Annotated in this window: 47 protein-coding genes and 1 tRNA gene (2 of these 48 cut by a window edge); 23 read left to right on the forward strand and 25 right to left on the reverse strand. The window is 61.8% G+C overall.

The window, feature by feature from the left end:
* Positions 1-132, forward strand: the 3' portion of a protein-coding gene (locus tag BM269_RS24740) for an amidohydrolase family protein (protein ID WP_090443693.1). It extends 606 nt beyond the left edge of the window; 132 of the gene's 738 nt are visible here — the last part of the coding sequence; the start codon falls outside the window, past its left edge; the stop codon is at positions 130-132.
* Here the strand turns inward: BM269_RS24740 and BM269_RS24745 are convergent.
* The 4 genes from BM269_RS24745 to BM269_RS24760 form a co-directional block, all read right to left on the reverse strand.
* Positions 129-1466 (reverse strand): sigma-54-dependent transcriptional regulator, encoded by a 1338-nt coding sequence (locus BM269_RS24745; protein ID WP_090443697.1) that lies wholly within the window; start codon positions 1464-1466, stop codon positions 129-131. The two genes, BM269_RS24740 and BM269_RS24745, sit on opposite strands and share 4 nt — an antisense overlap.
* A 113-nt stretch (positions 1467-1579) precedes the next feature.
* A complete protein-coding gene (locus BM269_RS24750) occupies positions 1580-3835 on the reverse strand; it encodes an arginine/lysine/ornithine decarboxylase (RefSeq protein ID WP_090443700.1) in 2256 nt (751 codons plus the stop codon).
* 151 nt (positions 3836-3986) lie between these two features.
* Positions 3987-4550, reverse strand: a complete 564-nt coding sequence (locus tag BM269_RS24755) for a DUF4337 domain-containing protein (protein WP_090443703.1) — start codon at positions 4548-4550, stop codon at positions 3987-3989.
* A 3-nt stretch (positions 4551-4553) separates the two neighbouring features.
* A complete protein-coding gene (locus BM269_RS24760; protein WP_090443852.1) occupies positions 4554-5036 on the reverse strand; it encodes a dihydrofolate reductase in 483 nt (160 codons plus the stop codon).
* 214 nt (positions 5037-5250) lie between these two features.
* Between BM269_RS24760 and carA the strand changes: the two genes are divergently transcribed.
* Genes carA through BM269_RS24780 form a run of 4 tightly spaced genes read left to right on the forward strand, consistent with a single transcriptional unit; the run spans position 5251 to position 13496 of the window.
* On the forward strand, positions 5251-6408 hold the full coding sequence (gene carA / locus BM269_RS24765) for a glutamine-hydrolyzing carbamoyl-phosphate synthase small subunit (protein ID WP_090443706.1): 1158 nt from the start codon (positions 5251-5253) through the stop codon (positions 6406-6408).
* On the forward strand, positions 6401-10219 hold the full coding sequence (carB, locus tag BM269_RS24770; RefSeq protein ID WP_090443709.1) for a carbamoyl-phosphate synthase large subunit: 3819 nt from the start codon (positions 6401-6403) through the stop codon (positions 10217-10219). The genes carA and carB overlap by 8 nt, the downstream gene beginning before the upstream one ends.
* 3 nt (positions 10220-10222) lie before the next feature.
* Complete coding sequence (locus BM269_RS30075; protein ID WP_090443712.1) at positions 10223-11956, forward strand: methyl-accepting chemotaxis protein; 1734 nt, start codon at positions 10223-10225, stop codon at positions 11954-11956.
* Between the two features lie 13 nt (positions 11957-11969).
* Positions 11970-13496, forward strand: coding sequence for a M48 family metallopeptidase (locus tag BM269_RS24780; RefSeq protein WP_090443715.1), 1527 nt, complete (start codon positions 11970-11972; stop codon positions 13494-13496).
* Here the strand turns inward: BM269_RS24780 and BM269_RS24785 are convergent.
* Genes BM269_RS24785 through wrbA form a run of 10 tightly spaced genes read right to left on the reverse strand, consistent with a single transcriptional unit; the run spans position 13493 to position 25395 of the window.
* Positions 13493-14464: a thymidylate synthase gene (locus BM269_RS24785; RefSeq protein ID WP_090443718.1), complete on the reverse strand. Its 972-nt coding sequence runs from the start codon at positions 14462-14464 to the stop codon at positions 13493-13495. The two genes, BM269_RS24780 and BM269_RS24785, sit on opposite strands and share 4 nt — an antisense overlap.
* 12 nt (positions 14465-14476) lie before the next feature.
* Positions 14477-16012, reverse strand: a complete 1536-nt coding sequence (locus tag BM269_RS24790) for a DEAD/DEAH box helicase (protein WP_090443721.1) — start codon at positions 16010-16012, stop codon at positions 14477-14479.
* The gene (locus BM269_RS24795) at positions 16009-17088 is read right to left on the reverse strand and encodes a threonine aldolase family protein (protein WP_090443725.1); all 1080 of its coding nucleotides are present in this window, start codon (positions 17086-17088) and stop codon (positions 16009-16011) included. Before BM269_RS24795 ends, BM269_RS24790 begins: the two co-directional genes overlap by 4 nt.
* 8 nt (positions 17089-17096) lie before the next feature.
* Positions 17097-18914, reverse strand: a complete 1818-nt coding sequence (locus BM269_RS24800; protein ID WP_090443855.1) for an ABC transporter transmembrane domain-containing protein — start codon at positions 18912-18914, stop codon at positions 17097-17099.
* A 20-nt stretch (positions 18915-18934) separates the two neighbouring features.
* Positions 18935-20002, reverse strand: coding sequence for a lipocalin-like domain-containing protein (locus BM269_RS24805; protein ID WP_090443728.1), 1068 nt, complete (start codon positions 20000-20002; stop codon positions 18935-18937).
* Complete coding sequence (locus BM269_RS24810; protein WP_090443731.1) at positions 20002-22557, reverse strand: FtsX-like permease family protein; 2556 nt, start codon at positions 22555-22557, stop codon at positions 20002-20004. Before BM269_RS24810 ends, BM269_RS24805 begins: the two co-directional genes overlap by 1 nt.
* The gene (locus BM269_RS24815) at positions 22545-22970 is read right to left on the reverse strand and encodes a DUF4124 domain-containing protein (RefSeq protein WP_090443734.1); all 426 of its coding nucleotides are present in this window, start codon (positions 22968-22970) and stop codon (positions 22545-22547) included. The genes BM269_RS24810 and BM269_RS24815 overlap by 13 nt, the downstream gene beginning before the upstream one ends.
* Positions 22967-24379 (reverse strand): FAD-binding oxidoreductase, encoded by a 1413-nt coding sequence (locus tag BM269_RS24820; RefSeq protein ID WP_090443737.1) that lies wholly within the window; start codon positions 24377-24379, stop codon positions 22967-22969. Before BM269_RS24820 ends, BM269_RS24815 begins: the two co-directional genes overlap by 4 nt.
* 2 nt (positions 24380-24381) lie before the next feature.
* A complete protein-coding gene (locus BM269_RS24825) occupies positions 24382-24783 on the reverse strand; it encodes a DUF2069 domain-containing protein (protein ID WP_090443740.1) in 402 nt (133 codons plus the stop codon).
* A gap of 3 nt (positions 24784-24786) precedes the next feature.
* On the reverse strand, positions 24787-25395 hold the full coding sequence (gene wrbA, locus BM269_RS24830; protein ID WP_090443858.1) for an NAD(P)H:quinone oxidoreductase: 609 nt from the start codon (positions 25393-25395) through the stop codon (positions 24787-24789).
* A gap of 53 nt (positions 25396-25448) precedes the next feature.
* Between wrbA and BM269_RS24835 the strand changes: the two genes are divergently transcribed.
* Entirely contained in the window at positions 25449-26807 is a 1359-nt protein-coding gene (locus BM269_RS24835; RefSeq protein WP_090443743.1) for a YihY family inner membrane protein, read from the forward strand.
* A 12-nt stretch (positions 26808-26819) separates the two neighbouring features.
* Here the strand turns inward: BM269_RS24835 and BM269_RS24840 are convergent, their stop codons facing one another.
* Positions 26820-27608 carry an alpha/beta fold hydrolase gene (locus BM269_RS24840; RefSeq protein ID WP_090443745.1) on the reverse strand — a complete coding sequence of 263 codons (789 nt, stop codon included), beginning with the start codon at positions 27606-27608 and terminating at the stop codon, positions 26820-26822.
* Between the two features lie 2 nt (positions 27609-27610).
* Complete coding sequence (locus BM269_RS24845; protein WP_090443748.1) at positions 27611-28921, reverse strand: O-acetylhomoserine aminocarboxypropyltransferase; 1311 nt, start codon at positions 28919-28921, stop codon at positions 27611-27613.
* A gap of 145 nt (positions 28922-29066) precedes the next feature.
* On the opposite strand from BM269_RS24845, the gene BM269_RS24850 reads away from it, so the two are divergent.
* Entirely contained in the window at positions 29067-29525 is a 459-nt protein-coding gene (locus BM269_RS24850) for a CBS domain-containing protein (RefSeq protein ID WP_090443751.1), read from the forward strand.
* A 62-nt stretch (positions 29526-29587) separates the two neighbouring features.
* Here the strand turns inward: BM269_RS24850 and BM269_RS24855 are convergent, their stop codons facing one another.
* A complete protein-coding gene (locus tag BM269_RS24855) occupies positions 29588-31849 on the reverse strand; it encodes a GGDEF/EAL domain-containing response regulator (RefSeq protein WP_090443754.1) in 2262 nt (753 codons plus the stop codon).
* 216 nt (positions 31850-32065) lie between these two features.
* Between BM269_RS24855 and aroC the strand changes: the two genes are divergently transcribed.
* Complete coding sequence (gene aroC, locus BM269_RS24860) at positions 32066-33172, forward strand: chorismate synthase (RefSeq protein WP_090443756.1); 1107 nt, start codon at positions 32066-32068, stop codon at positions 33170-33172.
* A 2-nt stretch (positions 33173-33174) separates the two neighbouring features.
* Positions 33175-34317 (forward strand): MFS transporter, encoded by a 1143-nt coding sequence (locus BM269_RS24865; RefSeq protein WP_229204791.1) that lies wholly within the window; start codon positions 33175-33177, stop codon positions 34315-34317.
* A 3-nt stretch (positions 34318-34320) separates the two neighbouring features.
* On the opposite strand, the gene BM269_RS24870 is transcribed toward BM269_RS24865, so the two are convergent.
* Together BM269_RS24870 and BM269_RS24875 are read right to left on the reverse strand one after the other, a co-directional pair.
* The gene (locus BM269_RS24870; protein WP_229204792.1) at positions 34321-35799 is read right to left on the reverse strand and encodes an HDOD domain-containing protein; all 1479 of its coding nucleotides are present in this window, start codon (positions 35797-35799) and stop codon (positions 34321-34323) included.
* Positions 35796-37529 (reverse strand): putative bifunctional diguanylate cyclase/phosphodiesterase, encoded by a 1734-nt coding sequence (locus BM269_RS24875; RefSeq protein ID WP_090443759.1) that lies wholly within the window; start codon positions 37527-37529, stop codon positions 35796-35798. Before BM269_RS24875 ends, BM269_RS24870 begins: the two co-directional genes overlap by 4 nt.
* 247 nt (positions 37530-37776) lie before the next feature.
* Between BM269_RS24875 and BM269_RS24880 the strand changes: the two genes are divergently transcribed.
* From BM269_RS24880 to BM269_RS24895, 4 genes are all read left to right on the forward strand, one after another.
* Entirely contained in the window at positions 37777-39459 is a 1683-nt protein-coding gene (locus tag BM269_RS24880; protein ID WP_090443762.1) for an isovaleryl-CoA dehydrogenase, read from the forward strand.
* Positions 39460-39504: 45 nt separating this feature from the next.
* Positions 39505-40155, forward strand: coding sequence for a uracil phosphoribosyltransferase (upp, locus tag BM269_RS24885; RefSeq protein WP_090443764.1), 651 nt, complete (start codon positions 39505-39507; stop codon positions 40153-40155).
* Between the two features lie 3 nt (positions 40156-40158).
* A complete protein-coding gene (locus BM269_RS24890; protein WP_090443767.1) occupies positions 40159-40512 on the forward strand; it encodes an Hpt domain-containing protein in 354 nt (117 codons plus the stop codon).
* A 199-nt stretch (positions 40513-40711) separates the two neighbouring features.
* Positions 40712-40915 (forward strand): cold-shock protein, encoded by a 204-nt coding sequence (locus BM269_RS24895; protein ID WP_028102570.1) that lies wholly within the window; start codon positions 40712-40714, stop codon positions 40913-40915.
* A 110-nt stretch (positions 40916-41025) separates the two neighbouring features.
* Here BM269_RS24895 and BM269_RS24900 read toward each other — a convergent pair whose 3' ends face one another.
* Positions 41026-41931, reverse strand: a complete 906-nt coding sequence (locus BM269_RS24900) for a LysR family transcriptional regulator (protein WP_090443770.1) — start codon at positions 41929-41931, stop codon at positions 41026-41028.
* Between the two features lie 124 nt (positions 41932-42055).
* Between BM269_RS24900 and aceB the strand changes: the two genes are divergently transcribed.
* Positions 42056-43645: a malate synthase A gene (gene aceB, locus BM269_RS24905; protein WP_090443773.1), complete on the forward strand. Its 1590-nt coding sequence runs from the start codon at positions 42056-42058 to the stop codon at positions 43643-43645.
* Between the two features lie 50 nt (positions 43646-43695).
* Here the strand turns inward: aceB and BM269_RS24910 are convergent, their stop codons facing one another.
* Complete coding sequence (locus BM269_RS24910) at positions 43696-44346, reverse strand: 2-hydroxychromene-2-carboxylate isomerase (RefSeq protein WP_090443776.1); 651 nt, start codon at positions 44344-44346, stop codon at positions 43696-43698.
* 13 nt (positions 44347-44359) lie between these two features.
* On the reverse strand, positions 44360-45145 hold the full coding sequence (gene gloB, locus BM269_RS24915) for a hydroxyacylglutathione hydrolase (RefSeq protein WP_090443779.1): 786 nt from the start codon (positions 45143-45145) through the stop codon (positions 44360-44362).
* Between the two features lie 20 nt (positions 45146-45165).
* On the opposite strand from gloB, the gene BM269_RS24920 reads away from it, so the two are divergent.
* The 5 genes from BM269_RS24920 to BM269_RS24945 all read left to right on the forward strand — a co-directional run bounded on the left by BM269_RS24920 (position 45166) and on the right by BM269_RS24945 (position 48591).
* On the forward strand, positions 45166-45945 hold the full coding sequence (locus BM269_RS24920; protein WP_090443782.1) for a class I SAM-dependent methyltransferase: 780 nt from the start codon (positions 45166-45168) through the stop codon (positions 45943-45945).
* Entirely contained in the window at positions 45938-46378 is a 441-nt protein-coding gene (gene rnhA, locus BM269_RS24925; RefSeq protein WP_090443785.1) for a ribonuclease HI, read from the forward strand. Before BM269_RS24920 ends, rnhA begins: the two co-directional genes overlap by 8 nt.
* Positions 46379-46424: 46 nt before the next feature.
* On the forward strand, positions 46425-47126 hold the full coding sequence (dnaQ, locus tag BM269_RS24930; RefSeq protein WP_090443787.1) for a DNA polymerase III subunit epsilon: 702 nt from the start codon (positions 46425-46427) through the stop codon (positions 47124-47126).
* Between the two features lie 12 nt (positions 47127-47138).
* Positions 47139-47213 (forward strand) — tRNA-Val (locus BM269_RS24935).
* A gap of 673 nt (positions 47214-47886) precedes the next feature.
* On the forward strand, positions 47887-48591 hold the full coding sequence (locus BM269_RS24945; protein ID WP_211482747.1) for an N-acyl amino acid synthase FeeM domain-containing protein: 705 nt from the start codon (positions 47887-47889) through the stop codon (positions 48589-48591).
* Here BM269_RS24945 and BM269_RS24950 read toward each other — a convergent pair.
* Together BM269_RS24950 and BM269_RS29230 are read right to left on the reverse strand one after the other, a co-directional pair.
* Positions 48568-49473: a hypothetical protein gene (locus tag BM269_RS24950; protein WP_090443794.1), complete on the reverse strand. Its 906-nt coding sequence runs from the start codon at positions 49471-49473 to the stop codon at positions 48568-48570. The genes BM269_RS24945 and BM269_RS24950 overlap by 24 nt on opposite strands.
* Positions 49474-50406: 933 nt before the next feature.
* Positions 50407-51780: a hypothetical protein gene (locus BM269_RS29230; RefSeq protein WP_139232863.1), complete on the reverse strand. Its 1374-nt coding sequence runs from the start codon at positions 51778-51780 to the stop codon at positions 50407-50409.
* Positions 51781-52036: 256 nt separating this feature from the next.
* Between BM269_RS29230 and BM269_RS24960 the strand changes: the two genes are divergently transcribed.
* From BM269_RS24960 to BM269_RS24980, 4 genes are all read left to right on the forward strand, one after another.
* Positions 52037-52930 carry a c-type cytochrome gene (locus tag BM269_RS24960; protein ID WP_090443800.1) on the forward strand — a complete coding sequence of 298 codons (894 nt, stop codon included), beginning with the start codon at positions 52037-52039 and terminating at the stop codon, positions 52928-52930.
* A 34-nt stretch (positions 52931-52964) separates the two neighbouring features.
* Positions 52965-55100 (forward strand): DNRLRE domain-containing protein, encoded by a 2136-nt coding sequence (locus tag BM269_RS29235; RefSeq protein ID WP_139232864.1) that lies wholly within the window; start codon positions 52965-52967, stop codon positions 55098-55100.
* A gap of 67 nt (positions 55101-55167) precedes the next feature.
* Positions 55168-55989, forward strand: coding sequence for a tetratricopeptide repeat protein (locus BM269_RS24970; RefSeq protein ID WP_090443807.1), 822 nt, complete (start codon positions 55168-55170; stop codon positions 55987-55989).
* A 115-nt stretch (positions 55990-56104) separates the two neighbouring features.
* A complete protein-coding gene (locus BM269_RS24980) occupies positions 56105-57172 on the forward strand; it encodes a CAP domain-containing protein (RefSeq protein ID WP_170860478.1) in 1068 nt (355 codons plus the stop codon).
* Positions 57173-57518: 346 nt separating this feature from the next.
* Here BM269_RS24980 and BM269_RS24985 read toward each other — a convergent pair whose 3' ends face one another.
* Positions 57519-57671 carry the end of a family 1 glycosylhydrolase gene (locus BM269_RS24985; RefSeq protein ID WP_090443816.1) on the reverse strand. It continues 2079 nt past the right edge of the window, so 153 of the gene's 2232 nt are visible here — the last part of the coding sequence; its start codon lies beyond the right edge, outside the window; its stop codon occupies positions 57519-57521.

Consider the following 57671-nt stretch of genomic DNA (forward strand, 5'->3'; position numbering starts at 1 on the left):
AGCGACGGGCCGTGGTTGCATCCGGGCGTGGAACTGGAGAAGATTCGTTTGCTGCGCCTGGGGGCAGGCGACGAGGGGCTGGTCCTGGGCGGTAACCTGCTGCGGCTGATTGGTGGAGCTGGGTGGGGCTAGGCGGGCGCGGTGCGGGCCTTGCGGCGCAGTTGCAGCGTGCGGTCGGTCACCCCGAGGCGCAGGGCGGCGCGCTGGTTGTTGTCGCCCTCCTGTTGCAGCACAAGCTGGATGGCCGTGTCGGTGGCGGCCTGGCCGATGCGCGCCAGGTTGACGCCAAGGTCCACTGCGCGCCCGATGGCGTTGATAAAGGCCGCATCGGGCCAGCTGGCGCCGCCGCCAGCCGGCCGCTCTTCCGGCGGCACATCGCCGATGGTGAGCGGCCCCGGGCCGATATGCCGGTGCCAGATGCGGGCCACGGTCTGCCGCAGGTCGCGCACATTGCCGGGATAGCAGCGCGTCAGCAGGTATTGGCGAACGGCCGGATCGAGTTCGACCTCCTGTCCGGCCAGTTGGCGCAGGAAGTGCTGCACCAGCGGCAGGATATCGCCTTGCCGTTCCCGCAGCGGCGGCGTGCGGCAGCGCCAGGCCGCGATGCGGTAATACAGGTCGGCGCGGAAGGCACCGCGCTGCACTTCGGCCTCCAGATCGCGATTGGTAGCGCACACCAGGCGAAAGCGCGTCGGATGCCAGTCATTGCTGCCAACGCGGCGATATTGCTGCTCCTGGATCACGCGCAAGAGCTGCGCCTGCAGCGGCAGCGGCAGCTCGCCCACTTCGTCGAGAAACAGCACGCCGCCGTTGGCCGCGGCAAACGCGCCGTCGCGTGCGCTGTAAGCACCGGTGAAAGCGCCGCGTTCATGGCCGAACAATTCACTGCCCGCCAGCTCCGGCGACAGCGTGGTGCAATCGACGACAGTGAGCGGCCCGGACCCGCCATGCAGGCGATGGATGGCCTGCGCCAGCAAGTCCTTGCCGGTGCCGGTTTCGCCGGTGATCAGGACCGGGGAATCGGTGAAGGCCGCCACCTCGACCAGGCTTTGCAGCATGCAGCGCCACGCGGCACTTTGCCCGACCAGGCAAGCGCGTATGCGTTCGGAAGCCATGAGTTGCGCGACATCGTGCCAGCGCTCCAGGCGCGCCAGCACCTGCGGCAGGATTGCCTCGCCATTGCGCCACAAGAGCAGGTCGGATGCGCCGGCCGCAAGAACTTCCCACATGGCGTCGGCCGCCAGTTCCGCTGGTTCGCAACAGATGGCCAGCAATTGCCGGGCGCTTGCCGCTCGCAGGTTGGCGGCCAGTTCGCCGTCCCATTGATTGAATAGGAAGATGGAAGCATCGCTTTCCTGCGGTGCTTCGATGAGGGAGACGCCGGCCTCGGACAGCTCGGCCCGCAGTTTGCGGCTGGCATTGGCCGGAGGCTCCCCGGCCGCGAGAATGCAAGCTGAAAGCACCATGTAGTCGTCCCTCCGGAAGGACAGAAAGACAACTATAGTGCGAATTTGAGAGCGGCAGCTTTGAGCTTACGCAATCGCGCGCCGCGCTGCGGCGCGCGATCCACAGTGCGGATTTACTGCTTGACGCAGTCGACGAAGTAGTCTTTGCGACCGTTGACTTCACGCTTGACCAGGCCGTGCACGTCGGTCTCGAAGCCAGGGAAGCGTTCGTTGAAGTCACGTGCAAAGCGCAGGTAATCCACGATGGTCTTGTTGAAGCGTTCGCCCGGGATCAGCAGCGGAATACCCGGCGGGTAAGGCGTCAGCAGGATCGAGGTGATACGGCCTTCCAGGTCGTCCAGCGCCACGCGTTCGATTTCGCGGTGCGCCATCTTGGCGAAAGCGTCCGACGGCTTCATTGCCGGTACCATGTCCGACAGGTACATCTCGGTGGTCAGGCGCGCCACGTCGTAGGCTTTGTAGAAGTCGTGGATCTGCTGGCACAGGTCGCGCAGGCCCATTTGTTCGTAACGCGGATTGGCCGCCGAGAACTCCGGCAGGATGCGCCACATCGGGGCGTTCTTGTCGTAGTCGTCCTTGAACTGTTGCAGTGCGGTCAGCAGTGTGTTCCAGCGGCCTTTGGTAATGCCGATGGTGAACATGATGAAGAAGGAGTACAGGCCGCACTTCTCGACGATCACGCCGTGTTCCGCCAGGTATTTGGTCACGATCGAGGCCGGAATGCCGGTCTCGCCGAACTGGCCGTCCAGCGACAGGCCCGGGTTGACGATGGTGGCCTTGATCGGGTCGAGCATGTTGAAGCCCGGCTTCAGGTCGCCAAAGCCGTGCCACTTCTTGCTCTCTTCGGTGAAGATCCAGTCTTCCTGCGAGCCGATGCCTTCGTCGGCGAAGCTGTCCGGACCCCAGACCTTGAACCACCAGTCCTGGCCCCATTCCTCGTCGATCTTCTTCATCGCGCGGCGGAAGTCCAGCGCTTCCAGGATCGATTCTTCCACCAGGGCGGTGCCGCCCGGCGCTTCCATCATGGCTGCCGCCACGTCGCAGGAGGCGATGATCGAGTACTGCGGGGAAGTCGAGGTGTGCATCAGGTACGCCTCATTGAAGGCATCCTTGTCCAGCTTGACGGTCTCGGAGTCGCGCACCAGCACCTGCGATGCCTGCGACAGGCCCGCCAGCAGCTTGTGGGTCGACTGGGTCGAGAAGATCATCGACTCCTTGGCGCGCGGACGGTCCTTGCCGATCGCGTGCATGTTCTTGTAGAAGTCGTGGAAGGTGGCGTGCGGCAGCCAGGCCTCGTCGAAGTGCAGGGTATCGATCTTACCGTCCAACATTTCGCGCAGGGTTTCCACGTTGTAGACCACGCCGTCGTAGGTCGACTGGGTAATGGTCAGGATGCGCGGCTTCTTGTTGGCGGCAGCCTGGGCGAACGGGTTGTTGGCGATCTTGCGTTCGATGCTCTCCATGGAGAACTCTTCCAGCGGGATCGGGCCGATGATGCCCAGGTTGTTCCGGGTCGGCATCAGGAACACAGGGATCGCACCGCACATGATGATCGAATGCAGGATCGACTTGTGGCAGTTGCGGTCGACCACGACGATGTCGCCGGGAGCAACGGTCGAGTGCCACACCATCTTGTTGGAGGTGGAGGTGCCGTTGGTGACGAAGTAGGCGTGGTCGGCGTTGTAGATGCGCGCCGCGTTGCGCTCGGACGCGGCGACCGGGCCGGTGTGGTCCAGCAGCTGGCCCAGCTCTTCCACCGCGTTGCAGACGTCGGCGCGCAGCATGTTCTCACCGAAGAACTGGTGGAACATCTGGCCGATCGGCGATTTCAGGAACGCCACGCCGCCGGAGTGGCCAGGGCAGTGCCAGGAATAGGAGCCGTCGTTGGCGTAATGCACCAGGGCGCGGAAGAACGGCGGCGCCAGGCTGTCCAGGTAGGACTTGGCTTCGCGGATGATGTGGCGCGCCACGAACTCCGGGGTGTCCTCGAACATGTGGATGAAGCCGTGCAGCTCGCGCAGGATATCGTTGGGGATATGGCGCGAAGTGCGGGTCTCACCGTACAGGTAGATCGGGATGTCGGCGTTCTTGTGGCGGATCTCCGACACGAAGGCGCGCAGCGATGCCAGCGCCAAGTCGGTCTCTTCCAGCGAGCCGCCGCCGAATTCTTCGTCGTCGATCGACAGCACGAAGGCCGAGGCGCGCGACTGCTGCTGCGCAAACTGCGCCAGGTCGCCGTAACTGGTCACGCCCAGGACGTCCATGCCTTCATTTTCCATCGCCGCGGCGAGGGCGCGAATGCCCAGGCCCGACGTGTTCTCGGAACGGAAATCCTCGTCAATGATGACGATGGGGAAGCGGAATTTCATCGATGGTCTCCAGGCGCGACCAAGCGCCTCAAAAAAATAAGACCGGGAGTATCGCAGAAATCCGCCTCCCGGGGTATATAAATTTTGGGGTCAGGTCCTGACACCTGACACGGCGCAGCCGTGTTGGGTGTTTGGCCCTGACTCCGCATGCTTACAGCATCGCAATCACGCCCAGGCCGATGCCCACCGCGGCCACGCCGTAGGTGGCATACATCAGCCATTTACGGTTGGTCAGCAGGGTGATCGCGGCCAGTGCGATGGCGATTTGTTCAGCCGTGGTGGCCAGCGCCCATTGGTGGTGCTTGTGCAGGGCGTGGTCCGATTTATGGTCCCATTCGGCCGATTTGGCCTCCCATGCCTCGGCATCCTTCTTGATCGCGTCTTTCTCTTCCTTGTAGCGCACTACCTCGGCCTTGTATTTCTCTACTTCGGCGTTTGGCAGCAACATCGCCAGTTCGGCCAGGTTCTGCTTGGACGATTTGGCCTGGTAGTAGTTCCAGCGGTTGGACGCTTCGGTCTTGGCGATGGCCGCATTGTTCTTGAACAGGGCGGCGTCGTTCTGCGTGGCACCGCCCTGGTAGCCGAAGATGGCGCCCACGGTAGCCAGGATGGCCGTCGTCACGGCGATATTGCCGGAGAATTTGTCGTTGCTGTGCGCTGCGTGTTCCACGGCATGATCGTGCGGGCCGTGGACGTGGAAACCGTGTCCGGACATGTGTTAGTTCCTGGTAAAGCTAATAAATGAATAAGGCAGCCCGGCTGCCGAAACGTGTTCTTCACGCGCCACTTCCTGCCATTCGCCCGCGGCCAGCGCCGGGAAGAACGCATCGCACTCGTAGCTGCGGCCGATGCGGGTGATGACAAGCTTGTCGACCAGGGGCAAGGCTTGCTGGTACACCTGGGCACCGCCAATCACGAACGCCTCGCCGGTGCCGGCAACCAGCGCCTGTGCCTCTTGCAGCGAACCGACGCGCTCCACGCCCTCGTGCTGCCAATCGGCGTTGTGGCTGATGACGATATTGCGGCGATTGGGCAAAGGGCGGCCGATCGAGTCGAAGGTCTTGCGGCCCATGATAATCGGGTGGCCGGAAGTGAGGCGCTTGAAGTGCGCCAGGTCCTCAGGCAAGTGCCATGGAAGAGTGTTGTTGATGCCTATGCCATTGCTGGAATCAGTGGCAACGATAATGGTCAGATTCGTCATGGCCGACATTATATATCGGAGCACTTTGCTGTTCGGTCACGTTGCGGAATTGCGCCACCGCAAGTTATTTTGGCCCTTGAACGGCGCCTTGTGACCATTGGAGAGTTTTGACGGGGGGGGGGCGGCGTATCGTAGCTTCCAGCGCGCTAGGAATTACTGCTGAGTAATTCTGTTTGTTGGTTTTATAACGATACGGACTCCAGGAGAACCCCTGATGAAACACCCACTCAAGCATCCCCATGGGAATGCCGGGCGCGCTATTCTCGCATTGGCTGATGGCACCCTGTTTGAAGGCATCTCGATTGGTGCCAACGGCTCCACGGCTGGCGAAGTCGTATTCAATACCGCCATGAGCGGATACCAGGAAATCCTGAGTGATCCAAGCTACAGCCGCCAGATTGTCACGCTCACTTATCCGCACATCGGCAATACCGGCGTCAACCGGGAAGATGGCGAAGCGCCGTTGATCCACGCGGCAGGCCTGGTGGTGAAGGACGTGCCTTTCCTGGCTTCGAACTTCCGCAGCGAGCAAGATCTTCCGTCCTGGCTGGCGGAGCAGGGCGTGGTGGCGATCGCCGGCATCGATACCCGCAAGCTGACCCGCATCCTGCGCGAGAAGGGTGCGCAGTCCGGCGCCATCATCGCCGGCGGCGCCGTGCAAGAGGCATTGCGCCTGGCACGCGAGTTCCCCGGCCTGTCGGGCATGGACCTGGCGCAGACGGTCAGCACCGCGGCCCCGTATGAATGGACCGAGACCGAATGGATGCTGGGCCACGGCCATGGCCTCCAGATGCAGCCGCGCTGCCATGTCGTAGCTTACGACTTCGGTGTGAAAGCAAATATCCTGCGCATGCTGGCCCAGCGCGGTTGCCGCGTGACCGTGCTGCCCGCGAAAGCCGGTGCAGCCGCCGCACTGGCCCTGAAACCGGACGGGATCTTCCTGTCCAACGGGCCGGGCGACCCCCAGCCCTGCGACTACGCCATTGAAGCCGCGCGCGAACTGATTGAACGCGGCGTGCCGACCTTCGGCATCTGCCTTGGCCACCAGATCATGGCATTGGCTTCCGGCGCCCGCACCATGAAGATGAAATTCGGCCACCACGGCGCCAACCATCCTGTACAAGATATCGAGACTGGACGTGTAATGATCACCTCGCAGAACCACGGCTTTGCCGTCGATCCTGATTCGCTGCCGAATAACTGCGCAGTCACTCACATTTCGCTGTTCGACGGTTCGCTGCAAGGCTTCCGCCGCACCGACAAGCCGGCCTTCTGCTTCCAGGGGCACCCGGAGGCATCGCCCGGGCCGCACGACCTGGCGCCGCTGTTCGATCGTTTCGTCAGCATGATGGAGGGCGCGCGCCATGGCTAAGCGTACCGACATCAAGCGCATCCTGATCATTGGCGCCGGCCCGATCGTGATCGGCCAGGCCTGCGAATTCGATTACTCCGGCGCCCAGGCCTGCAAGGCCCTGCGCGAAGAGGGTTACGAAGTGGTGCTGGTGAACAGCAACCCGGCCACCATCATGACCGACCCGGGCATGGCCGATGTCACTTACATCGAGCCGATCACCTGGGAGACCGTGGCGCGCATCATTGAAAAGGAACGCCCACAGGCAGTGTTGCCGACCATGGGCGGGCAGACCGCGTTGAACTGCGCGCTGGACCTGCATCGGCACGGCGTGCTAGAGAGTTTCAACGTGGAGCTGATCGGCGCCACGCCGGAAGCCATCGACCGCGCCGAAGACCGTGCCAAGTTCAAGGCGGCCATGGAGCGCATCGGCCTGCAGTCGGCGCGTTCCGGCATTGCCCACACGATGGCCGAGGCCTGGCAGGCGCAGGAACGCCTGGGCTTCCCGGTGATCATCCGTCCGTCCTTCACCATGGGCGGCAGCGGCGGCGGCATCGCCCGCAATGCGGACGAGTTCACCGCCATCTGCCTGCGCGGCCTGGAGCTGTCGCCCACTTCCGAACTGCTGATCGAGGAATCGCTGATCGGCTGGAAGGAATTCGAGATGGAAGTGGTGCGCGACCGCAAGGACAACTGCATCATTGTCTGCTCGATCGAGAACCTGGACCCGATGGGCGTGCATACCGGCGATTCGATCACCGTTGCGCCGGCGCAGACCCTGACGGACAAGGAATACCAGATCATGCGCGACGCGTCGCTGGATGTGCTGCGCGAAATCGGCGTGGACACCGGCGGCTCGAACGTGCAGTTCGCTGTCAATCCACAGGACGGCCGCATGATCGTGATCGAGATGAACCCGCGTGTTTCGCGCTCCTCCGCGCTGGCCTCCAAGGCCACCGGATTCCCGATCGCCCGGGTTGCCGCCAAGCTGGCGGTGGGCTACACGCTCGACGAGCTGCAAAACGATATCACCGGCGGCGCCACCCCGGCTTCTTTCGAGCCTGCCATTGACTACGTAGTCACCAAGATCCCGCGCTTCGCTTTCGAGAAGTTTGCCGGCGCCAACGACCGCCTGACCACGCAAATGAAATCCGTGGGCGAGGTGATGGCGATGGGCCGCACCTTCCAGGAGTCGTTCCAGAAAGCCCTGCGCGGCCTGGATATCGGCGTCGACGGCCTGCAGCGCATTGCCACCGGCCGTGACGTGATCGAACAGGAACTGCGCCTGCCCGGCCCGCAACGCATCTGGTACGTCGGCGAGGCTTTCGCACAAGGCATGTCGCTGGCCGAAGTGAACCGCCTGTCCCACATCGACCCCTGGTTCCTGGCCCAGATCCAGGACCTGGTGGAAGTCGAGGAATGGGTAGCCACCCAGCAGTTGGGCGGCTTCGTCCGCGAGGTGCTGCGCCGCCTGAAGCAGCAAGGCTTCAGCGACCGTCGCCTGGCGGACCTGCTGGGCGTGCACGAAGACGCAGTGCGCAAGCAGCGCCATGCCCAGGGTATCCGTCCGGTGTACAAGCGCGTCGACACCTGCGCCGGCGAATTCGCGACCCGCACCGCCTATATGTACTCGACCTACGACGAGGAATGCGAAGCCCAGCCAAGCGGCGCGCGCAAGATCATGGTGCTGGGCGGCGGCCCGAACCGGATCGGCCAGGGCATCGAATTCGATTACTGCTGCGTGCACGCCGCGCTGGCGATGCGCGAGGACGGCTACGAGACCATCATGGTCAACTGCAATCCGGAGACCGTATCGACCGACTACGACACGTCCGACCGCCTGTACTTCGAATCGCTGACGCTGGAAGACGTGCTGGAAATCGTCGCCCTGGAAAAGCCGGAAGGCGTGATCGTGCAGTACGGCGGCCAGACCCCGCTCAAGCTGGCCCTGGCCCTGGAGGCGAACGGCGTGCCGATCATCGGCACCTCGCCCGACATGATCGATGCCGCCGAGGACCGCGAACGCTTCCAGAAGCTGCTGCACGAACTTGACCTGCGCCAGCCATCGAACCGCACGGCCCGCAACGAGCAGCAAGCCGTGGCCATGGCCGATGAAATCGGCTACCCGCTGGTGGTGCGTCCATCCTATGTGCTGGGCGGCCGCGCCATGGAGATCGTCCACGAACGCGCCGACCTGGAGCGCTACATGCGTGAAGCGGTCAAGGTTTCACATGATTCGCCGGTGCTGCTGGACCGCTTCCTGAACGATGCCATCGAGGTGGACGTGGACTGCGTCAGCGATGGCCGCCTGGTGGTGATCGGCGGCGTGATGGAGCACGTGGAACAAGCCGGCATCCATTCGGGCGACTCGGCCTGCAGCCTGCCGCCGTATTCGCTGTCCGAAGCCACCGTGGCGGAGATCAAGCGCCAGACCGTGCGCCTGGCGCAGGGACTGAATGTGGTGGGCCTGATGAACGTGCAATTTGCGGTACAGCGCCAGAAGGCCGATGGCCGCATGGTGGACCGGGTCTACGTGCTGGAAGTGAATCCGCGCGCCTCGCGCACCGTGCCCTTCGTTTCGAAGGCGACCGGCGTGCAGCTGGCCAAGGTCGCAGCGCGCTGCATGGCCGGCCGTTCGCTGGCGCAGCAGGGCGTCACCGCGGAAGTGATCCCGCCTTATTACAGCGTCAAGGAGTCCGTTTTGCCGTTTGCAAAATTCCCAGGCGTCGACACCATCCTCGGGCCGGAAATGAAATCCACCGGCGAAGTGATGGGTACCGGCAGCACCTTCGGCGAGGCTTTCATGAAGGCCGAACTGGGCGCCGGCGTGCGCATCCCGCAGGCAGGCTACGTGTATATGCGGGTTCGCAAGGCCGACCAGGCACGTGCCGTGGCACTGGCCCGCGAACTGGCCGATTCCGGCTACTCGCTGTGCGCCAGCGAAATCACGGCAGCCGTGCTGGAAGCGGGCGACGTGCCGGTGAATACGATTGAGGACGAAACCCTGCTTGGCTTGCTGGCCCTGCGCGAAATCGCCATGGCCGTGGTCACGGTGGACGAAAGGCGCGTGGCGATTGCCGCCACCCGCAGCCTGCGCACCGCGGCACTGGCTTCCGGCACCGTGATGTTTACCACCATCGCAGCGGCCGAGGCGGCGGCGGAAGCCCGCAAGCATGCCGATAACACCACCGTGCGCTCGTTGCAGGAGCTGCACGCCATGGTCGACGGCGAACAGCGCCGGACCCCGCCGCCTGCACCGCGTCCCGTGCCCGGTTCCATGGACCTGGCAGCGGCCGCCTGGCAGATGCCTGAGCGCCGTGCGCAGTCGCGCCAGCGCAGCGTCGGCAGGGAACCGCTCAAGGTCTTCATCCGCCAGCCGTTCACCGAATCGAATGAACACGAGCAGCGCATGATCAGCGAGATCATGCAGATGATCGACAGCGCCAACGGTTTGCCGCATGCCTTCGACTACCTGACCGGCTTGCAGGCCGAGAGCGCGGAAACCTTCCGTGCCTCGTTCGAGCGCAACCAGGGCTTGCCGTTCACGCCGCAGAATTTCCGCCGCCACCGGCTTGCTTTGCTGGACCAGGCGGACGTCATGGTCAACATCCGTGTTGGAATGAGTGAGAGCAGTGCATTCGAGTTGAGCTATCACATATTCAAGGGCCGCCGGACACCTATCCTGTTCCTGGTGTGGAAGGGCGCGCCGATTAAAACCACGCTGCTGCGCGAACTCGATGACATGGTGGATATCACCTATATCGAATTCGACGAAGTTTCGGAGCTGCGTGGCCAGTTGCATCAGTTTTTCAAATGTTTGGTAAAGGAGTGAGCAATGTTCAATAATTTCAAGATCAAGACCCTGCTGGTAGGCGTGCTGGGTTTGCTGATTGGCTTGCTGGCGATTATTGGCGGCCTCGGAATCCTGAGCGCGCAGCGCTCGGTCGGACTGGTGAAGGACGTAACGGTCGCTAACCAGAAGAACATCGCGGAGCGCAATGCCATCCGCCTGGACATGGAAACGGGGCGCAGCCAGATCCTGCAAGCCTTGCAGCACAATCCGGACTTCGCCTGGAGCAAGCTGCATGACCACCCGCTGACCAATCACTTCAATATCGTGGACGAGGTGACGGCGCGGGTGAACAAGCGCTGGGAAAGCTACCTGGCCAGCGTCAAGACTCCGGAAGAGCGCAAGCTGGCGGAAGACTGGTTCGCCAAGAGCGATGGCCTGGGTGTCGAGCATGTCCGGGCCGCCACGGCGGCAGTCAAGGAAAACCGCTGGGACGATGCGGAATCGGTCCTGATCAAGAAGATCAATCCGTCCTACCGTATCGGCGATGGCGCGCTGAAGACGCTGTCCGAGCATGCCGACAAGCGTATCGAGGCCGATGCCGCTGCGGTTGCCTCAGGCTTGAGCCGCAACAGCACCACCGTCACGGTGGTATTGCTGGGCGGCCTGGCATTGAGCGTATTCGCCGGCCTGGTCCTGATGAAGGCGATCTCGGAGCCGCTGGCGGAAGCCATGGACGTGGCCCACCGCGTTGCCGATGGCGACCTGAAAGGCCAGGCTACCGAGCATGCGGACAACGAATTCGGCGAACTGCTGCGCGCGCTGGACAAGATGCGCGACAACCTGGCCGCCATCGTGACCGAAGTGCGCGGCGGCAGCGACACGATTTCCAGCGCCTCCGCCCAGATCGCGGCCGGCAATATGGACTTGTCCGACCGCACCGGCGAGCAGGCCGCCTCGCTGGAGGAAACCGCCTCCTCGATGGAGGAACTGACCAGCACCGTGCGCCAGAATGCCGATAATGCACGCCAGGCCAACCAACTTGCCGTTTCGGCATCATCGATCGCCACCAAGGGCGGCGAAGTGGTGGAGCAGGTGGTGGCGACCATGGGATCGATCAACGAGTCGTCCACCAAGATCGTGGACATCATCGCGGTGATCGACGGCATCGCCTTCCAGACCAATATCCTGGCCTTGAATGCGGCCGTGGAAGCGGCACGTGCCGGCGAGCAGGGCCGCGGCTTCGCGGTGGTCGCCAGCGAAGTGCGCAACCTGGCGCAGCGCTCGGCCGCCGCAGCCAAGGAAATCAAGCAGTTGATCGACGATTCTGTTGGCAAAGTGGAAAGTGGCGCTAAACTGGTTAACCAGGCCGGCCACACGATGAAGGAAATCGTGACGAGCATTCAGCGTGTGACTGATATTATGGGAGAAATTACCAGTGCTACGCAGGAACAAACTGCTGGCCTGGAACAAATCCACCAGGCCATCAACGAGATGGATACAATCACGCAGCAGAACGTGGCGCTGGTGGAAGAGGCAGCTTCGGCGTCCACGGCATTGCAGGACCAGGCCACCGGCCTGTCGAAGATTGTCAGCGTGTTCCAGATCGACGGCCCGCGCCGCGAGCATCCTGCGGCGGTGCAGGCACGTGCGGTGATCCAGGCGGTGCGCACCAGGCCTGCATTGCCGGCCAAGGCCAAGCCGGCACAGCGTGACGGCAAGCCTGCGGCATCGCGCAAGGTCGCCAATAGCGAGGTAGGAGATTGGGAAGAGTTTTAATGAAGGAGCATGATTGGAATACAAAGCGTTTGAGCACTTAGTCCGCCGACTGGAACTGGACTCGCATGCCAGCCCGGAGACTTTCCGCCGCAAGGTGCTGGCGATCAGCCTGGCCGCTTATGCAATCCTGTTTGGATTGCTGGCCGGGCTGCTTGCATTATTTGTCATGCTGGTGCATTGGGCCGTCGAGTCCCACCGTGCCTTTGCCATGTTCAAGGCTGGCCTGGCGGGCCTGTTCCTGCTGTCGCTGATCTTTGTTGTCCTGCGTGTGATGCTGATGCGCCTGGAGCCGCCGTTCGGGCGTGAACTGGTGCGCGAAGAAGCACCCAAGCTGTTCGATATTCTCGACAAGCTGTACGGCAAGCTGAAAGGCCCACGTATCGATCATGTGATGATCACGGACGAATTCAACGCGGCGATCGTCCAGCACGCCCGCTTCGGCATTTTCGGCGGCTACCGCAACTACCTGCTGGTCGGCCTGCCGTTCCTGCTCGGTTCCACGCCCAAGGAGATGTTGTCCGTGCTGGCGCATGAATACGGCCACCTGTGCGGCGACCATGGCAAGGGATCCGTGCGCATCTATCGCCAGCGCCGCCTGTTCGTCGCCATGTACCAGCACCTGGAAAGCAGCGCGGACGAAAGTATGCTCAGCGCGGCAATCATCCGCGCCCTGAAGCACTTCTTCCCTTATTACAGCGCCTACACTTTTGTGCTGTCGCGCCAGGACGAATACGAAGCCGACCAGACCGCGGTCGACATGGCCGGCCACACCGCGACATCGCATATGCTGGTACGCTCACGCTTGCTCGGCGAATGGATCGCCCGTGATTTCTGGCCGAGCATGTATGAGAATGCGGACCGGCTGGAGAAGCCGCCATTCATGCCGTTTTCTTCGATGCGCTTGGCGATCAAGGCCAATTACGACGAATGGGCCACCAAGCAGGCCCTGGATGCCGCCTGGGCCAAGGCCTCGGACCTCGACGACACCCATCCCTGCCTGCGCGAGCGGCTGGATGCCATCGACATGGCGCCGTCCCTGCCGCCTCCAGTCGATACCTCCGCGGCCGACGTCATGCTGGCGTCCAGCGTCGGCAAGCGGCTGGAATCGGAGCTCGACCAGGATTGGTGGGAAGTCAATTCCCGCGGCTGGGTCCATCGCTTCCGCCACGTGCAGAATTCGCGTGTCCGCATCGGCGAGCTGTCCGCGATAGCGCTGGCTAAATTATCGGTGCAGGACCTGATGGAGCTGGCATCCTTGAAGCTGGAATTCGAGGAAACGGTTTCCGCCAAACCGGCGCTGGTCGAGTTGATGAAGCGGGCCGGCGGGCCATATCCGCGTGCCTCGCTGATGTACGGGCGCGTGCTGGTGGCCGAAGGCGACCGCCGCGGCGTCGATCACCTGCGCGAAGCGGCGCTGAACGAGCCGCGCCTGCTGCAGGAAGCCGCGCAACGCGGCTACCAATTCCTGCTGGAGAGGGATGGCGAAGCCGTCGCCAAACGCTGGTGGGGCAGTGTCGTGCCCCAGGACGAACCGGCCTAAACCGCCATCGGCGCCGTCAGCGGCGCGTGGTGCTGGTAGCCTTCCAGCGTGAAGTCGGAAGGCTCGATCTTCTCCAGCCATTCCGGCTCGTACTTGCCGGTTTCCGCGAACGACGGCACGCGGCTGTCGATGCGCAGTTGCGGCAGCGGCAGCGGCTCGCGCTTCAACTGTTCCTGCACCATCTCCATGTGGTTCTCGTAGATGTGGGCGTCGCCGATAAAGTAGCTGAACCAGCGCGGCTGGTAGCCGGTCAGGCGCGCCACCAGGTGCAGCAGGGCGGCCCCTTCTGCGATATTGAACGGCGTGCCAAGGCCGATATCGTTGCTGCGCACATAGAGGCACAGCGAGATCTCGCGCGTGGTGGCGTTCGGGATGAACTGGTACAGCAGGTGGCAGGCCGGCAGCGCAACCTGGTCCAGCACGGCCGGGTTCCAGCCGTGGAACAGGATGCGGCGGCTCGACGGGTTGTTGACGATGGTATCGAGGCACTCGCGCAACTGGTCGATCGCCTTGTACATCAGGACTTTCTGCACGCCGTCTTCCACCAGCGGGGCTACCTGGCGGAAGCCGTTGCGTTGCGCGTCTTCGATCTGCGCGGTCGCGGCGGCCTCCAGCACCTTATACCCTGGCCATTGGCGCCATTGCACGCCGTACACCGGACCCAGGTCGTCGGTGCCGGTGCGGTGCGGGTTGGCCAGCCATTGCGCGTTCTCGTTGGCGTTCTGGTCCCACACCTTGCAGCCCAGGGCGCGGAAGTCGGCGGCGCTGCGGGAGGCGCGCAGGAAGGCGCACAGCTCGCCCACCACCGACTTGAAGGCCAGCTTCTTGGTCGTCACGGCAGGGAAGCCGTCGTTCATGTCGAAGCGCATCATCGCGCCGGGCACGCTCAGGGTGCGGATGCCGGTGCGGTTGTCCTGCCAGCTTCCTTGTTCCAGCACAGTGCTGATCAATTCTTTGTACTGCTTCATGCGATTCTCCGTTTATCGTTTGTTGCCACGGCCGCCGGGCTTGGCGGCGGCACGGCCGGCAGCGCGCGCCGCCGATTTGGCGCCGCGTGTCGCGGTCACCACGACTTTGCCGCCGGCGCCACCGGTGCCGCCGCTGCCACCATTCCCGGAGCGACCAGCGCCGCTGCCGGCGCCTGGACTTCCGGCGCGCGCGCCGTAGATTGGTCCGCGCGAGCGTTGTTTTTCTTTTGGCGGCAAGTCTTCTTTCAGTGCGCCAAATCCGCCGGCAGGGCGCGGCGTGTCATCGCGCAATTGCGCCGGCGGCTTGGCTGCCGGGCGCTGCGGTTTGGCCGCACCGCGCGCCGGCTTTGCGGCGGTAGGGCGCGTGGCAGGGGTGGCCGAGGCGGGCGGGGTGCCGGTCGAAGGCACACGGTGGTCCGCTTCGAAGCCCGCTTCTTCCCGGCGCGGCAAGACTGCGCCGGTCATCTTCTCGATGGCCCGCAGCAGCTCGACTTCGTCCGCGCAGACCAGCGAAATTGCCTCGCCCTCGGCGCCGGCACGGCCGGTACGGCCGATGCGGTGCACATAGTCTTCCGCCACCGTCGGCAGGTCGAAATTGACCACCAGCGGCAGGGCTTCGATATCGAGGCCTCGCGCCGCGACGTCGGTCGCCACCAGGATCTGCACAGCGCTCGCCTTGAAGCGCTTGAGCGCCTTGATCCGTGCCAGCTGCGGCTTGTCGCCGTGGATTGAATCTGCCGGGATGCCTTCGCCCTGCAGCAGGCCGACCAATTGCTCGACGCCCTTGCGTGTCTTGACGAAGACCAGTACCTGGCCCCAGCCTTCCTTGCGCAGCAGGTGCACGAACAGTTCCGCCTTGTTGCGTTTGTCGGTCGTGAACACCGTCTGGCGCACGGTGCGCGCCGCCGTGTTGGGCGCGCTGGCCTGCACGGTGAGCGGATCGCGCAGCAATTGCCTGGCCATGGCACGGATCGAATCGGGCATGGTGGCCGAGAAGAGCAGCGTCTGGCGCTGCGCCGGCAGCACGGCAAACAGCAAATCCAGGTCGGCCGCAAAGCCGAGGTCCAGCATGCGGTCCGCTTCGTCCAGCACCAGGGCCGTCAACTGGCCGAACTCCAGTTCACCCTTGCGATGCAGGTCCAGCAGGCGGCCGGGCGTGGCCACCAGCACATCCAGGCCCTTGCGCAGTTTAGCCAATTGCGGCTCCATCGGCACCCCGCCGTAGGCTACGGCCGAACGCAGCGGCAGGTTGAAGCCATAGGTGTGGAAGCTCTGGTAGACCTGGTCGGCCAGTTCGCGCGTAGGCACCAGCACCAGGCAGCGCACGTGGTTCGGCGCGGCCTGCTCGCCAACCATGGTCAGGCGCTGCAGCAGGGGCAGGGCGAATGCGGCGGTCTTGCCGGTGCCGGTTTGCGCGGCGCCCAGCAGGTCGCGGCCCGCCAGGATTGCCGGGATAGCTTGTTTCTGGATCGGCGTCGGTGTGTTGTAGCCAATCGATTCGAGTGTACGAAGGAGCCCGTCAATCAGGTCCAGCGAAGCAAAACTCATAGCGCGTCGCTCCATAAAGTGAGGGCTTGGCGGACTTGGTCGTCCGATAGTGTGAGCAGGTTGTCGCCGACATACCACTCGGTGTGGCTGGTGCCGGGAAGCTGCGCATGGGCGGCGCGGTTCAGCAGCCAAATGCCGTGATGCGCGGCGATTTCATTACGAATCTGCAGCAGGCGGTCGCGCTCGACCGGCACATGGATATGCAGCATATTCGCATGCGGCTGCGAAGGATTGGCGCGCAGTCGCGGGTAGTCGCGCAGGGTGTCGTACAGCCACCGCGTACGGCGCAAATAGTCAGGCATCGCCGCCAGGCGCGCATCGAACTGCATTGCAGCGGCGACCACGTAAGGCGTGCGGTGGATCACATTGCCGCCCTGGCGGCGGAACCATTCCTGGGCACGGGCGATGAAAGCGCGGCTGCCCAGCAGCATGGCGCCACCCAGGCCGCCGATGCCCTTGTACAGCGAAAGGTAGACGCTGTCGAAGCCCGCCGCCACGTCGGCCGGCGAACGGCCATAGCCGGCGGCGGCTTCCCACAGGCGGGCACCGTCCATATGCAGGTGGATGCCTTGTTGGCGGCAGTGGGCCTTGATCGCTTCCAGTTCGTCCCAGCGCGGCGACTGTCCGCCCAGTTCGCGTGCCGGCAGCTCCAGCGCTACGGCTGCCAGCCGGTCGGGCACGGCCTGCAACTCGCCAAGCGTGAACGGACGGTGCGGATCGCCCAATTGGATGGCCTGGAAATGGTCCAGCAACTGGTGGTTGCTGCGTTCGTGCCTGAAAATGTGCGCAGTCGGGTGCAGCGCCACCAGCCGGCTGCCGCGGTCCATGCAGGCCAGGCGCAGGGCGGTGACCTGGGTCATGGTGCCGGTGATGCAGAAGGCCGCAGCCTCAAAGCCCAGCAGGCCGGCGATCTTCTGCTCGAAGGACTGGATCAGCTCACCTTCGCCGTACACGTCGTGGGCAATGCCGTTGGCCTCGCACCACGTGGCCATGGCGGCAAAAGTCTGCGCCGGCGCAAGTTGGCGATGGCCCGGCAGGACGGTGTGGCAACTCTGCCGCAACTCAGCATCGGTCACGTTGCGCCTCAATGGGTGACGTGGACATGGTGGAACTGCAGCGCAGCCAGGTTGGCGTAGATCCCGCCCAGCGCCACCAGCGATTGGTGGGTGCCGGTTTCGACGATCTTGCCGTCTTCCATGACGATGATGCGGTCGGCACGCTGCACGGTCGCCAGGCGGTGGGCGATGATGACGGTGGTGCGGCCGACCATGGCAGCTTCCAGGGCGCCCTGCACCAGGCGTTCGGATTCCGCATCGAGCGCACTGGTTGCTTCGTCAAGCAGCAGCAGCGGAGGGTTCTTCAGCAGGGCGCGTGCAATCGCGATACGCTGGCGTTGGCCGCCCGAAAGGCGCACCCCGCGCTCGCCGAGGAAGGACTTGTAGCCGTGCGGCAGGCGCTCGATGAATTCGTGTGCGGCGGCCAGGCGTGCAGCCTGGATCACTTCCTGGTCGGTCGCGTCGGCGCGGCCGTAGCGGATGTTCTCCATCGCATCGGCGGAGAAGATCACCGTATCTTGCGGCACGATGCCGATGGCGCCGCGCAGGGTGTGCAGGTCCAGCAGGCGGATATCGGTGCCGTCGAGGCGGATGGCGCCCGATTGCGGATCGTAGAAACGCAGCAGCATCTGGAACAGGGTGGTCTTGCCGGCGCCGGAAGGACCGACCACGGCGATGGTCTCGCCCGGCTTGATGTCCAGCGTCACGTGGTCCAGTGCCAGCGTGTCGGGGCGCGACGGGTAATTGAACGACACTTCGGACAGGCTCAGGGCGGCGCCGTTGGCGGCGCGCGGCGCCAGGGCCTGCGGCTTTGCCGGGTTCTGGATGTCGGAACGTACCGCCAGCAATTCCAGCAGGCGCTCGGTGGCGCCCGCTGCGCGCTGGGCTTCGCCCATGACTTCGGACAGGGCGCCGATTGCACCGGCCACGATGGATGCGTACAGGATGAACTGGCCCAGGTCGCCGCCCGTCATGGTGCCTTCCAGGACAGCGTGGGCGCCCAGCCACAGCACGAACACAATGGTGCCGAACACCAGCACAATAGCCAGCATGGTCAGGAAGGCGCGCGCCTGGATGCGGCGCATGGCGGTGCTGAATGCGCCTTCGACGGAACCGCCGAAGCGCTTCGCTTCCAGGCCTTCATGGGTGAATGCCTGCACGGTCGGCATCGCGTTCAGGATTTCGCCGGCCATGGCCGAAGCATCGGCCACGCGGTCTTGCGAATCGCGCGACAGTTTGCGCACGCGGCGGCCGAAGATCACGATCGGCAGCACGGTCAGCACCAGCAGGCCGATGATGATGGAGGACAGCTTGGGGCTGGTGACGAACAGCATCACCAGGCCGCCGAGGAACAGCAGCACGTTACGCAAGGCCATCGAAATACTGGTGCCCACCACGCTCTGGATCAGGGTGGTGTCGGTGGTCAGGCGCGACAACACTTCGCCGGTCTTGGTGGTTTCGAAGAATTCCGGGCTTTGCTGCACCACGTGCGAATACACCGCATTGCGGATATCGGCAGTCACGCGCTCACCGAGCCAGGACACGCTGTAAAAGCGCGCCGCGGTTGCCAGCGCCAGCACCGTGGCGACCGTGAACAGGGCCAGGAACACCTGGTTGACGTGGGCCGCGCTGCGCACGCCGGCGTCGGTGCCGAAGCCCAGGTCGATCATCTGCTTGAAGGCGTATGGAATCGCCAGCGTGGAGGCCGCGGCGACCACCAGCGCGATGCCGGCAATGACGAAGCGGTTGCGGTAAGGCTTGAGGAAGGGCAGCAGGCCCCTGAGGGCGGCCAGGCTGCCCTTCGTGAGTTCTCGGGCTTCTGGCTGACCGTTGTTGGTGGTGCTCATTGCGTATTCTACGTTCTTGTTCAAAGTTTCATCGGACGGACATAGCCCGTCAACTCCAGGTAGCCGCGTCCCGCCGGCCTGCCGTTGCGCGCGACAGTCACCGCGCCTTCCCAATACACCGCGCCGGTCGAGCGGCGCGAATCGAGCTCCTGGTCCTGCTGCAAAGGACTGACCTGCCATTGTTCAGGGCCGGTGGAAATCAGGGTGGCGACGGGATACTCGGCTTGGGTGCGCGGTGATTTCCATCGCACCTGCGGGGTAAAACTGACCTGGTCCTGCGAATAGTGCGTGATCTTACCGGATGCATCGCGCCATGTCGCGTGGCCCCACAGTTTACCACCTTGGCGGTCCCTTATCTGGAATGCCATCAGTGCGCCGCCGTCGCTCAAATTGAGGCCGGCCCAGTCCCAGCCCGCGGCAGCCGGATCGAGTACCTGGCTTGACCATTCGTGATCGAGCCAGGTGACGCCCTGCACGGCCTGCGGCGCGCCGTTGCGGCGGGTCAGGGTACCGCTGGTGCGCAGCTGGGGCTTGCTATAGTAATAACTCGCCTGCTCGGGGTTGCGGCCTTTGCGAGAGAAACCGGCGTCGCCTTGCAGCAGCACTGGCTGGGTAGGCTGCAACTTCAGCGCCAGCGCGAATTCGGCGGCGTCGATGTCGATATGATAAGTGCCGTCTTCGGCGCGCAGCATGTGCCAGCCATCCAGTTGTACGTTGGTATCCTGCGTGGAGGCGCTCGCCAGGCCGAAGCCGGCGCGCGCGGTACGCTGGTCGTGCAGCAGTTTGCCCTGCGCCGTATCGGAAAGTGCGACGTGGGCGACAATGATGTCCTTCGGCGCGAACTGGCTGGGATTGTCGCGGCCATGGCCGGTGCTGCTGCGGAAGAACGTGACCTGGTAGCCGAGCTGGCGCCCGTCGCTGGTGTCCAGCCAACCGGTGGCGTACCACCATTCGGTCTTGAAGCCGGGGTGGGCGCCGAAGTCGCGCGGAAACTCGAGCCGGACGCCGGGCGTCACCGGCGTGAAGTCTGCGGCCTGCAGCGGCAGGCCGCTTGCCAGCGCGAGCAGGAGGCAAAGCAGGGCGCGCATCACCAATCCTCCCTGACGGCGCGGATCGGGCTGCCGGACAAGGCTTGCCGGCCCGCGATGAGCGCAGTAGCCGCCGAAGACAGCAAGAGTGCCAGCGCAACGGTGGCCAGCAGCGGCCAAGGGTAGTGCATTTGCATCGTCCAGTGGAAGGATTGCGGGTTGATGACGTGGACCAGCACCAGGCTGATGACCCAGCCGAGTGCGAAGCCGGCCAGGATGCCGAGGCTGGTCAGTGCGGCGCCTTCCAGCGCCAGGATGCCAAGCACCTGGCCGCGCGTGACGCCGACGTGGCGCAGCATGCCGAATTCGCGCGCCCTGGCCAGGGTCTGGGCCGAGAAGGTGGCGGCGACGCCGAACAGGCCGATGACGATGGCGATGGCCTCCAGCAGGTAGGTGACGGCGAAACTGCGGTCGAAGATTTTCAGCGTCAGGTTGCGGATTTCGGAGGGAACGCTGGTTTCGACCAGCTCGCCGAAGGGCAGTTTGCGGATGTTTTCCTGCACCTGGGCCGCGCTGGCGTTTTTGGCGAGCCAGATGGCGGCGTCACCGGCGTCGCGGTCGCCGGTCAGGGCCATGTAGTCGGAGCGGCGCACGATCACGGCGCCACCGGCGCGGGCATAGTCGCGCCATATGCCGGCGACGCGGAATTCGCGTTGCTGGCCTTGCAGGGGCAGGCGCAGCACGGCTCCGGCCTGCAGGCTGTACAGGTCGGCCATGGCTTCCGATACCCAGGCCGGCGGCAGCGCGGCCGCTGCGGCATCCGCAGGCGAGGCGGTCGCCGCGTGCACCGAACCTTCGACCAGGACCATTGCCCGGCCTGGATCGGCGGGGTCGACGTCGCGTGCCAGGACGGCGATGTTGGCGCGGTCGGGGTCAAGCGAGACCGAGCGCACGCGCAGGAAGTCAATACGGGCGATGCCGGGGACCGCGCGCAAGGTATCCTGCTCGGCCGGCGAGAGACCGCCGGTGGCGCCGGCCGACGCGCTGCGCGCGTACACGTCGGCGGGCAGGATGCGCAGCACCCATTCGTCGACTGAGGTACGGAAGCTGGCAACCATGATTGCCATCGCCACCATCAGGCTGAAGCTTGCCAGCACGCCGCCCAGCGCGATGCCGGCCTGGCCCGATGCATTGGCCAGCCGTGCCAGGGCCAGTGCGCGCACTGGCGTGGCCCCTTGACTGCGCGCGAGGGCGGTGAACGTCATCCCGGACAACCGCGGCATCAAGGCGATGGCGCCGACCAGGAGCAGGGCGATGGAGAGGTAGCCGAAGAGCGGCAACTCGCATACCGGCGGCGCGAACGTCATGGCGCCGGCCAAAGCGAGGCAGGCAAGGCCGGGCCAGGGGCGCGCCAGCGGCCGCAACGCGGTTTCGTCGGTGCCCGCCTTGAGCGCGACGGCCGGCCGCGCCCGGGCTGCGTCGATGGCCGGCGCCAAGCCGCCAAGCAAGGCTACGCCCAGGCCGAGGGCAAAGTAGGCCAGCGCTGCGGCGGGCGCCCATTGCACGCTTGGCTGGACGCCGGCAAAGTAGCCGGCGCCAAGGTCGCCGCCAAACAGCCGCAAAACGGCGGCCGCCAGCGCATAGCCGCCAGCCACGCCCAGCACCGAACCTATGCTGCCCAACAACGCGCCTTCCAGCAGCACCTGGCGGATCAATTGGCGACGCTCCAGCCCCAGCACCCGCAGCAGCGCGAATTCACTGCGCCGCCGCAGGACCGACAGCGCCTGCGATGAGAACACCAGGAAAGCGCCGGTGAACAGCGCAACCAATGCCAACACGCTCAGGTTCACGCGATAAGCCCGGCTCAGGTTCGCGTTGCGGCTTTCCTGCTCCGCGTCGTTCGGCTGGCCGACCCGGAACCGGCCGGGAAACTCGCGTTCCAGCCCTGCCGACAATGAGCGCTCGAATGCGCCGCGATCCACGCCATCACGCAGCTTCAGGTCCACGCGCGACAATTTACCCAGGTGCTGGAATTGCCACTGGGCGGCTGCGATATCCATGACCGCGAAGCGTTGCCCGACACGCGCACGCTGCAGCGAACCTGCCACGCGGAGGACCGCCACCTTGCTGCCGGCCTGCAGGCGAAGCTCGCCGCCAGGCCGCGATTGCAGCCAGCTCATGGCCGCCGGCGACAGGAAGATCGCATCGTCAGCCAGCGTATCGTAAGGGAGATCTTCTTCCGGTGCCCCGACCAGGTCCGGCGTGATAAACCCTGCGCGGAACACGTCCAGCCCAATGACTTTCAAGGCTTGCCGCGAACCCGGCATCGAGGCATCGAATTCCAGCACCGGCGACGCCACAGCCACCTCCGCCAGGCGCGCGAGAACCGGATAGACCGCCTCGTCGAATGTTGCCTCCGTGCCGCTCACCTGGATATCGGCCTGGCCGGACAGGCTATGGACGGCAGTAGTGAATTCGTTCAGCGCCGCCGCGTTGACCAGATGGATGGCAAACCCCAACGCCACCCCGATCGCAATCGCCGCGACGGCGGTCAGCGCACGCACCGGATGCGCGCGCCACTCTCCAACCGCCAGCCAGCGCGTCAGCCGCCGCATTCCAGATGGTACATGTCGGCCGCGCGCCTGGATTTCAGCCTGGCGCGTTCCGTATTCTGAAGCGTGGCGCCGCGCGCATCTTCCTCCGCCCATTTCTGCTGCATCTGGAGCTTCTTGCATTTCTTGTTGTGGCTGGCAACGGCCCGCGCCTCGGCCAGGCTTTCGCGCTCCTCGCGGGCCTCGCGCTTGCGGCGCTGCGTGGCCATTTTTTCAGCCTCGCGTTCCTGGCGTTTCAGGTTTGCCGCCGCGGCCGGATCAGGGGCGGGAGCCGCCGGTACCTCAATTGTACTGGCGACGCCCTTCTCGCATGGCTGCTGCGAGTAGCTTACTTTTCCATCGATGGTGCACTTGTGCAGGGCTTGCGCCCCCGCAGGAAGCGCCATCGCCATCAGCAGCAAGGGCAGGAGTTTCATAGTATTTTCCCTGGATTCATGAGGCCCAAAGGATCCAATGCGGCCTTGATCGCCCGCATCAGGTTCAACTCCACCGGCGACTTGTAACGCGCCAGTTCATCACGCTTCAACGCGCCTATCCCATGTTCGGCCGAAATCGAACCGCCGAATGAAGCGACTGCGTCGTGCACCACACGGTTGACCGCCTCCTGGCTTTGCAGGAAGTCTTCATGTGCCACGCCGGCTGGCGGCGCAACGTTGAAATGCAGGTTGCCATCGCCAAGGTGGCCGAAACACACCAGCTGGCAGCCGGGGAAGGCCGACTGCAATCGCGGTTCCGTGCCGGCGATGAAATCGGCGATCGACGATACCGGCAGCGAAATATCGTGCTTGATGTTCTTGCCGTCGGCAGCTTGGGCCAGCGGAATGTGCTCCCGCAGGTCCCACAGCCCGCGCGATTGTGCGGCGGAACTGGCGACGACCGCGTCCTGCACTACGCCTTCGCCGAGGGCCGCACCCAGCGCGCGTTCGAGCAGCGCCGCCGCGTGGGTTTCCGATTCGCTGCTGGAGAGTTCCAGCAAGGCATATTGCTCATGGCCGTCGGCCAAAGGCTGCGGCAGCGCCGGGAAATGCCTGGCCACCAGCCGCAGGCAAAACGCCGACATCAGCTCAAAGCCGGTCAGGCTCGCGCCGCAATGGTCCTGCATGATCGACAGCAGGCGCAATGCCGCGGCGGGCGACTCCATTGCGGCCAGCGCCGTCACAGACGCCTTGGGCTGCGGATACAGCTTGAGCACCGCGCCGGTAATGATGCCGAGCGTGCCCTCGGCACCGATGAACAGGTCGCGCAGGTCGTAGCCGGTATTGTCCTTGCGCAGTCCGCGCAGCCCTGACCAGATCTCGCCTTGCGGCGTGACGACTTCCAGCCCCAGGCACAGTTCACGCGTATTGCCATAACGAAGTACGCCGGTGCCGCCGGCATTGGTGGACAGGTTGCCGCCAATGGTGCAGCTGCCTTCCGCCGCTAGCGAGAGAGGGAACAGGCAACCCTCCGCGGCCGCCGCCTCCTGCGCGTGCTGCAGGATCACGCCGGCATCGACCGTCATGGTGCGGTTGACCGGATCGACCTTGCGTATCTTCTGCATGCGCGCCAGCGACAGCACCACAGCGGTGCCGCTGGCATCTGGCACGCTGCCCAGCACCAGCCCGGTGTTGCCGCCTTGCGGCACGAGCGGGACCCGCGCTTCAACACATAGTTTGACGGTTGCGGCGACTTGTTCGGTATCGGAGGGCCGCAGCACAGCCAGTGCACGGCCGGTAAAGCGTCCGCGCCAATCGCGCAGGAACGGCGCCATGCCCGCCTCATCGGAAATGACGTGCGCGTCGCCCAGCAAGGCGCGGCAAGCGCCGAGGAAAGCGGAATTATCCATGATTACTTGGTCTTGCTGGTGTTGACCTTTTCCAGCAATTCGCGGGCTGCCTGCCTGGCTGCCTTCTTATATGGCTGCACGTACAGGATGGCGCACAGGAAATAGGCCACCACAATCGCCACTTCGCCCCAACCCAGCCACGGCGTCACCTTGTCGCCGTATGCGCGCACCACGCCTTCGATGAAGTAAATCAAAATCATCATCGAGGTCCACTGCAGCGTGTAGATATCGCGCTTGATCACGCCCAGCAGCGGGAATAGCAGCGGTACCGCCTTCAGCACCAGCCAGGACCCACCCGGTTTCAAGGGCGACAGCCACATTTCCCAGGCCACGCTCCAGACAATGAGCAAGGCCAGGCTGGCGATGGCGCCCCAATGGAAAAGTTTGTGCTTGGTACTGTTCATTTTTTATTGTCCCCGCAGCTTGACGGCCGCTTCGGCCAGCCGGCGGCCCATCGCGAGCGCCAGGCGTTTCTCATCATCCGTGAACGGCTTCTTGCCGTCCAGCCCCGACCAGTGGGTGGCGCCGTAAGGCGAGCCGCCGCTGGTCGTCGTCATCAGTTCCGGATGGGTATAGGGCAGGCCCATCACCATCATCCCATGGTGCAGCAAGGGCACCATCATCGTCAGCAAGGTCGACTCCTGGCCGCCATGCTGGCTGCCGGTCGAGGTGAAAACGCAGGCCGGCTTGCCGGACAGGGTGCCGGACAGCCAGTGCGCCGACGTTCCATCCCAAAAATACTTCATCGCCGCCGCCATATTGCCGAAGCGGGTCGGGGAGCCCAGCGCCAAGGCGTCGCATTCGTCCAGGTCCTGCAATTCGACATAGGGCGCGCCGTCCAGCGGTACTTCAGGTTCGGTCGCTTCCGTGACGGTGGAAACGGCCGGCACGGTACGCAGGCGGGCGTCGCAGCCCGGTACCGATTCAACACCTTGGGCAATCATTTCCGCCAGTTTGCGTACGGATCCGTGCCTTGAATAATACAAAATTAGAATTGTGAGGTTAGTTCTGTTCATCATTGATATTATATGGCCCTTTGCACGAGTTGCATGACTAATAAGCTTTACTGATGGTTTTTAAGTCCCTTTACACCAACGTGGCCCGCGCCTGCACCAAAGGCGTGGCTGAGCTGCGCGCCTTGTCCTGGACCGAGCTGCATGACCTGGTCCAGTTCGCGCGTCGCCGCTTGCGCGAAGAAAGCCTGCCCCAGGTGGCGGGCGGCCTGACGTTTACCACCGTTTTTGCGCTGGTACCAGTGCTGACGATCGCGCTGGCAATCTTTACCACTTTCCCGATGTTCAATACCTTCCGCACAGCACTGGAAGCGTATTTCATCAAGAGTGTGATGCCGAAGGCGATTTCCAGCACGATCATGGGTTACCTGACCACGTTTGCCGCAAAAGCGACGCGCCTGTCGGCGGTGGGGGCGGTGACGCTGGTGCTGACGTCCGTGGCGATGTTGAGCATGATCGAGCGCGCCTTCAACCGTATCTGGCGTGTCAAGACCGAGCGCCGGCTGGTGCGGCGGGTGCTGGTGTACTGGGCACTGATCAGCCTTGGTCCGCTGCTGATCGGCGTGTCGATCAGCTTGTCGACCCACTTGTTCGATGCCACCAGCGGCTTGGTCGGATCGGTGACCGGGCCGATTTTTTATACGCTGCTGTCGGTCCTGCTGACCACACTGTCCTTCACTTTCCTCTATATCACGGTGCCGAACCGGATGGTCGACTGGCGCGATGCGATCTGCGGCGGCGCGCTGGCAGCGGTCTCGTTCGAATTGGCCAAGCGCGGGTTTGCGGTCTTCATTACGCAAGCGCCGACCTATTCGAAAATCTATGGCGCACTGGCGGCCTTGCCATTGTTCCTGTTGTGGATCTACGTTTCCTGGCTGATTACGCTGCTGGGGGCCTTGCTGACGGCAGCGCTGCCGGTGGTGAAGTACGAGCGCTGGTGGCACGAGGCGGTGCCGGGCGGTGAATTTGTCGATGCCATGGCGGTGCTGAAAGTGCTGCATGAAGCGCGCGAGCAGGGCGATAACGCGGCCGTCAGCTCGGCCGAGATACGCGGCCGCACCCGTCTCGGTTTCGACGAGATGGATGCCTTGCTGGAGAAGATGCTGGTGCCGGGCTGGGTGGCAAAGGTGAAGATCGCGCCGCCGCCGCGCGTGCAGTTCGGCAAACGCGTCAGCGAAGGCGCGGACAATTGGGTCTTGCTGGCCAATGTCCACAAGATCACGGTGGCCGACGTCTACCGCTTGTTCGTGTTTGGCGGCATGTCGCTCAATGCCGGTGTGCTGGCCGACTCGGATGATGAAATGGATCGCCAGGCCAGCCGTGAGGCCGCAGCCCTGGCGCGCCAGGTAGAAAGCGCCGTGGAGTCAGGGCTCGGCGCCACGCTGGGCGAGCATTTCGAAGCGGCCCAGGGATAGCCCAGGGATAGTTCAGCGCAGGAAGGCCAGTAGCGCGTCCAGCACCGCGTCGGGCTGTTCGGCCATCATCTGGTGGCCGGCATCGACCGTCACGGTCCTGGCCCCCGGTAGCGCCGCCAGCAACGCCTTGCTGCTGCGCGGCGGCGTCATCATGTCCTTGCTGCCGAAGATGAACTGCACCGGGCAGCGCACACTCGCCGCTGCAGCGTCGCCGTTTGCATAACCGTTGCAGGCCGTGAAATCGGTATGGAACAGCAGGTCTTCGCCTTGCGCCGAGATGCGCTCCATCAGGCGCTTGGACATCCCGCCGACATAAAATCCCGGACCGGGGCAGGACGGCTTTTGCGCGTAAGAGCTGTGCGACCAGATATTGACCATGTCGATGGCATCGCCTTCGGCTTCCCGCGCGGCGGTGAGCAGCGCATCGGACACCTTCATCGGATAGGTGGCTCCGAGCAGCGCCAGGCGCGTGATGCGTTCCGGTGCGCGGTGGGCGGTTTCCAGTGCGATCAAGGCACCCATGCTGTGGCCAACCAAGGCCGCTTGCCCGACGCCCGCCGCGTCCAATAGCGACAGGACCCAGGCGGCCATTGCTTCCACGCTGCGCAAGGCGGTGCCACGGCTGCGGCCATGGCCCGGCAAGTCCACGGCCAGTACGCCATAGCCGTGATGCGCGAGGTAGCGCGATTGCAGCGCCCAGACCGAATGGTCGTTCTGTGCGCCGTGGAGCATGACCACCGTCGGCTGCGCCGGGTCGAACGCCTTGCCGCCGGTATAGCAGTACGAATCGCCGAACATCATGCTCAAGCCCCTTTCTGCGAGGCTTTGAGCCCGCGCGCCAAGTCTTCGAGCAGGTCGTCGGCATCCTCCAGCCCGACCGACAGCCGCATGGTGCCTTCGGCGAGCCCCGCGGCCGCCAACTGTTCGGCCGGCACGCGGAAATGCGTGGTCGAAGCAGGGTGGATTACCAGCGAACGGGCATCGCCCACGTTGGCCAGGTGCGAGAACACCTTCAAGCTGTCGACAAAGCGCTTGCCGGCTGCGCGGTCGCCCTTCAAGGTGAATGAGAGCACGGCACCGGCGCCCTTCGGCAGCAGCCTGGCTGCCAATGCGCGGTCGGGGTGGCTCTCCAGTTCGGGGTAGATGACCGATTCGACGGCCGGATTGGCGAGCAGGAATTGCGCCACCCGGCGCGTGTTGGCGACATGCCGGTCCATGCGCACGGCCAGCGTTTCCACGCCCTGCAGGATGGCAAAGGCATTGTGCGGGCTCATGGCCGCGCCGAAATCGCGCAGACCCTCGCGCCGCGCCCGCAGTGCAAACGGCGCCACGGTCGATTCTTCGGCAAATACCATGCCGTGGAAGCCGTCATAGGGCTCGCACAGCTCGGCAAAGCGCCCGCTAGCCTCGTAGGCCGCCTGCCAGTCGAAAGTGCCGCCATCGACCAGGACGCCGCCGATCGCGGTGCCGTGCCCGCACAGGAATTTGGTGGCGGAATGGAACACCAGGTCGGCGCCATGCTCGAATGGCCGCAGCAGGTAGGGCGTGGTGAAGGTCGAATCGACCATCAGCGGCAGGTGTGTCTCATGCGCGATCGCGGCCACGCTGGGGATGTCCAGCACGTCCAGGCCCGGATTGCCCAGTGTTTCGCCAAACAGCACCTTGGTGTTCGGCCGGATCGCGGCGCGCCAGGCGTCCAGGTCGCGCGGATCGACAAAGGTGGTCTCGATGCCGAAGCGCTTCAGCGTATAGCCCAGCAGGTTGTGCGAGCCGCCGTACAGCGCCCGCGACGCGACGATATGCGAGCCCGCAGCGGCAATGGTGGCCAATCCCAGGTGCATGGCCGCCTGGCCGCTGGCGGTGGCAATGCCCGCCACGCCGCCTTCCAGTGCCGCCATGCGCTCTTCCAGCACCGCATTGGTCGGGTTGGAGATGCGCGAATAGACATGGCCGGCCCGTTCCATATTGAACAGGGCGGCCGCATGGTCCGAATCGCGGAAAGCAAAGGACGACGTGAAATGGATCGGGGTTGCGCGGCTGCCGGTGGATGGATCCGGCGTGGCACCCGCGTGCAGGGCGAGGGTATCGAACCCGGGATAATTTGGCGTTGTCATGGTTGCCATGCTATCGTGTTATTTAGCTTGTGAATACTGTTGCGTTTTGATTAATCCAACTCTGGATTTTTCGCTTGGCATACGCTAAATTCGATGGTAAGGCTTACAATAAAACCATAATCACCACCGGACAGGACGGCCCAAAATGAAAGTATCTGAAATCCTCCAAGTCAAAGGGAACATCCTCTACACGATCACTCCGGACCAGCCGCTGGTCGAAGCGGCAAATACCATGGCCGAACGGGACATCGGCTCGCTGGTGGTGATGGAATACGGTGACCTGGTTGGCATGCTCACGTTCCGCGAAGTGCTGAAGGCGCTGCACGCGAACCAGGGCTCGGTCGGCGGCGGCACCGTGCGCAAGCACATGGACGATCACCCGATCACGGTAACCCCCGACACCGAAGTCAACGAAGTACGCCGCATCATGCTGGAAAAGCATGCGCGCTACCTGCCGGTGATGAACGCCAAGACCCTGCTGGGCGTGATCTCGTTCTACGACGTGGCGCGCGCCGTGCTGGAAGCGCAAAGCTTCGAGAACCGCATGCTGAAAGCCTATATCCGCGATTGGCCGGCCGAGGAAGAAGAAAAGTCGGAGAGCTGAGATAAAAAATGGGATCGAAAAAAATGGGGACGTACCCCATTTTTTTCGATCTTTTTTTTTGTTTACGCGACGCCCGCCATGGCGTCGTCGCTTAGCCACCCAACCAGGGCTTCGCCGGTCATCGGCCGCGCGAACAGGAAGCCCTGGCCCAATGGGCAGCCCAGGGTGTGTAGGATCTGGGCCTGACGCTCGTCTTCGACACCCTCCGCAATGACGGCCAAGCCCAGGTTGCGGCCCAGTTGCACGACCATTTCGGCAATGCTGCTGCCGCGCGCGGAATTGGTGATCTCGGTGACGAATGCACGGTCGATCTTCAGGCGGTCGACCTGCAGGCGCTGCAGGTAGGACAGGGAAGAGAAGCCGGTGCCGAAATCGTCAATCGCGATGGTCACGCCGGTCTGCTTGATCTGTGCCAGCATCCTGATCAGCATGTCCGGTTCTTCCATTGCCATCGATTCGGTGATTTCAAGCTCCACATACTCGGGAGGCGCGCCCGTATCGTGCAGTGCGTTGCGCAGCATTTCGAGGAAATGCGGATGGCGGAACTGCACCTGCGATACGTTGATCGACATGGTGAACTCGGTGTGGCCCGCCGCGCGCAAGGCCACCAGTTCCTGCATCGAGGTGCGCATGACCCATTCGCCCAGGTCGATGATCAGGCCCGAATATTCGGCGATGGGAATGAAACGGTCGGGCGACACGAATTTGCCGTCCGGCGTCTGCCAGCGCAGCAAGGCTTCCGCCCCCATTGGCCGGCGCGAATCCAGGTCGACTTGAGGTTGATAGACAACAAAGAGTTGGTTCTGGCTGAAACCGGTGCGCAGGGCGTGCATCATGCGCACGCGTTCTCGGATTTCCACGCCCATGCTGCGCGAGAAGTAGAAGTGGCCGGCGCGCTGCTGCGTCTTGGCGCGCTTCAGCGCGATATCGGCATCCTTCAGCGCATCGGCCCCGCTGCCGTCGTGTTCCAGCAGGCGTACCAGGCCCAGGGTGGCGGAGAGTTGCACGTCCTGGCCGTCGATGCTGAACGGCGTCGTGAACTGGCCGATGATATTGCCCGGATTGACCTGGCCGGCGTCGCCCAGCACGCAGAAAATATCGCCGCCAATGCGCGCCACGGTCAATTGCTTGCCGAGGCTATTCTGCAGGCGCGCTGCAACCGCGGACAGCAGCAGGTCGCCGAATTCGTGGCCCAGCGCATCGTTGGTTTCGGCAAAGTGGTCGAGGTCGACCAGGCAAAGGGTGGCGTCCTGCTTGGCCGGTCCGGCCAGCGTGGCGTCGAGGATCTCGATCAGGCGCGTGCGGTTCGGCAGCTTCGACAAGTTATCGTAGAAGGCCGCGGTATGCAGGTGCGACACCAGTTCCACATTGTCGAGACCCACGGCGACGTTGCTGCAGAAGACTTCCAGCAGGCTTTCTTCCAGCGGGCTCGGTGAACGCGAAACGTCCATGAAAGCGACGAAGGTGCGGCTGGCCTTGCCGGCAAAGTACAGCACGATGCTGTCGCCGCAATAGACATTGCGGCGCGCGGCCAGGCACTCTTCCATCGCCTTGTGCACGCGCGGGTCTTCGTTTGCGGTGAGCTGCGAATTGGACAGGTTCTGGTGGTTGCCGCTGGCCGCCATCACGACCAGTTCGTGGCATCCGGCATCCGGGCATTCCTGCACGCACAGCACGCCGTGCGCTTCCTGGCCCAGCAGTTCTGCGATCTGCGACAGCACGCCGGAGGCGAAATTCTGCACGCCATGCAGCGCCATCAGTTCAGTGCTGGAGTGCACGATGCGGGCCAGGCCGCGGCGGCTTTCGTTGATGTTGCGGATCTGTTCGTATGAGCGGATCGCTGCGGTCACGGTGGTGAACAGCTTGATGCGGGTCAGTTCCGACTTGGTCTTGTAATCGTTGATGTCGAAATCGCGGATGGCGTCGATCTCCGGCGCGTAGCCGGGCTGGCCGGTGCGCAGGATGATGCGCACGTCGGCAAGTTTCAGTGTTTCGCGGATATAACGCACCAGGTGCAAACCGGCGTCATCCTGCTCCATCACGACGTCAAGCAGGATCACGGCGATTTCCTGTTCGTGCTTGAGCATTTCGCGCGCCTGCGCGGCGGAATAGGCGTGCACGAATTCCAGGGGGCGGTGCTGCATGTCCAGGTTGCCGAGGGCGAACGTGGTCGTCGAATGGACGTCTTCGTCGTCATCGATAATCATCACGCGCCAGACATTGCGCTGTGCGGGGAGAGCTGGCTGAGCCGTATGCTCTTCTAAGAAAACCAGATCGTCCTGATCGTCGTGGCTGCCATCGGGCGCCGTGATCGAAGGGGGCATGTGTCGCTTCTCCAAGGGGTCTCGGTGTTCTTACAACTTAGTATATAGCGAATTATTCCTGAGAACGACCATTAAAACACTTTCATGGAAGTTAACGAATAGTGGCGTGCTAGTTTCATAAAAGTTGTAGTTTAATAAGCTACTTCCTGCGGGTTTTGCCATATCGAGTTAGAATGGGGAGTTCTTCCGCTACTATTCACCTTCTTCATCGTCATCATGTCCGGCAATTCCTTTGGCAAGCTGTTCACCGTCACCACCTTTGGCGAATCCCATGGTCCTGCAATTGGCTGCGTCATCGACGGCTGCCCGCCTGGCCTGGCACTGACCGAAGCCGACATCCAGCCCGAACTGGACCGCCGCAAGCCGGGTACTTCGCGCCATGTGACGCAGCGCCAGGAGCCGGACACGGTGCAGATCCTGTCCGGCGTCTACCAGGGCGTGACGACCGGCACGCCGATTGCGCTGTTGATCAAGAACGAAGACCAGCGCAGCAAGGACTACGGCAATATTGCCGAGAGCTTCCGCCCCGGCCACGCCGATTACACCTATTGGCATAAATACGGCGTGCGCGATCCGCGCGGCGGCGGCCGTTCGTCGGCGCGCCTGACCGCGCCGGTGGTGGGCGCCGCGGCCATTGCCAAGAAGTGGCTGAAAGAGAAATACGGCACCGAGTTCGCCGGCTGCATGAGCCAGTTGGGCGAGATTGAGGTGCCGTTCGAGAGTTTCGAACACGTGCCTTCCAACCCGTTCTTCGCTGCCACGTCCGACGCGGCCCTGATCGAGCGCATGGAAGACTATATGGACAGCCTGCGCAAGGACGGCGATTCCATTGGCGCCCGCATCGACGTGGTGGCGCGCAATGTGCCGGTCGGCCTTGGCCAGCCGATCTACGACAAGCTGGATGCGGACATCGCCTACGCCATGATGGGCATCAATGCGGTGAAAGGTGTCGAGATCGGCGCCGGCTTTGACAGCGTCGCGCAGCGCGGTTCCGAGCATGGCGATGAACTGACCCTGGAAGGCTTTGTCGGCAATAACTCCGGCGGCGTGTTGGGCGGTATTTCCACCGGCCAGGACATCACCGTGTCGATCGCCATCAAGCCGACTTCCTCGATCCGCACGCCGCGCCGTTCGATCGACAAGGAAGGCAATCCGGTGATGGTGGAAACCTTTGGCCGCCACGATCCTTGCGTCGGCATCCGCGCGACGCCGATCGCGGAAGCGATGCTGGCCCTGGTGCTGATGGATCACGCGCTGATGCATCGCGCGCAGTGCGGCGACGTCAAAGTCACCACACCCGACATCGGTAAGGCGTCGCAGTAAGCGTGCTGCCGGCCCAGGCCTTCGGATTCGCGCTTTTCCTCTTCTGTTATTACGCTTACGCCGGTACTTTTTCGACTTACGCCAGCCTGTATTTCCAGGGCAAGGGGATGTCGGTAGCGCAGATCGGCGTCCTGATGTCGCTGATCCAGGTGCTGCGGATCTTCGGCCCCAACGTCTGGGGCTATGTAGCCGACCATTCCGAACGGCGCGTCTTTGTGCTGCGCCTGACCGGTATTGCGGCGCTGGTTTCGTTCTCCGGATTCATTTTTGGTTCCACCTTCGCGCATTTCTTTGCCGCGATGGTGTTGCTCAACCTGTTCACCAGCGCGCAAGGGCCGATGTGCGAAGCGCTGATGCTGTCCGAGATGCGCGGCGACCTGACTTATTACGGGCGCATTCGCCTGTGGGGTTCGATCGGCTTCATAGTCACGGTGATGCTGGCCTCGTTCCTGATGGATTGGCAGGGGACTGGCGCCCTGGTCTGGTTCTGCGGCGCTCTGCTGGTATGCGTGCTAGGCGCCGCCTTCCGCTTGAAGGACGTGCCGCGCCTGACCCATGCCGGCAAGCCGCCCGCCTTGCTGGCGGTGCTGCGCAAGAAGGAAGTGCTGGCCTTCTTTGCGTCGACCGCCCTGATGGTGTCGGCCCACGCGGCGCTGTACACCTTCTACTCGCTTTACCTGGAAAGACAGGGCTACAGCAAGACCGTGACGGGGCTGATGTGGTCGGTGGGCGTGGTGGCGGAAGTACTGTGCTTCTATTATCAGGCTCCCTTGTTCCGGCGTTGGGGCGCGAAGCGGCTGATGTATGCCTGCTTCGCCTTCGGCGTGGTGCGTTTCGCCTTGATCGGTGCCGGTGCGCAGTCGCTGGCTTTGCTGGTGGCGGCCCAGGTGATGCATGCGGCGACTTTCGCATTGCACCACTCGGCTTCGGTGCAGACCATGCAGCGCTGGTTCAACGGTCCGTTGCAGGCGCGCGGGCAGGCCCTCTACATCAGCATCTCTTATGGGCTTGGCGGCAGTATCGGCAGCCTGGCGCTGACGCAAGTCTGGCAAAATGCGGGGCCGCAGTTCATCTTCTACGTTGCCTCGGGACTGGTGGCGGCAGGCGCCGTTGCCGCTGCACTGAGTTATCGCTGGCAGCGTTAAAGCTCAGGCGGCGCGGTTGACGATTCCGATCTGATGGCGGCGCTCCGCCGCCCGCACCACCATCGAGCGTATGTCGTTCAGCAGCGAGAATTCCGTCGGACTGAGATGGATGGCAGGGAAAGAATCGTCCCAATCGCCGTACAGGAAACCGGTCGGTTGGCCGTTGGAGCACAATGGAAAAATCACGAAGCTGCGCGCATCGCTCAGCGTATCGCGCCACCACGCCGGCAGCTTGGCCGCGAATTTCGGATCGCCCGCATTCTCGATGAAGATCACACGGTCGCTGCTCAAGGCGGCATGAAACACGTTCGGTTCGTAGGCATCGGCAAACTGCATGGCCGGCAGCTGCTCGCGCACGCCTTCGCCCAGGCACATGCGCGCCGCATATTTGTTGTCGCGGCGGTTGCGCACGAAGGCCACTGCGCGGGAGAACTGCAAGCCCTTGAACACGGTTTCCAGCGCGATCGAAACCATCTGGCCGGCACTGGCCGTGTCGAGCGAATCGCGCATATCGGCCAGGCCGCTGAGCAGGATGTTGTTGCCGGCGGCGCGCTGGCGGGTTTGCGCCAATGTCTTCGCGCGGCGTTCGGCCGGCTTGGAAAGCGGCGCAATCGACAGGTCGGTCGCTGCAATGACCTTGGCTTGTTCGATGGCCAATGCCAGCTTGTCGGTGCTGACGCCAATCATGGCCGAGTAGCGGGCGGTGACGCGCCTGACTTCCGCCGCGCCTTCTTCGCTGTCGTGCCACAGTGCGCCGGCACAAATGCAGGACATGGTCGAAACGCCTGCCACCCAGTCTTCAGCGCTGAGCGGCTCGGCCGGCAGGTCGTCGGCAGGCGGTTCCAGGGTGCGCATGCCCGACAGCAGATTTTCAGGCATGCCCCAATGCGCGGCAGCGGCACGGCCGATATCCTGCAAGCTCAGCCCCAGGACTTCGACTGCGGCGCTGTCTTCCCTGCCGTCGCCGGCGGCCTGCTGCAGCGCGGTCCAGCGCTCCGGCATGTAGAAGGTGAGCAGCATGCGGCCCAGGGTCTGCAGCATGGAGCAGACCACGGCTTCTTCTCCATGACGGTTCCCTGCAGTGGCTGAAACTTCGCGCGCGACGATGCCGGCCAGGACGGCCTTTTCCATTTCAATGTGGGCCAGGCCGGAGTCCGGCGATACCACAGACAGCTCTTCGATCAGCTTCAGGCCCAAGGCCAGATGGCCGATGGCTTCCGTACCCAGCACCAGCATGGCCTTGCTGACGGTATTGATTTGCTGGCCGAAAGCGGAATACATGCCGCTATTGGCAAGGCGCAGGACTTTCTGCGTCAGGACAGGGTCCGACAGCACGGTGCGCGCCATGTCGAACTCTTTGTCGTCCTCGCCGCGCATGGCGCCCAGGATGGCGGTAATCGCCTTGGCGAAGCCAGGCATGTCGCCTTGCTGGCGCGTGCGTTCCCACAACGCGGCCAGGGTCTGTTCGCGCAATTCGCTCATTGGACCACCTGCCGCGGTTCTTCGGTCATCAGCGATGCGTAAGTGCGCTCTTTCAGCGCAGCCATGGCGGTGTGCGCCGCCATTGGCCGGCCGGTCAGGAAGCCTTGCACGTATTGGCAGCCGCGCCGTGCGACATAGTGCATCTGCTCTTCGGTCTCCACGCCTTCCGCCACGACGGACAAGTCCAGGTGCTTGGCCAAATCCAGCACCGCATTGCAGATCGCGCCATCCTTTTCCGAACCGGGCAGGTCGCGGATGAAGGTGCGGTCGATCTTCAGCACGGAAATCGGGAAGCGTTTCAAGTAGGACAAGGAGGAATAGCCGGTGCCGAAGTCGTCGATCGCGATGCGGGCTTGGCGTTCAGTCATTCTGGCAAGGATCGTCCCGGCGTGCGCAGGATCGATCATCAGTGTGCCTTCGGTAATTTCCAACACCAGTTGGTCGCCTGGCAGGCCAGAGAAGGCCAACGCGTCGTCGAGTACATCGAGGAATTTGTCGTTGCGGAATTGTCGCGGGCTGATGTTCACAGAGATGTAGAGCGGCCGTTTTGCCACTTCCTGGAACTGCTTCAGCTGCACGCAAGCCGATTTCAGCGCCCATGCGCCGAGCAGGTTGATCAGGCCATTGGTTTCCGCGATCGGAATGAAGCGGGCCGGCGGGACCATGCCGAGGGCAGGGTGCTTCCATCGCATCAGCGTTTCGAAGCCTTCGATCTCGCGCGTGCCGGAGTTGACGATAGGCTGGTAATACAACAGGAATTCGCCTTCGCGCACCGCCTGGAACATGGCCGCTTCGAGCGAAATATCATGCTCCGGCGGGCCGCTCTGGCGCTGGCTGTAGACCACGCAGCGCGCCTTGCCGGTTTCCTTGGCGCGCGACATGGCTGCATCGGCCAGGGCGACCAGGCGCACCTCGTCTTCCGCGTGCTCGGGATAGACCGACACGCCGAGCGAAGCGCTGACATAGATCGTGTGCTGCTCCACCTCGAACGGCGACTGCAATGTGGCGAGCAGGCGGCCGGTGACCAGCTTGATTTGCGCCTCGTTATAAGTGCCCGGCAGCACGGCGACGAATTCATCGCCGCCAACGCGCGCCAGGGTATCGCTATCACGGAGGGTTTTGCACAGGCGCGCCGCGGCCATTTTCAGCACCGCATCGCCGACCGGATGGCCCAGGCCATCGTTTACTTTCTTGAAGCTGTCGAGGCCAATGGTCGCCACCGCAAAACCCTGGCCGGAGCGGCGGGCCTGGGCGATGGTCAGTCGCAGGCGATCCGACAACAGCAGGCGGTTTGGCAGCCCGGTCAGGCCGTCGTGGGTAGCCATGTGGCGCAAGCGTTCTTCGGTCCCGTGCTGGGCCGTCATGTCGCGGCCAACCACCAGCAATTCGAAAGACTTGCTATCGGTGGCGTAGCTGCTGATACGCAGTTCGAAGCGGATGTCCTGCTCGGGGGTTTTGAAGCGGACTTCGGCGCGGTGCGGGCCGCGCGCCTGAGTGGAGTCGGAAAGGGCAGACCTCAGTGCCGCATGATCCAGTTCACAGATCAATGCGAGGAGGGGCTGGCCTTCCAGTTCCTGTCCATTGCGCAGCAAATTTGCAGCACGCTGGCTGGCGAAGAGAATGTGACCCATCAGATTCAGCCTGAACACCACATCGCCCGCTTCTTCCAGCAGGAGGTTTGCCGCGTGATGCGATGTTGGTAAGGGCACTGTTGGGGAGCTGGAAAGCATTGTTGCGCTCGATTCTTTCTCTTCAGGTCGTAGCCAGAGAGAAATGTATCACTGAAACCTCATGTTTCACATGAAAAACAGCAAGATTAGTCCATGTTTTTAGGAAATTTGTTGCCCGGGATCAGTTTTATATGAAAGCAGAAGAAGTTTGGTGTTTTACCAAGCAATGTTTCATTTTTACGGCAACCTTGCCACTGCTAAAAGTTTGCGCTAGCCTCGCGTTACACAGGGGGCCGAGGAGAGCGAAATGAACCGTTTCGACACGCACGAGGTTTTCAACCAGGTGAGTCCGTTCGTGAACGTCAACTTGTTCACATGCGACACCGCCTTGCGCGAAGCGCTGGAGCGCGAGGGCGGGGCGTTTGCCACTGCCTCACTGATGGAGCTGGGCGCGGAACTGGGCACCGCCGAGATGCAGGAACTGGCCCGGCAAGCCAACGAACACCCGCCTTCCCTCAAGAATTTCGACCGCGCCGGACACCGGATCGACGAGATCGAATTCCACCCCGCCTGGCACAAGCTAATGGAGCAAATGATTGCGGCCGGCGCCCATGCCTCGCCGTGGGAAGGCAAGCATCAGCATCATGGCGCCCAAGTGGCGCGCGCGGCCCGCTATATCCTGTTCGGACAAGTCGAAAACGGTGCCCAGTGCCCGATCACCATGACCTACGCCAGCGTCCCGGCACTGCGCCAAAGCCCCGGCCTCGCCGCGCGCTGGCTGCCGAAAATCCTGTCGCGTGTATACGATCCGAGCCCTCGGCCGATCGACGAAAAACGCGGCGCGCTGATTGGCATGGGCATGACGGAGAAGCAGGGCGGTTCCGACCTGCGCGCCAACACCACCCAAGCCGAAGCGGTTCCGGGCGATGAAATACGCACCCTGTTCGGTGCCGACAGCGAACCCGTCTACCGCCTGACCGGCCACAAATGGTTCTTCTCCGCGCCGCAATGCGATGCCCACCTGGTGCTGGCCCAGGCCGGCGATGCGGGCTTGAGCTGCTTCCTGGTACCGCGCTTCCTGCCCGATGGCGTGCGCAACCAGGTGCGCATACAGCGCCTGAAGGAAAAGTTGGGGAACAAGTCGAATGCATCGTCCGAAGTTGAATTCACCGGCGCCTATGGCTGGCTGCTTGGGCCGTTGGGGCGCGGCGTGCCGACCATCCTGGAAATGGGCAATCACACGCGGCTCGATTGTGTGCTTGGCACAGCCGGCATCATGCGCGCGGCATTGACCCAGGTGCTGCACCACGCGCGCCGCCGCAGCGCCTTCGGCAAGCCCCTGTCCGAGCAGCCCTTGATGCAGAACGTGCTGGCCGATCTGGCGCTGGAATCGGAAGCGGCCACCGTTTTCGCGATGCGCCTGGCGCGCTGCTTCGATCACCTGGATAACCCATCGGAAGCCTTGCTGGCGCGGCTGTTGACGCCAGCCGGCAAATACTGGATCTGCAAGCGCGGCCCCGGCTTTGGCGCCGAGGCGATGGAAGTGCTGGGCGGCAGCGGCTATGTCGAGGAAAGTTCGCTGGCCCGTCTGTATCGCGAGTTGCCGGTCAACTCAATCTGGGAGGGTTCCGGCAACGTGATGTGCCTGGATTTGCTGCGCGCCCTGTCGAAATCCGGCCAGGCGCTGGAAGTACTGGCGGCCGAACTGGGTGAGGGCAGCCACGCCGATCCCGAATATGTGCGATACACCAGCCAACTGCTGGCCGACTTGCCCAAAGCCCGCGAAGACGAGTTCGGCGCGCGCCAACTGGCCGAGCGCGTCGTGCTGGCGTTGCAGGCCGGTTTGCTGCTGCGCCATGCCCCCGCTTTTGTCAGCTCCGCCTTTGTCGCCAGCCGCCTGGCCCGCGGGCCGGGCGGCGCGTATGGCCGGTTGCCGGCGGGAACAAACTGTGAAGCCATTCTACAGCGGGCGCTGGTGGAAAACGCCTGAGGCTGGGATAATGCGCGCAATTGAACGAATTTATTCCTAATTGACATGAAACAAGACCCGCGCTTCCCCAACCTGTTCATTACCGACCACCCGCTGATCCAGCACAAGCTGAGCCATATGCGCGACAAGGCGACGTCCACGCGCACCTTCCGCGAGCTGCTGAAAGAGATCACGCTGCTGATGGGTTACGAGATCACCCGTGACCTGCCGCTGACCACGCGCGAGATCGAGACCCCGCTGCAAACCATCCAGGCGCCGGTGATCGCCGGCCGCAAACTGGCCGTGGTACCGATCCTGCGTGCCGGCGTGGGCATGAGCGATGGCCTGCTGAACCTGGTGCCGTCCGCACGGGTCGGCCATATCGGCGTGTTCCGCGATCCGGACACCCACCAACCGGTGGAGTACCTGGTGCGCCTGCCGGACCTGGCCGACCGTACCTTCATCCTGTGCGACCCGATGGTCGCGACCGGTAACTCGGCCGTGCATGCGGTCGACGTGCTGAAAAAACGCGGCGTCCCCGACGACCAGATCATCTTCCTGGCCCTGGTCGCGGCGCCGGAAGGCATCGAAGTGTTCCAGAAATCGCACCCAAACGTGAAGATTTTCTGCGCCTCCCTGGATTCCCACCTCAACGACCACGCCTACATCATTCCTGGCCTGGGCGACGCGGGCGACCGCATCTTCGGCACTAAATAAGCCATGGCGACTGCAGCCGACCCCGACTACCACGACCGGCTGCAAGCCCTGCGCGACAAGTATGCCGCCAGCGTTCCCGAACGCATGGCGGCAATCCGCAACGCCCTGGTGCTATGCCAGGGCAGCCTGATCCCACCCCACATCGAGCAATTGCACCATGCACTGCACAGTGTGGCCGGCTCGGCCGGATCGTTTGGCCTGGCCGCCCTCGGCGACGAAGCGCGCCGCATCGAACAGATGGTGCGCGGCGTCATGGAAGCCGACGCCCCATGGCTCGGCATTGAAGCTGCGACGCATGCATTGTTGCAATGGGCCGACAAGGATTTTGGCGCAGGGAAAATTGCAGCGCACGATTGATATTTATCAAACAAGATTGATAAATCTTGTCTATAGTTAGCCATACATGTTCGGGACCTGTTGGCACGAAGTGAATTAATTTTCATCGCGACGTGTTTTTAGCAGGTATTTCGGTATAATGGCGGATCGTTTAGATTCAGGCGACTGGGTTCAAACGGTATCACGGGCGTAAGCTCATTTAACTGTAATAGGAATTGTAATGGCAACTGGTATCGTAAAATGGTTCAACGACGCAAAGGGTTTTGGCTTCATTACCCCTGATGAAGGCGGCGAAGATCTGTTTGCTCACTTCTCGGCTATCCAAAGCAACGGCTTCAAGTCGCTGCAGGAAAACCAACGCGTGTCCTTCGACGTGACCTCCGGCCCAAAAGGCAAGCAGGCGTCGAACATCCAGCCTCTGTAATCGAGACGGATCAAAACGATAAAAAATCCTCCGATTCGGGGGATTTTTTTTCGTCCCTACGCTTCAGCCCGTGTCCCACCATGGGGTCACACCCGTTTCGGGACACGGCCTCAGCCTTTGCGCCAGTAGCCCGGCTGGGCGTAGGTGTGGCGCAGGAAATCGACGAAGGCACGGATGCGGAAGGGCAGATGGCGCCGTTGTGCGAATACCGCGTAAATATCGTTTCCGGGCGCCGAATATTCGTTGAGCACCGGCTTTAAACGTCCCGCTTCAATATCCGCGCCAACTTCCCACATTGAGCGCCAGGCCAGGCCTTTCCCGGCCAATACCCAATCGTGCAATACCGCGCCGTCGTTGCAGCTCATATTGCCCGCAATTTTCAGCGTCACGTTCTTATCGCCCTCGCGGAAGGTCCAGCCGCGCTGGCTGCCTTCGCTGCTGATGGTCATGCAATTGTGCCTGGACAGGTCGTCCAGCGCCTGCGGTACGCCATGACGTTTAAGGTAAGCCGGCGTGCCGACCACCACGCGGTGATTATCCGCCAGCTTCACGCTCACCAGGTTGGAGTCCGACATCGAGGCAATGCGTATCGCCACGTCCACGCCTTCGCCAATCAAATCCACCACGCGGTCGTTCAGGTTCAATGTCACCGCCACGTCACGGTGCTCCGCTAAAAAGGAGGGGACCAAGGGCGCGACGTGCAATCGTCCGAAACCGGCCGGCGCGGAAATCATCAGGTGGCCCGTGGCGCGCGCGCTACGTTCCGCAACCGCAGCTTCCGCGCTTTCCAGTTCGACCAGAATGCGTTGGCAATCCTCAAGGAAGGCGGCGCCTTCGTCCGTCAGCGCCAGCTTGCGCGTGGTACGCTGGAGTAGTTTGACGCCAAGGCGTTGCTCCAGCGCGTCGAGGCGGCGCCCGATAACGGCGGGCGCGATGCCTTCCGCGCGCGCTGCCGCCGACAAGCTGCCGCGGTTGACCACTTCTACAAAGGTGGAGATTTGCCTGAACTGACCCATAAGACCTCATTTATGACTAAAACGCACAGATGAAGTGCTTTTTAGTCTTGTTTCTCTATGTTTTTAGTCAATATACTGGAAAACATCCAATCACAACACTAATCATCATTCACGGAGAAAGACCATGAGCATCACTCTGCCAGCAGGTATGCAAATCACAGGAGAAATCAAGCCAGGTTTCGAACGCGTGCTGACCCCGGAAGCACTGGCCCTGGTGGCCAAGCTGAGCCGCGAATTCGAACCGCGCCGCCAGGCACTGCTGGCCAAGCGCGTTGAGCGCGCCAAGCGCCTGGATGCCGGCGAGCGTCCGGACTTCCTGGCCGAGACCGCCCATGTCCGCAACGGCGACTGGAAGATCGCTCCTATTCCGAAGGCCCTGGAATGCCGCCGTGTTGAAATCACCGGCCCGGTCGATCGCAAGATGGTCATCAACGCGCTGAACTCCGGCGCGGACTCCTACATGACCGACTTCGAGGATTCCAATTCCCCGAACTGGGACAACCAGATCTCCGGCCAGATCAATATGCAGGACGCGGTCCGCAAGACCATCTCGCTGGAACAGAACGGCAAGTCCTACAAGCTGAACGAAAAGACCGCCACCCTGGTGGTGCGTCCACGCGGCTGGCACCTGGACGAAAAACATGTCACCGTCGACGGCAAGCGTGTTTCGGGCGGCATCTTCGATTTCGCCCTGTTCATGGTCCACAACGCGAAAGAGCAGCTGGCACGCGGCGCCGGCCCATACTTCTACCTGCCGAAGATGGAATCGCACCTGGAAGCCCGCCTGTGGAACGACATCTTCGTGATGACCCAGAATGAACTGGGCCTGCCGCAAGGCACCGTTAAAGCCACCGTGCTGATCGAAACCATCCTGGCCGCGTTCGAGATGGACGAAATCCTGTACGAACTGCGCGAACACAGCTCCGGCCTGAACGCCGGCCGTTGGGACTACATCTTCAGCTGCATCAAGAAATTCAAGCTGGACAAGGACTTCTGCCTGGCCGACCGCGCCAAGGTCACCATGACTTCGCCGTTCATGCGCGCATACGCGCTGCTGCTGCTGAAGACCTGCCACAAGCGCAATGCCCCGGCAATTGGCGGCATGGCTGCGCTGATCCCGATCAAGAACGATCCGGAAAAGAACGAAGTGGCGATGGGCGGCGTGCGCAACGACAAGGCGCGTGATGCAACCGACGGTTACGACGGCGGCTGGGTGGCGCACCCAGGCCTGGTGGAACTGGCCATGGGCGAGTTCAAGAAAGTGCTGGGCGATGCGCCGAACCAGATCGCCAAACAGCGTCCGGACGTGGAAGTTACCGCAGCCGAGCTGCTGGACTTCAAGCCGGAAGCGCCGATCACCGAGGCCGGCCTGCGCTACAACATCAACGTCGGCATCCACTACCTGGGCAGCTGGCTGAATGGCAACGGCTGCGTGCCGATCCATAACCTGATGGAAGATGCGGCGACTGCTGAAATTTCGCGCTCGCAGGTGTGGCAGTGGATTCGCTCGTCGAAAGGCGTACTGGAAGATGGCCGCAAGGTTAGCGCGGACATGGTGCGTGCGATGATTTCCGAGGAACTGCCGAAGGTGAAAGCCAGCGCTCCGGACGGCTCCACGCCGGCATACGATCGCGCCGCGCAAATCTTCGAGGAGATGTCGACGTCGGAAGCGTTTGAAGAATTCCTGACGCTGCCGCTGTACGAAGAAATCTAAACCGCTGACCCTTCCAGTGCGGTGTCTGACCCCGTGGGTCAGACACCGGTTTACCGGTTCTGACGCGAAGCCAGCGGAGGCCTGTCCAGAAAGTCCTGCAAACGGACCTCGTCAATACGATGGCCCGCAATCCGCCGCAGCAGGCTTTCGATGCGGTCCGCGCCCCAGAACAATTCCCCTTCATAGACGAAGCTCGGCACGCCAAAAATGCCATCGTTGATGGCCTGCTCGGTCGCACGCGCCAATTCCGCCTTCACTTCCGGCGTTCCCGCCGCAGCGACAAGCGCCTCCCCATCCAGCCCGCAATCCCGCGCCACGCGCGCCAGCACGCTGAAATCCTGCGCATCCTGCCCCTGTTCCCATGTGGCGGCCATCACAGCGGTCACAAACGCAATCCGCTCTGCACGGCCGGCAATCGCGGTCGCAACGCGCAGCATCGGCAATGGATTGAAGGGATGCCCCGGCGGCCCCACAAACTCCAACCCATGCGCCGACGCTTGCCGCATCACATCGCGGAAAGTCAGCACGCGTTTCGCCGGCACCTCCGCCGGCCCCACCAAGCCATGCTTGTTCAACATCGCTGCAAACAAAACAGGCACCATTTCAAGCTGCACGCCCGCCGCCTCAATGCGGGCAATCTGCTTGGTTGCCAGCCAGACGAATGGGCTGATGGGATCAACGTACATGCGGACGGTTTGCATAGTTCTCCTTAGATTAGAAGGTATTCTTCCACTCCCTTAGCGCCGCGAAAACGGCAACTGGCGGTTCGCCGCCATGTAATTTGCCGGCCTCGCGTAAGCGGGAAGCGATTTCAGGCTCACGATAGCGCAGGAAAGGATTGGTCGCCCGTTCCAGGCCGATCGTGCTCGGCACGGTAGGCTGGCCGCGTTCCCGGGTTGCGGAATCGGCAGCCACGCGTGCGCACAGTGCCCCATTGCCCGGCTCCACTGCGCTGGCGAACCGCAGGTTGGACAGCGTATATTCATGGGCGCAGAACACCTTGGTGGCCTCCGGCAGCCCAGCCAGTTTGCCCAGCGATCCGACCATCTGCTCGGGCGTGCCCTCGAACAGGCGCCCGCAACCGCCGGCAAACAGGGTGTCGCCGCAGAATACCCAAGGTTCGAGGCCATCGCGTACATAGGCGATATGGCCGAGGGTATGGCCCGGCACGTCCAGCACCCGTAGCGACAGGTCCAGCCCCGGCACTTCCACCCGGTCGCCTTCGCCCAGCGGTACGGTCACTGCTGCGATACCATCATGGCGGGGGCCGAAGACCGGCACCTGGAAGCGGGCCAAAAGCCCCGGTACGCCCCCGATATGGTCAGCATGGTGATGGGTGAGTAGAATGGCGGTAAGTGTCAGGCCGTGTTCCTGCAGGGCTGCAAGGATAGGCGCGGCGTCGCCGGGATCGACTGCCGCAGCGTTGCAGCCATCGTGGACCAGCCACAGGTAGTTATCCTTGAAGGCAGGAACGGTCAGAACGGAAACAGGTTTGCTCATGGGCTCAATAAAGGCAATGCATGGATAGCGCAACATCCGACGAATCCATTATAGCGTTCGACAAATGGCTGGAGACAGCGCCGGGTGCATACGTGCGTGCCTGGGAGCAGGCATGCCTGGACAAGATGGTGGCGGATATCTTCGGATTCAACGCCGTGCAGATCGGCATGCCGCAGATTGATGCGCTGGCAGCCAACCGCATGCCGCATCAATGGCTTGCCGATATCCGCCTGCACCCGCGCCAATCGGGCGGCAATCGCGTGGTCGCGGTCACCTTGGACAGCGTGGAGCTGCCATTTGCCACCAATAGCATGGACCTGGTCGTGCTGCCGCATGTGCTGGAATTCTCGGCGGAGCCGCACCAGGTGCTGCGTGAAGTGGAACGGGTGCTGATTCCCGAAGGCCAGGTGATCGTCTGCGGCTTCAATCCGGCCAGCTTGTGGGGATTGCGCCAGCTGAGCGGACGCCTGACCGGATCGCATTACCTGCCCAAAGCGGGGGAGTTCATCTCCATGCCGCGTATCAAAGACTGGCTAAAATTGCTGAATATGGGCGTCAGCCACACGCAGCTGGGTTGCTATGCGCCGGCCTGCCGCACTGAACGCTGGCTGGCGCGCTACAACTTCATGGACCGCGCCGGCCCCAATTATTGGCCGTACTTCGGCGGGGTCTACATGGTGCAGGCGATCAAGCGCGTGAAAGGCATGCGCTTGATCGGCCCGGCCTGGAAACAGAAAACGGCCAAGGCGGGCGTACCCGTCCCGGCTGCCAACAAACACAAAGAAAGACTCGATGGATAAAGTAGAGATTTACACCGACGGCGCCTGCAAGGGCAATCCAGGCACCGGCGGTTGGGGCGCGCTGATGATCGCAGGCGACGCCAAGAAGGAAATGTTCGGCGGTGAGCTGAATACCACCAATAACCGCATGGAGTTGACTGCGGTGATCGAATCGCTGAAGGCGCTGAAGCGTCCATGCGAAGTGGTGCTGCACACCGACAGCCAGTACGTCCAGAAGGGTATCAGCGAATGGATCCACGGCTGGAAAGCGCGCGGCTGGAAGACTTCGACCAAGGAGCCGGTCAAGAACGCCGACCTGTGGCAGGCGCTGGACGCCGCGCAGGCCGTGCACACGGTGGATTGGCGCTGGGTGCGCGGCCACAATGGACATCCAGGCAACGAGCGCGCCGACCAACTGGCCAACCTGGGTGTGGAATCGGTTCGCCGCAAATAAGGCCTGTTATACTTCGCCGCTTGCTACGAACACATTCGTGAAATTTATGCGTCAAATCGTCCTCGATACCGAAACTACCGGCATTAACCCGAAGCAGGGTAACCGAATCATTGAAATTGGCTGCGTTGAGCTGTTTGAGCGCAAGCTGACCGGGAATAACTTCCACGTCTACATCAACCCTGATCGTGATTCGGAAGAGGGCGCCTTGGCGGTGCACGGATTGACCACCGACTTCCTGCGCGATAAACCGCGCTTTCATGAAGTGGTCGAGGATTTGCGCGCTTACGTCCAGGGTGCGGAAGTCATCATTCACAACGCGCCGTTTGACCTGGGTTTTTTGAACCATGAGTTCAATTTGCTCAAGCTGCCCGCCTTCGATTCCCACATTGGCGGCGTGATTGATACTCTGGTGCAGGCGAAGGAAATGCGTCCGGGTAAGCGTAACTCGCTGGACGCGTTGTGCGAACACTTCGGCATCTCCAACGCGCACCGCAAACTGCACGGCGCGCTGCTTGACGCGGAGTTGCTGGCAGACGTTTATCTGGCGATGACCCGTGGCCAGAATAGCCTGGGCATGGACATCGTCATCGAAGAATCCGGCAGCGGCATCGCCATGGCGGAGATCGCGTTGGCCGATGTGATTGTAGTGCGAGCCAGTGAGGCGGAAGAATCCGAGCACATCACACTACTGGACGGTCTCGATAAAGCGGTCAAAGGAACTTGTGTTTGGCGCACCCATAGTCTATAATTGCGCCACTTCGGGAGGTTAGCTCAGGGGTAGAGCACTGCATTCACACTGCAGGGGTCGCAAGTTCGAAACTTGCACTTCCCACCAGAATTCAGTAGTAAAACAAGGGCTTACGCATTGCGTAGGCCCTTAGTTTTTGCTGGTCCGGAAAAAGTACGGAAAGTTGCTTAGCATTTATCGAATGTCCCGCGTCAGGGTTCGATGAGGTCCAGCAGAACCCTTTGCAAGTGCTGCAGCGGATCGTCAGGGCTCTTCCCAATCAAGAGATGCCTGACTTCCATGAAAAAGCCTTGGACAAACTGAGCGGAGCGCCGACCTCGCGGCCTGGCTTGCCACCGCTGACGTATTTCCAGCTCGTACATTGTCCACTTCACGGCGCATTCCTTATTAACTCGCCACTTTCTTTGAGCGTACGCCAACATCGATTGCATAGCAAACAGAAAGTAGCGTCAACTGCGCCTTGAGTAGACGGGCTTCGACGGCGTTGCCAATCTAGGCGCATCCGCATTTCTGCGCAAGCCATTGCGACCCTGAAATAGACGGTATCTATTTCGTCACACTTTGCACTCATCTATTGTGTGACTGACTCAGCCGTGCCAACATGCATAAAGGTAGTCAGCTCCGTGCGTGTTGCTCATTGGAGATGGCTCACCAGCAAATTCTAAAGGGGGCATGCAATGGCTAAGGCCATGCGGGAAGGACTGTGCCCTTCAGGGGGCATCTTTCGATCCCGGTGGCGGCGCCACGGATGGAGGTCCATATGTCCCCAATGGTCGATGAACTCGCTAAGGCAAGCCTGTTGATCAACAAGATGTACTCCTGGCGAGGCTATGCTGGGCCCCATCAACTGCCCGTCGATCCCAACCGGATCACACTGACCGCTAGCGACAAAGGAGAGGTAGTCGGTACCCTGACTCTGGGACTTGACTCGCCGAACGGAATCCTGGCAGATGAAATCTTCAAGGACGAAGTCGATACAGTACGCATGATCCGCGGCGCCCGCGTGTGCGAAATCACCAAGCTGGCGTTCGACAACGATGGCAGCAAGTCGCAGATGGCATTGCTGTTTCACATGTCAGTGCTATATGCGCGCGACCTGCACCATTGCACACACATCTTCATTGAAATCAATCCGCGCCACCGCCGCTTCTACGAAACCATGCTCGGCTTCAAGTGCCTGGGCGGGCTGAAGACCAACCCGCGCGTTGGAGCCCCTGCCTACCTGCTGGTGATTGAACTGGCGTACGTCAGCGAACAGATCGAAAAATATGGCGGGCAGGGACCTGAGATTGCTTTGTCGGCGCGCTCTTTCTATCCGCTGTTCTATTCGCCGCAGGACGAACGTGGCATCGTTCAGCGCCTGAAGAATTTCGACGTGGCGGCAATGGATGATGGCGTTCGCGGCATCCGTGCTTGTACCCGAAGCCCCTCAGAGCGGCATCTAGTCGAAGCCGAACACACCTAGTTTGCCCGTTTTAATGGCGAGGACGAAATCATCGCGGCGCCGCAGAACCTCCAGCATCGCACTTTCTGGCAATGCTCTTGCTGTTCTTTGAGCCAGGGAGTCGTCGCATCCCCCGCCATACATGCACAAGAGTTGTTGTTCCAGTGCGGTGCTGGAACAGTCTTTACCCAGCTCGCAGGCTGCGAGCCTGATCGCTAGGCCATCGATATTGTTATCTGACGATTGCCCGGACGCTTTGCTACGGGTGTCCTGTACCTCCTGCAAATAGTGTTCGAGCTCCGCGATTGCATCAGGCTCTCTCGATCGGAGGACAGAACTGGCCAGGCTGGCAGCTTGTTCCAGTTTGTTCATGCTAAGTAGATCCGATGCCTTGGCTGCGATCGCAATGTTGCTGCTCTCATTTGCGACAACCGTCTTCAAATGGCGGATCGAAGCCCAGATTTCGGACGGCGGAACGTTTCGGAATCCGGCACACCTGGCGTAAAGCTGCCGATTGGCCAGATCCTGTTGATCCGTCGCACCCCGCAACAGTTCCGGTGCGGTTGAAAAAGCCGCTCCGCTCGACGAACGCACCAGAAATCGGGCGCAAAAGTCGATTGCGCGCAGCGCGAAGTAGCGGGCGTTGGGATCTGCTCCATCCCTAAATTTCATGTACAGGGCGTGTAAGTCACGGGTCGACTGAAACTCGCCTGAAACCTTGATAGCAAAAGCGAGGCGATCTTGTGGCTGCTGTAGTGGTGCAGGCATTGTAGGATGAACGATTGCCGCAGTCGCTTTCTGATGCGTGTCGCGAGGCTGCCCGACTGGCGCTACTGGTGCATGTTCGATCCTGAAAAAGAAGAAGGCGCTCATCGCGATTGCAATGACGGCCAGCGCCAACATGAGAGGTTTTAGTGAAGCCATGGCATCAGGCGAACCCGCGCTAATGTTGTAGTCGAGATGTCATTTTGTATCGGTACTGTCTGCTGCTTCCCGTATCTTTTTCCATACACTTCTATGATTGACTGGCGACCTTCTTTCAGGTCCGCTGCGGCATCTTCCAATTTTTCTCGATATTGCGCGAGGCTAGGTATAGCAAGTTCGTCGCTGCCTCGTCGCTCGGGAAGTTCCCCCGCGGTGTGTGGATCAACATCGCCTGATACGCGCCGCGCAGCATTCGACATTTGGTCCAGAAAGAGCCCCTGATTTTTGCACTGAACCCCGGAAGTTGGTACCAATTCTCGGGGTCTTTCGCTGACTGACCGTGGATTAACGCGCTTCTTGATTCTCTCCCTCAATTCCGCCTTTGATCCACAGACAGGGCATGTCGCAATCGATGCGACTGTTTACGCAACTCTTCGCTGCCAACGATCGCTCGTAGCGATACCCCCTGACGACTTGAGGAAGTCCACCAGCGCGCGCAGAACCGCGCCCATATGGCGTCCACTCGGGTAATACAAGTAGAAGCGCTCCGGAGGGGGCATCCAGCCCTCCAGCACAGGAACAAGCCGACCATTCGCGTGTGGCAAAGCCCGGCTCCCTGCTGCGCCGCCAGCATGAGCGCGGGTAAGTCGTCCAGCACGATGCTGCCATTGGTGGCCACTGCAAATGCTTCACCGTCGCGCTGGAATTGCCATTTAAAGATAGCGCCGCTCGGGAAGCGAAGTTGCAGGCATTCGTGGCTGGCCATTGCGTGCGGTGTTTCCGGTACCCCAAAACGATGGAGATAGTCCAGCTTTGTTAACGGCACTGAGTTGGTGGTGGACGGGGGCACAGCCAGGTATAACGCTACCGAGTCGATAAGATCTCGCGGGATATCGTCAGAAAGTGCTGTGCCTACTGGCGTTGCATTAAATTGTTTACATCGACTTTCTGAATCAGATCAGCGCCAATCGCTGCGGGCGATGTAGCTGCTGGACAAGTTGGACTTTCAATCTGCCCACCGTTACTTTTGAGGCAAATTCTGGGAGTCGCACCGGTCAATGCACCGGCGCTACAGGCCTGGCAGATTCGCGTGAAAGCGGTCTGGAGCTGCAGTGAGTAGTCCAAGGATACGGCAGGAAGGGGCTGGGCGCTGTCTTGAACAGGATCGATCAAATGGCCACCTTGGACATTGGCAAAATACGCGGCAACTATTTTCTCGAGTTCCGTGGGGGTAGGGGTGTCTGACTGGTTAATGCGGGGCGGCGACCCTAGCACAGGATGGCGCGGATACTGGGCTGACGAGTGGCAGGAGATACACGAAGATCGCCAATTGTCGGCGGGCCCATTCAAGCGTCCTTGAAAACCGGGATAGGGGCGTGCCGGCCAGGATTGCGGCTGCTTTTGCCATACCTTCCCAGCCAACTGATTGTTCAGCCGGGTTTCGAAAAGCTGCGCCGATTTCGCAAGTTCATTATTCTGTTTGGTGGGATCGTTTCCCCACGCCAGTCCAACGGGAACGAGATTATCAAAGAGCCCGTCACCCTTCTTCGGTCCCTTCCATACAAAAGTTCCGAAGACCCAACCCGTCAACGTCGCCCGAGGATCACGCACCGCGATGTCGACTTGAATAAGCCTGAGCTTGGTTAGCGACGTTTTACTGCGTGTGAATGCCTGGACGACTGGCGCCCCTTTCAAATACTTGACGTGCGCGTCGGTCGCTTCAGTGAAAAGGAATTTGAAGGAAGCTGATTTTGCAGGGAATGTCCAACGGCTACCATTGGGCAAAGACGGGACTGAAGGGTCGCAGGGATTCGCATAAATCTGGCCAAGTCCAAAAGCCCCTTCCTGGTTGTACCAGCCTATGGCCCAAGTTTGAAGGTCGCCTGGCGACGTGGGGCTGAGATCTTTGGGATCGGGGCTGCGCTCCTTGGTCAATCCAATCCGCTTCTCCCGTCCACTAGCGCCATAATCCATCCAAGGGGCAATCCACCAGTTCGCGGTAGCAGGCAAGGCAATCGTTCCACCTGAGATGGTGATGCCGGAATCCCGGATTTCCTGCAATACGGCTGCCGCATATTTTCGCCAACTGGTCTCGAAGTTGATCTGTTCCCAGCCGTGTCCAGTACTCGGAAGCGCTGTTGGAAAGTCCGTGCGCCACGGAATGTTTATCTTGCCAAGCGTTGCGTCAAAGGCGCTGCTTTTCGACGCAGGAAAATCCTGACAACCCTGGGCCGTACCACCAGAGATTGCAAGCGCAACGCAGATCAAGGATCCGAATCGCATCATACCCTCCGCATATCGGTTACAGCTGGGTTTCGGACTTTGCTTCTCGCGATAGGAATCCTCCTATTCTGGACTGATACGTCGAGAAAAATCTATCCAAAGGTCACAGTTGCCGAATAACGACATGAGGATATGCGGGGCATCTTCAGGGCGGCCCTGAACTGCTGGGTCTGGGATCGAACTCGTGCTAGTGTTGTAATCGAGATGTCATCTCATATCGGTACTCTCCGCGGTTTCCCGTATTTTTCCATACACTTCTATGATCGATAAAAATTCGGCTGCAGGCGGACGCAAGTTTCCGCTGCAAGGCACAGTTTCTTCCGCTCTCGCGGCTGCGGCGATTTCGGCATCGCTGCTATATCTAAGCGTGGTGGAAGACACATCGGCACAGGAAGGCATTCGGCCCGCATACACAGCTGACTATGTTGCGCAGATGCTCGACTATGTTTCGCGCGATTATGCACTCGCCGTATCGAACGGAAAAATCATCGATGAGGACGAATACGTCGAACAACTTGTCGTTAGCGGCTCGGCGCTGGAAGTGGGTGACCAGGTAAAAGCAATCAAGGCACAGCCTGCCATTCGCGGGGAAATCGTCAGGCTCATTGACCTGATCAAGGAAAAAGCGCAGCCCGAGGTCATCAAGAAGCAGGCATTGAAAGCGCGTGATGCCATCTACGTGGCAGCCGGAAGCGCGATAGCACCTCGCAGTTGGCCGAGCCTGGCCCAGGGAAAACAGATATTCACCGCGAACTGCGCATCCTGCCACGGCGCAATGGGCGATGGGCGAGGCATCGCGGCGCAGGCACTGGCTTCGAAGCCGATGAATTTTCTCGATTCGGAGCGCATGGCGCCCATGGCGCCGTTGTCCATCTTTACCTCCGCCAAAATGGGAGTTCAAAACACCGCAATGCCAGGCTTTTCTTCCTTGACGGAGGACGAGTTGTGGGCCGTGTCGTTCTATGTGCTTTCGCTTAGGCCACGTATGGCGTTGCCCGCTGCGGCCAAGCTTGACCAAACGGCCGCCGATCTTTGGCTGAAGGCAGCTGCCACGCTTCCTGATGAAGAATTGATGCAAACATTACCGGGGTCTTCCAGTGAGCGCAGGAAGTCCCTGGCGCTGCTCAGAACCCATTCCGAAGACCGCAAATGAACCGAATTACAACCCAAGGATATGGAGCGAACAAATGCTAAGTAAAAGATCGTATCGCCTTTTGAAGTCCTGCGTCACATTCCTCGTTCTGCTTTCGTCATCGATTGCATTCGCGGCCACGGTGGTACGTGGGCCTTACCTTCAAAGCGCAAGCAGCGACAGCATCACCGTGCGCTGGAGGACCGATGTCGCGACCGATAGCCGCGTGCAATATGGTGCCAGTTCCGGCAGCCTGACGTCACTCGCATCCAACGCCACCTCGACCACTGAGCACATCGTCAAACTGAGCGGCCTTAGCCCTAACACGAAATACTTCTACAACGTCGGCTCCAGCAGTGCGGTGCAAGCAGGCGACTCCACGTTTTACTTCGAAACCTCGCCGACGGCTGGCACCTCGGTGCCCACCCGTGTCTGGGTGATCGGCGACGCAGGCACAGGCACCTCCGGGCAGGCGGCCGTGTACAACGCCTACCGCAACTTCACTGGCAGCACCTATACCGACTTTTGGATGATGCTCGGTGATAACGCCTACAACAGCGGTACCGACGCCGAATACCAGACCAAGATGTTCAATATGTATCCGGAGATGATGCGCCAGTCGCCACTGTGGGCCACGATCGGCAACCACGATGGCACCAGTGCCGATTCGGCGACGCAGACCGGTCCCTACTACGACATCCACACCTTCCCCAAGAACGCTGAGGCCGGCGGCGTCGCTTCCGGCACCGAGGCCTATTATTCGTTCAACCATGGGAATATCCACGTCATCGTGCTCGACTCGAACGAGACCAGCCGTTCCACCACGGGCGCCATGATGAACTGGATGAAAGCCGATCTGGCGAATGTCACGGCGACCTGGCTGATCGCCATCTGGCACCATCCTCCCTACACCAAGGGTTCGCACAATTCGGACACCGAGACGAACCTGATTGAAATGCGCCAGAACTTCCTGCCTGTCCTGGAAAACTATGGCGTTGACCTGGTTCTTACGGGCCACAGCCATTCGTACGAACGCTCGAAATTCATCGATGGACACTACGGTCTCTCGAGCACCTACAGCAGTTCGTTTGAAATCAACGGCGGGAGCGGCCGCGTCGACGGTACGGGCGCTTATACCAAAACCGCCAGCCTGCCGCATTCCGGCGCAGTCTATTCGGTCGTCGGCGCCTCGGGCCAGGTTAGTGGCGGCACCTTGAATCATCCTGCGATGTTCTTATCGCTGAATGAACTTGGCTCGATGGTCCTGGATGTTTCGGGGCAGACCATGGACATCAAATATCTCAACAACAATGGCACCGTGCGTGATTATTTCACCATCAGCAAAAGCACTACGCCGCCTACCGTTCCCGCAGCGCCAGGTGGTTTGACGGCGACGGCCGCCTCGTCGTCAGCCATCAACCTGAGCTGGACTGATAATTCCAATAACGAAACCGGTTTTGACATCGAGCGTTCCACCGACAATGTCAATTGGGCAGCGCTGCCGCCGGTTGGCAGCAACACCCAGTCCTATGGCAATACCGGATTAGCCGCCAGCACTACTTACTACTATCGGGTACGCGCCAAGAATAGTGCCGGCAACTCGGCCTATTCCAATGTGGCCAATGCAACGACCCTGGCTCCTGGCGGCACAATAGTCACGGTGGAACTACGCGATGGATTGAATGGTTACGCCGGCACCCAGGATACCTATGTCGCCAGTGGGTCCACAGGCTCCAACTTCGGCACCTCTGCAAGCGTGCTGGCGGACGGCGCGGACGGCTCCAATGGGGAACTGGTTTCTCTGCTCAAATGGAGCGTGACCGGCGTCCCAAGCACGGCCACTGTCAATTCAGTTCGTGTGAAGTTACAGGCTTTCAACCCGAGCGCCGGCACATACCGTCTGTATGCTCGAAATGCGGCCTGGGCCGAAAGTACGGCGACCTGGGCCAACGCCAATGTCGCCGGCAACCAGGGAGCCGAGATCGGCAACTTTGTACCGAGTACTAACGGACTTCATACGATCACGCTCAACGCGGCGGGCATCGCCCTGGTACAGGGCTGGTTGAACGGTACGATAAACAATAATGGCCTGACCGTTCGTTCCACCAGCTCCGACGGCGTCGACTTCCGCTCGAGCGAATATGGCACCGGCGCACAGCGACCGGCTTTGAGCATTACGTATCAAAATTGATTGGTAATGATTAGCTCGAAAATGGCGGGGACGCTCCCCGCCATATTTGTTTATTGAGGATCCCGGCATGAAGTTGAATCAAGCGTTACTCGCACTGCTTCTTTGCACTGGCCAGGCGATGGCCCATGGCTCCTTGCACAACCAGATACAGGATCTCACCAAGACGATGCTGCGAGACGGAAAGAGCGCGCCGTTACTGGTCAAGCGTGGAAGGCTTCACATGGAGCACGGCAATCACAAGTCCGCAACCCAGGATTTCTTATTGGCCCTGAAGCTGAATCCTGCGGAGCGATCCGCCTACTATTACTTGGCGGAGCAGGCCTTCGATCAGGAAAAACTGCCCGACGCGCGGCGCTACGCTGAAAAATTCCTGGCAATGTTGAAGGGTGAGCCTGGCGCTATCGTGCGAGGCCAAAGCCTGTATGGCCAGATCCTGCTCGCGCAGGGAGAGTATGGTGCCGCTGAGACGGCGTTCCGCATCGCAGTGGACCAGGCGTCTGACCCTTCGCCAGAGCATTATCTGCGCCTTGCCGATGCGCAGGGCAAAGCGGGTGCCACAACTGAAGCGCTGTCCAGCCTGGATGAAGGCATGCGAAAGCTCGGGATGTTGAACGTGCTGCAAAACAAGTCCATTAGCCTGAATATCGAATCAAGGGCATGGGACGACGCCCTGCAACGGCTGGATGGCATGATTCTGCAAGGCCAGGGTCTACCCGAACTTTACCTTCGCAAGGCAAGAATACTGCTCGCTGCCGACCGCCAAGTTTTGGCGCAAGAGGCGGTGCAACAGGGCTTGGTGTCGATCGAGCAGATCCCTGCCGCAAGGCGTGAGACCCCGGCGATGAAGCAAGTGCAATCTCAATTGCTTGTACTGCGATCCGAACGCTGAATTCCTGGATGATGGCAATTTCGCCACAAAACTTCAATCAGACACCTGAATTCCCCGCAAAAGCGTCATAATGCCGCCTTAATTAATTTGCCGCATGGCAACAAATAGGAGGCTAATGATGAAAACGACAACAGTGTTCCCAGCGGCGCGAATCCTGGCGACCGTTCTGACCGCGATGGTGGCGGGGTGCGGTGGTGGCAGTTCCGAGTCATCCAAACCGAGCGGACAACCGCCTACTTCCGTAGGCACGACGCCGACCACACCCACGACGCCGACCACACCCACGACGCCGACCACGCCGACCACGCCATCCACAGGCGGGCTGGCAGCAATCAACACCAACAGCAAGTCGGAAGTGGCCGCCTTTTACAACAAGACCATGCTGCCGGCGTTTTCAGTTCCGATGCAGTGGACGGGGTCGACCCAGGGCTGCGTGGCCGGTACCACCTCTGCCGAGTACAAAGCTGCCGTCCTGAATACCGTGAACAGCTTCCGCGTATTGGCGGGATTGCCGGGGAATGTTTCCCTGAATCTGACCACCTCGGCCAAGGCGCAGCAAGCCGCCTTGATGATGGAAGCGAATTCCCAGCTGAGCCATTCGCCGCCTTCTTCGTGGAATTGCTATACGGCTGATGGTGCGACGGCAGCGGGCAGTTCCAATCTGGCATTGGGCAACGCGGGGCCGAATGCCGTGCGCGCGTATATCGTCGATAGTGGCACCCCCAGCCTGGGACATCGCCGCTGGGTACTCTACTCGCGCCTGGGCGAAGTCGGCACTGGCGACACAACGCGGGCCAATACCTTATGGGTATTCGGCGGCACGATTGCTGCACCGGCGAGTGTAGCGGAAACAGGCGTCGCCTGGCCGTCACGCGGTTATATGCCATGGACTTCCAAAGTGGCTGACCCAAGCCACCCGTGGAGTTTCTCGTTGCCGGGCGCGGATTTCAGTGGCGCGAGCGTAGTGATGAGTAATGACATGGGCAAAGTGCTCTCGGTCAGCAATGTCGGCGCATTATCGAACGGTTACGGCGACAACACCATGAGCTGGAAACTGGCTGCCGACGCAAGCGAGTGGTCGCGCTCTCCGGCCGACACCAAACTCAACGTGCAAATCAGGGATGTGAAAGTCGGCGCACAATTCAAAAACTTCGACTATAGCGTTACCTTCTTTGTCCCTTGATCTGAAGGAAAGTTCGACCGAAACTCATCATGGCTGAGGAACGCCTGGTGGCTCGACAATACTCCGGGATGTGCAATACTGATTCGTACCGTAAGGAGCATCCTATGGATGAATCAGAACAATCCCGGCGAGTTGATAACCGGGCTGCCGAAAAGGTCGAGTGCGGAATAGCCCTTATGGCTATCAGCGGAAAAGACGCAGCGTTGAGGCACTTGAGAAATTGTGGCGTTCCGCCCGACGTGATTGGACGCGTCCTCGGCAGCCCGATAGCGCGCAGGGCCCACGGCGCCCATTTGGCCGATCGGCGGCGGGAACAACGGCCAGACAGTATGCGTTATTCCCCCGGTCAACTGCCTCCGTAGTGGGCTTTCTGCGCGGCGCCGGATTCGGACAGCTTGGCAGCCGTTTGCAGGTAGCGGGCGAGGGCGTCGTTCAGCGTTGGCAACAGGATGCCGCGTTCGCTACCCAGGGCCGAGAAGCGCGGCTGCGCGGCCTTGCC

This window comes from Duganella sp. CF458, from assembly GCF_900113115.1.
In the GTDB taxonomy this organism is placed as follows: Bacteria; Pseudomonadota; Gammaproteobacteria; order Burkholderiales; family Burkholderiaceae_D; genus Rugamonas.

Bases quoted from the DNA above. Each gene is read 5' to 3' on its own strand.
- BM269_RS24960 (WP_090443800.1), top strand. From the start codon at position 52,037: ATGATCGATAAAAATTCGGCTGCAGGCGGACGCAAGTTTCCGCTGCAA.
- BM269_RS24875 (WP_090443759.1), bottom strand. From the start codon at position 37,529: ATGCTTTCCAGCTCCCCAACAGTGCCCTTACCAACATCGCATCACGCG.
- BM269_RS29235 (WP_139232864.1), top strand. From the start codon at position 52,965: ATGCTAAGTAAAAGATCGTATCGCCTTTTGAAGTCCTGCGTCACATTC.
- BM269_RS24835 (WP_090443743.1), top strand. From the start codon at position 25,449: ATGGTTTTTAAGTCCCTTTACACCAACGTGGCCCGCGCCTGCACCAAA.
- BM269_RS24970 (WP_090443807.1), top strand. From the start codon at position 55,168: ATGAAGTTGAATCAAGCGTTACTCGCACTGCTTCTTTGCACTGGCCAG.
- BM269_RS24945 (WP_211482747.1), top strand. From the start codon at position 47,887: ATGTCCCCAATGGTCGATGAACTCGCTAAGGCAAGCCTGTTGATCAAC.
- BM269_RS24880 (WP_090443762.1), top strand. From the start codon at position 37,777: ATGAACCGTTTCGACACGCACGAGGTTTTCAACCAGGTGAGTCCGTTC.
- BM269_RS24870 (WP_229204792.1), bottom strand. From the start codon at position 35,799: ATGAGCGAATTGCGCGAACAGACCCTGGCCGCGTTGTGGGAACGCACG.
- BM269_RS24805 (WP_090443728.1), bottom strand. From the start codon at position 20,002: ATGCGCGCCCTGCTTTGCCTCCTGCTCGCGCTGGCAAGCGGCCTGCCG.
- BM269_RS24980 (WP_170860478.1), top strand. From the start codon at position 56,105: ATGATGAAAACGACAACAGTGTTCCCAGCGGCGCGAATCCTGGCGACC.
- BM269_RS24790 (WP_090443721.1), bottom strand. From the start codon at position 16,012: ATGAGTTTTGCTTCGCTGGACCTGATTGACGGGCTCCTTCGTACACTC.
- BM269_RS24845 (WP_090443748.1), bottom strand. From the start codon at position 28,921: ATGACAACGCCAAATTATCCCGGGTTCGATACCCTCGCCCTGCACGCG.
- BM269_RS24760 (WP_090443852.1), bottom strand. From the start codon at position 5,036: ATGACGAATCTGACCATTATCGTTGCCACTGATTCCAGCAATGGCATA.
- BM269_RS24745 (WP_090443697.1), bottom strand. From the start codon at position 1,466: ATGGTGCTTTCAGCTTGCATTCTCGCGGCCGGGGAGCCTCCGGCCAAT.
- BM269_RS30075 (WP_090443712.1), top strand. From the start codon at position 10,223: ATGTTCAATAATTTCAAGATCAAGACCCTGCTGGTAGGCGTGCTGGGT.
- BM269_RS24810 (WP_090443731.1), bottom strand. From the start codon at position 22,557: ATGCGGCGGCTGACGCGCTGGCTGGCGGTTGGAGAGTGGCGCGCGCAT.
- wrbA (WP_090443858.1), bottom strand. From the start codon at position 25,395: ATGAACAGAACTAACCTCACAATTCTAATTTTGTATTATTCAAGGCAC.
- BM269_RS24900 (WP_090443770.1), bottom strand. From the start codon at position 41,931: ATGGGTCAGTTCAGGCAAATCTCCACCTTTGTAGAAGTGGTCAACCGC.
- aroC (WP_090443756.1), top strand. From the start codon at position 32,066: ATGTCCGGCAATTCCTTTGGCAAGCTGTTCACCGTCACCACCTTTGGC.
- BM269_RS24910 (WP_090443776.1), bottom strand. From the start codon at position 44,346: ATGCAAACCGTCCGCATGTACGTTGATCCCATCAGCCCATTCGTCTGG.
- dnaQ (WP_090443787.1), top strand. From the start codon at position 46,425: ATGCGTCAAATCGTCCTCGATACCGAAACTACCGGCATTAACCCGAAG.
- BM269_RS24890 (WP_090443767.1), top strand. From the start codon at position 40,159: ATGGCGACTGCAGCCGACCCCGACTACCACGACCGGCTGCAAGCCCTG.
- BM269_RS24850 (WP_090443751.1), top strand. From the start codon at position 29,067: ATGAAAGTATCTGAAATCCTCCAAGTCAAAGGGAACATCCTCTACACG.
- BM269_RS24750 (WP_090443700.1), bottom strand. From the start codon at position 3,835: ATGAAATTCCGCTTCCCCATCGTCATCATTGACGAGGATTTCCGTTCC.
- carB (WP_090443709.1), top strand. From the start codon at position 6,401: ATGGCTAAGCGTACCGACATCAAGCGCATCCTGATCATTGGCGCCGGC.
- BM269_RS24820 (WP_090443737.1), bottom strand. From the start codon at position 24,379: ATGGATAATTCCGCTTTCCTCGGCGCTTGCCGCGCCTTGCTGGGCGAC.
- BM269_RS24920 (WP_090443782.1), top strand. From the start codon at position 45,166: ATGGATAGCGCAACATCCGACGAATCCATTATAGCGTTCGACAAATGG.
- upp (WP_090443764.1), top strand. From the start codon at position 39,505: ATGAAACAAGACCCGCGCTTCCCCAACCTGTTCATTACCGACCACCCG.
- BM269_RS24840 (WP_090443745.1), bottom strand. From the start codon at position 27,608: ATGATGTTCGGCGATTCGTACTGCTATACCGGCGGCAAGGCGTTCGAC.
- BM269_RS24815 (WP_090443734.1), bottom strand. From the start codon at position 22,970: ATGAAACTCCTGCCCTTGCTGCTGATGGCGATGGCGCTTCCTGCGGGG.
- gloB (WP_090443779.1), bottom strand. From the start codon at position 45,145: ATGAGCAAACCTGTTTCCGTTCTGACCGTTCCTGCCTTCAAGGATAAC.
- BM269_RS24950 (WP_090443794.1), bottom strand. From the start codon at position 49,473: ATGTTGGCGCTGGCCGTCATTGCAATCGCGATGAGCGCCTTCTTCTTT.
- BM269_RS24825 (WP_090443740.1), bottom strand. From the start codon at position 24,783: ATGAACAGTACCAAGCACAAACTTTTCCATTGGGGCGCCATCGCCAGC.
- BM269_RS24895 (WP_028102570.1), top strand. From the start codon at position 40,712: ATGGCAACTGGTATCGTAAAATGGTTCAACGACGCAAAGGGTTTTGGC.
- rnhA (WP_090443785.1), top strand. From the start codon at position 45,938: ATGGATAAAGTAGAGATTTACACCGACGGCGCCTGCAAGGGCAATCCA.
- BM269_RS29230 (WP_139232863.1), bottom strand. From the start codon at position 51,780: ATGATGCGATTCGGATCCTTGATCTGCGTTGCGCTTGCAATCTCTGGT.
- BM269_RS24785 (WP_090443718.1), bottom strand. From the start codon at position 14,464: ATGAAGCAGTACAAAGAATTGATCAGCACTGTGCTGGAACAAGGAAGC.
- BM269_RS24855 (WP_090443754.1), bottom strand. From the start codon at position 31,849: ATGCCCCCTTCGATCACGGCGCCCGATGGCAGCCACGACGATCAGGAC.
- aceB (WP_090443773.1), top strand. From the start codon at position 42,056: ATGAGCATCACTCTGCCAGCAGGTATGCAAATCACAGGAGAAATCAAG.
- BM269_RS24800 (WP_090443855.1), bottom strand. From the start codon at position 18,914: ATGAGCACCACCAACAACGGTCAGCCAGAAGCCCGAGAACTCACGAAG.
- carA (WP_090443706.1), top strand. From the start codon at position 5,251: ATGAAACACCCACTCAAGCATCCCCATGGGAATGCCGGGCGCGCTATT.
- BM269_RS24755 (WP_090443703.1), bottom strand. From the start codon at position 4,550: ATGTCCGGACACGGTTTCCACGTCCACGGCCCGCACGATCATGCCGTG.